Annotated in this window: 45 protein-coding genes and 1 pseudogene (1 of these 46 running past the window's edge); 22 read left to right on the top strand and 24 right to left on the bottom strand. The window is 70.6% G+C overall.

What is annotated here, in order from left to right; all coding sequences use genetic code 11:
• Positions 1-108 precede the first annotated feature (108 nt).
• The gene (locus M1L60_RS04360; protein WP_253235946.1) at positions 109-1,134 is read right to left on the bottom strand and encodes a LacI family DNA-binding transcriptional regulator; all 1,026 of its coding nucleotides are present in this window, start codon (positions 1,132-1,134) and stop codon (positions 109-111) included.
• Between the two features lie 133 nt (positions 1,135-1,267).
• Here M1L60_RS04360 and M1L60_RS04355 point away from each other — a divergent pair, with 133 nt between their 5' ends.
• Positions 1,268-3,160: a serine/threonine-protein kinase gene (locus M1L60_RS04355; RefSeq protein WP_253235945.1), complete on the top strand. Its 1,893-nt coding sequence runs from the start codon at positions 1,268-1,270 to the stop codon at positions 3,158-3,160.
• Between the two features lie 119 nt (positions 3,161-3,279).
• Positions 3,280-3,837, top strand: coding sequence for a hypothetical protein (locus M1L60_RS04350; RefSeq protein WP_253235944.1), 558 nt, complete (start codon positions 3,280-3,282; stop codon positions 3,835-3,837).
• A 249-nt stretch (positions 3,838-4,086) separates the two neighbouring features.
• On the opposite strand, the gene M1L60_RS04345 is transcribed toward M1L60_RS04350, so the two are convergent.
• Genes M1L60_RS04345 through M1L60_RS04330 form a run of 4 tightly spaced genes read right to left on the bottom strand, consistent with a single transcriptional unit; the run spans position 4,087 to position 7,265 of the window.
• Entirely contained in the window at positions 4,087-4,653 is a 567-nt protein-coding gene (locus M1L60_RS04345; protein WP_253235943.1) for a Uma2 family endonuclease, read from the bottom strand.
• Between the two features lie 49 nt (positions 4,654-4,702).
• Entirely contained in the window at positions 4,703-5,284 is a 582-nt protein-coding gene (locus M1L60_RS04340; RefSeq protein WP_253235942.1) for a Uma2 family endonuclease, read from the bottom strand.
• Positions 5,285-5,305: 21 nt separating this feature from the next.
• Complete coding sequence (locus tag M1L60_RS04335; protein ID WP_253235941.1) at positions 5,306-5,887, bottom strand: Uma2 family endonuclease; 582 nt, start codon at positions 5,885-5,887, stop codon at positions 5,306-5,308.
• Between the two features lie 49 nt (positions 5,888-5,936).
• Positions 5,937-7,265 carry a GntR family transcriptional regulator gene (locus tag M1L60_RS04330; protein WP_253235940.1) on the bottom strand — a complete coding sequence of 443 codons (1,329 nt, stop codon included), beginning with the start codon at positions 7,263-7,265 and terminating at the stop codon, positions 5,937-5,939.
• Between the two features lie 144 nt (positions 7,266-7,409).
• On the opposite strand from M1L60_RS04330, the gene M1L60_RS04325 reads away from it, so the two are divergent.
• The 10 genes from M1L60_RS04325 to M1L60_RS04280 all read left to right on the top strand — a co-directional run bounded on the left by M1L60_RS04325 (position 7,410) and on the right by M1L60_RS04280 (position 20,134).
• Complete coding sequence (locus tag M1L60_RS04325; RefSeq protein WP_253235939.1) at positions 7,410-8,897, top strand: CoA-acylating methylmalonate-semialdehyde dehydrogenase; 1,488 nt, start codon at positions 7,410-7,412, stop codon at positions 8,895-8,897.
• Positions 8,894-10,246 (top strand): aspartate aminotransferase family protein, encoded by a 1,353-nt coding sequence (locus M1L60_RS04320; protein ID WP_253235938.1) that lies wholly within the window; start codon positions 8,894-8,896, stop codon positions 10,244-10,246. Before M1L60_RS04325 ends, M1L60_RS04320 begins: the two co-directional genes overlap by 4 nt.
• A gap of 144 nt (positions 10,247-10,390) precedes the next feature.
• Positions 10,391-11,827 (top strand): aminobutyraldehyde dehydrogenase, encoded by a 1,437-nt coding sequence (locus M1L60_RS04315; RefSeq protein WP_253235937.1) that lies wholly within the window; start codon positions 10,391-10,393, stop codon positions 11,825-11,827.
• Between the two features lie 34 nt (positions 11,828-11,861).
• Complete coding sequence (locus tag M1L60_RS04310) at positions 11,862-13,019, top strand: ABC transporter ATP-binding protein (protein ID WP_253235936.1); 1,158 nt, start codon at positions 11,862-11,864, stop codon at positions 13,017-13,019.
• A gap of 1 nt (position 13,020) precedes the next feature.
• Positions 13,021-14,274, top strand: a complete 1,254-nt coding sequence (locus M1L60_RS04305) for a polyamine ABC transporter substrate-binding protein (protein ID WP_253235935.1) — start codon at positions 13,021-13,023, stop codon at positions 14,272-14,274.
• A 1-nt stretch (position 14,275) separates the two neighbouring features.
• A complete protein-coding gene (locus M1L60_RS04300; protein ID WP_253235934.1) occupies positions 14,276-15,139 on the top strand; it encodes an ABC transporter permease in 864 nt (287 codons plus the stop codon).
• Positions 15,136-15,984, top strand: a complete 849-nt coding sequence (locus M1L60_RS04295; RefSeq protein WP_253235933.1) for an ABC transporter permease — start codon at positions 15,136-15,138, stop codon at positions 15,982-15,984. Before M1L60_RS04300 ends, M1L60_RS04295 begins: the two co-directional genes overlap by 4 nt.
• Positions 15,985-16,000: 16 nt before the next feature.
• Positions 16,001-17,359, top strand: a complete 1,359-nt coding sequence (locus M1L60_RS04290; protein ID WP_253235932.1) for an NAD(P)/FAD-dependent oxidoreductase — start codon at positions 16,001-16,003, stop codon at positions 17,357-17,359.
• Positions 17,360-17,448: 89 nt separating this feature from the next.
• Entirely contained in the window at positions 17,449-18,738 is a 1,290-nt protein-coding gene (gabT, locus tag M1L60_RS04285) for a 4-aminobutyrate--2-oxoglutarate transaminase (protein WP_253235931.1), read from the top strand.
• A gap of 13 nt (positions 18,739-18,751) precedes the next feature.
• Positions 18,752-20,134, top strand: a complete 1,383-nt coding sequence (locus M1L60_RS04280; RefSeq protein ID WP_256515909.1) for an aspartate aminotransferase family protein — start codon at positions 18,752-18,754, stop codon at positions 20,132-20,134.
• Between the two features lie 226 nt (positions 20,135-20,360).
• On the opposite strand, the gene M1L60_RS04275 is transcribed toward M1L60_RS04280, so the two are convergent.
• Positions 20,361-20,987, bottom strand: coding sequence for a TetR/AcrR family transcriptional regulator (locus M1L60_RS04275; protein WP_253235930.1), 627 nt, complete (start codon positions 20,985-20,987; stop codon positions 20,361-20,363).
• Between the two features lie 455 nt (positions 20,988-21,442).
• On the opposite strand from M1L60_RS04275, the gene M1L60_RS04270 reads away from it, so the two are divergent.
• A complete protein-coding gene (locus tag M1L60_RS04270) occupies positions 21,443-22,558 on the top strand; it encodes a zinc-binding dehydrogenase (RefSeq protein ID WP_253235929.1) in 1,116 nt (371 codons plus the stop codon).
• Positions 22,559-22,648: 90 nt separating this feature from the next.
• Here the strand turns inward: M1L60_RS04270 and M1L60_RS04265 are convergent, their stop codons facing one another.
• Positions 22,649-23,833, bottom strand: a complete 1,185-nt coding sequence (locus M1L60_RS04265; protein ID WP_253235928.1) for a low temperature requirement protein A — start codon at positions 23,831-23,833, stop codon at positions 22,649-22,651.
• A 70-nt stretch (positions 23,834-23,903) separates the two neighbouring features.
• Entirely contained in the window at positions 23,904-24,329 is a 426-nt protein-coding gene (locus tag M1L60_RS04260) for a hypothetical protein (RefSeq protein WP_253235927.1), read from the bottom strand.
• Between the two features lie 123 nt (positions 24,330-24,452).
• Between M1L60_RS04260 and M1L60_RS04255 the strand changes: the two genes are divergently transcribed.
• Positions 24,453-25,286: a DUF72 domain-containing protein gene (locus M1L60_RS04255; RefSeq protein ID WP_498370522.1), complete on the top strand. Its 834-nt coding sequence runs from the start codon at positions 24,453-24,455 to the stop codon at positions 25,284-25,286.
• Between the two features lie 71 nt (positions 25,287-25,357).
• On the top strand, positions 25,358-26,221 hold the full coding sequence (locus M1L60_RS04250) for an AraC family transcriptional regulator (protein WP_253235926.1): 864 nt from the start codon (positions 25,358-25,360) through the stop codon (positions 26,219-26,221).
• Here the strand turns inward: M1L60_RS04250 and M1L60_RS04245 are convergent.
• The 3 genes and pseudogenes from M1L60_RS04245 to M1L60_RS04235 all read right to left on the bottom strand — a co-directional run bounded on the left by M1L60_RS04245 (position 26,215) and on the right by M1L60_RS04235 (position 30,138).
• On the bottom strand, positions 26,215-27,198 hold the full coding sequence (locus M1L60_RS04245; RefSeq protein ID WP_253235925.1) for an AraC family transcriptional regulator: 984 nt from the start codon (positions 27,196-27,198) through the stop codon (positions 26,215-26,217). The genes M1L60_RS04250 and M1L60_RS04245 overlap by 7 nt on opposite strands.
• 1,105 nt (positions 27,199-28,303) lie before the next feature.
• A pseudogene (locus M1L60_RS47700) lies at positions 28,304-28,708 on the bottom strand (alpha/beta fold hydrolase); the annotation flags it as partial.
• A gap of 35 nt (positions 28,709-28,743) precedes the next feature.
• Positions 28,744-30,138 carry an FAD-dependent monooxygenase gene (locus M1L60_RS04235; RefSeq protein ID WP_253235923.1) on the bottom strand — a complete coding sequence of 465 codons (1,395 nt, stop codon included), beginning with the start codon at positions 30,136-30,138 and terminating at the stop codon, positions 28,744-28,746.
• 207 nt (positions 30,139-30,345) lie between these two features.
• On the opposite strand from M1L60_RS04235, the gene M1L60_RS47530 reads away from it, so the two are divergent.
• Entirely contained in the window at positions 30,346-30,831 is a 486-nt protein-coding gene (locus tag M1L60_RS47530) for a helix-turn-helix domain-containing protein (protein ID WP_274622863.1), read from the top strand.
• Here M1L60_RS47530 and M1L60_RS04220 read toward each other — a convergent pair.
• Both M1L60_RS04220 and M1L60_RS04215 read right to left on the bottom strand, forming a co-directional pair.
• Positions 30,828-32,102 (bottom strand): NAD(P)/FAD-dependent oxidoreductase, encoded by a 1,275-nt coding sequence (locus tag M1L60_RS04220; protein WP_253235922.1) that lies wholly within the window; start codon positions 32,100-32,102, stop codon positions 30,828-30,830. The genes M1L60_RS47530 and M1L60_RS04220 overlap by 4 nt on opposite strands.
• The gene (locus tag M1L60_RS04215) at positions 32,099-32,557 is read right to left on the bottom strand and encodes an Lrp/AsnC family transcriptional regulator (protein WP_253235921.1); all 459 of its coding nucleotides are present in this window, start codon (positions 32,555-32,557) and stop codon (positions 32,099-32,101) included. The genes M1L60_RS04220 and M1L60_RS04215 overlap by 4 nt, the downstream gene beginning before the upstream one ends.
• A gap of 221 nt (positions 32,558-32,778) precedes the next feature.
• Between M1L60_RS04215 and M1L60_RS04210 the strand changes: the two genes are divergently transcribed.
• Complete coding sequence (locus tag M1L60_RS04210; protein WP_253235920.1) at positions 32,779-33,981, top strand: saccharopine dehydrogenase family protein; 1,203 nt, start codon at positions 32,779-32,781, stop codon at positions 33,979-33,981.
• 39 nt (positions 33,982-34,020) lie between these two features.
• On the opposite strand, the gene M1L60_RS04205 is transcribed toward M1L60_RS04210, so the two are convergent.
• Entirely contained in the window at positions 34,021-35,454 is a 1,434-nt protein-coding gene (locus M1L60_RS04205; protein ID WP_253235919.1) for a gamma-aminobutyraldehyde dehydrogenase, read from the bottom strand.
• Between the two features lie 131 nt (positions 35,455-35,585).
• Between M1L60_RS04205 and M1L60_RS04200 the strand changes: the two genes are divergently transcribed.
• Together M1L60_RS04200 and M1L60_RS04195 are read left to right on the top strand one after the other, a co-directional pair.
• Entirely contained in the window at positions 35,586-38,030 is a 2,445-nt protein-coding gene (locus M1L60_RS04200; RefSeq protein ID WP_253235918.1) for a PAS domain-containing sensor histidine kinase, read from the top strand.
• 47 nt (positions 38,031-38,077) lie between these two features.
• Complete coding sequence (locus M1L60_RS04195; protein WP_253235917.1) at positions 38,078-38,632, top strand: hypothetical protein; 555 nt, start codon at positions 38,078-38,080, stop codon at positions 38,630-38,632.
• A 294-nt stretch (positions 38,633-38,926) separates the two neighbouring features.
• On the opposite strand, the gene M1L60_RS04190 is transcribed toward M1L60_RS04195, so the two are convergent.
• The 6 genes from M1L60_RS04190 to M1L60_RS04170 all read right to left on the bottom strand — a co-directional run bounded on the left by M1L60_RS04190 (position 38,927) and on the right by M1L60_RS04170 (position 44,479).
• Positions 38,927-40,420 (bottom strand): HEAT repeat domain-containing protein, encoded by a 1,494-nt coding sequence (locus M1L60_RS04190; protein ID WP_253235916.1) that lies wholly within the window; start codon positions 40,418-40,420, stop codon positions 38,927-38,929.
• A 70-nt stretch (positions 40,421-40,490) separates the two neighbouring features.
• A complete protein-coding gene (locus M1L60_RS04185; RefSeq protein ID WP_253235915.1) occupies positions 40,491-41,192 on the bottom strand; it encodes a sulfotransferase domain-containing protein in 702 nt (233 codons plus the stop codon).
• A gap of 20 nt (positions 41,193-41,212) precedes the next feature.
• Complete coding sequence (locus tag M1L60_RS04180; protein WP_253235914.1) at positions 41,213-42,832, bottom strand: PAS domain-containing protein; 1,620 nt, start codon at positions 42,830-42,832, stop codon at positions 41,213-41,215.
• Between the two features lie 12 nt (positions 42,833-42,844).
• A complete protein-coding gene (locus M1L60_RS46825) occupies positions 42,845-42,970 on the bottom strand; it encodes a hypothetical protein (protein ID WP_256515908.1) in 126 nt (41 codons plus the stop codon).
• Between the two features lie 2 nt (positions 42,971-42,972).
• Positions 42,973-43,536, bottom strand: a complete 564-nt coding sequence (locus tag M1L60_RS04175; RefSeq protein WP_253235913.1) for a GNAT family N-acetyltransferase — start codon at positions 43,534-43,536, stop codon at positions 42,973-42,975.
• 73 nt (positions 43,537-43,609) lie between these two features.
• Positions 43,610-44,479 carry an LLM class F420-dependent oxidoreductase gene (locus M1L60_RS04170; protein ID WP_253235912.1) on the bottom strand — a complete coding sequence of 290 codons (870 nt, stop codon included), beginning with the start codon at positions 44,477-44,479 and terminating at the stop codon, positions 43,610-43,612.
• 85 nt (positions 44,480-44,564) lie between these two features.
• Between M1L60_RS04170 and M1L60_RS04165 the strand changes: the two genes are divergently transcribed.
• The 3 genes from M1L60_RS04165 (at position 44,565) to M1L60_RS04155 (ending at position 51,344) form a co-directional block, all read left to right on the top strand.
• Positions 44,565-47,507, top strand: a complete 2,943-nt coding sequence (locus tag M1L60_RS04165; RefSeq protein ID WP_253235911.1) for an FtsX-like permease family protein — start codon at positions 44,565-44,567, stop codon at positions 47,505-47,507.
• Complete coding sequence (locus tag M1L60_RS04160) at positions 47,504-50,506, top strand: FtsX-like permease family protein (RefSeq protein WP_253235910.1); 3,003 nt, start codon at positions 47,504-47,506, stop codon at positions 50,504-50,506. The genes M1L60_RS04165 and M1L60_RS04160 overlap by 4 nt, the downstream gene beginning before the upstream one ends.
• Positions 50,507-50,864: 358 nt before the next feature.
• Positions 50,865-51,344, top strand: a complete 480-nt coding sequence (locus M1L60_RS04155; protein WP_253235909.1) for a hypothetical protein — start codon at positions 50,865-50,867, stop codon at positions 51,342-51,344.
• 100 nt (positions 51,345-51,444) lie between these two features.
• Here M1L60_RS04155 and M1L60_RS04150 read toward each other — a convergent pair whose 3' ends face one another.
• The 4 genes from M1L60_RS04150 to M1L60_RS04135 all read right to left on the bottom strand — a co-directional run.
• Positions 51,445-51,993: a hypothetical protein gene (locus tag M1L60_RS04150; RefSeq protein WP_253235908.1), complete on the bottom strand. Its 549-nt coding sequence runs from the start codon at positions 51,991-51,993 to the stop codon at positions 51,445-51,447.
• Between the two features lie 210 nt (positions 51,994-52,203).
• Positions 52,204-52,671 (bottom strand): hypothetical protein, encoded by a 468-nt coding sequence (locus M1L60_RS04145; protein ID WP_253235907.1) that lies wholly within the window; start codon positions 52,669-52,671, stop codon positions 52,204-52,206.
• Between the two features lie 44 nt (positions 52,672-52,715).
• Positions 52,716-52,943: a zinc-ribbon domain-containing protein gene (locus M1L60_RS04140; RefSeq protein WP_253235906.1), complete on the bottom strand. Its 228-nt coding sequence runs from the start codon at positions 52,941-52,943 to the stop codon at positions 52,716-52,718.
• A gap of 18 nt (positions 52,944-52,961) precedes the next feature.
• Positions 52,962-53,609: the 3' portion of a P1 family peptidase gene (locus M1L60_RS04135; RefSeq protein ID WP_253235905.1), read on the bottom strand. It continues 192 nt past the right edge of the window; the window shows 648 of its 840 coding nt (coding positions 193-840); the start codon falls outside the window, past its right edge; its stop codon occupies positions 52,962-52,964.

Genomic DNA, 53,609 nt, shown 5'->3' with positions numbered 1-53,609 from the left:
CAGGGCCAGTTCGGCGTCAACATCCCGGCCATCGCGGCCTCGGTCGTGCTGACCACCGTACCGATCGTCCTGCTCTACGCGATCGGCCGGCGTCAGCTGCTGAGCGGTCTAACGGCGGGATTCGGCAAGTAGGGCAGTGCTTTCCCGGACCACGAGCTCAGTTGCCAGCTCGACCCGGGGAGTTTCGATGGGCTCGCCGCGAGACAGTCGCAAGACCGTACGCGCGGCGAGCCCGCCCATGTCGGCCAGCGGCTGCCGGACGGTGGTCAACGGCGGCGACGACCAGCGGGCCTCGGGCAGGTCGTCGAAGCCGACCACGCTCAGGTCGTCCGGCACCCGGATGCCTTTGAGCCGGGCCGCCTCGTACACACCCAGCGCCATCTGGTCGCTCGAGGCGAAGATCGCGGTCGGCGGGTCGTCCCGGTCGAGCAGCCGCTGGGCCGCCGCGAAGCCGCCCTCGTGGCTGAAGTCGCCCGGCTCGATCAGCCGGCGGTCGACCCGCAGGCCGGCCGACTCGAGCGCGGCCCGGTAGCCGTCCAGGCGGGCCCGGCTGCACAGCAGGTTGCGCGGACCCTCGACCAGGCCGATGCGACGGTGGCCGAGCGAGATCAGGTGTTCGGTGGCGCTGCGGCCACCCGACCAGTTGGTGGCGCCGATCGTCGGCACGTCGGCCGCGGCCCCGCCGGCCGGGTCGATGATCACCATCGGGACGTTGAGCCGGTGGAGCTCGGTGTAGACCGGGCCGGCCCCGTCCGAGATGACCAGCACCACCCCGTCGGACTGGCGCGATCGCAGATTCTGCAGCCACTGCCGGGTCGAAGCGGTGCGCCGGTGCACGGCCGACACCACGGTGCCGACGCCGGCGGCGTGCGTGACCTCTTCGACGCCGCGGATCAGCTCGACCGCCCACGGACTGTCGAGATCGTGGAAAACCAGGTCGACGAGGCCCGCGCGGAGCGGCTGCCGAGAGTTACGAGGGCGGTAGTCGTGCTCGCGCAGCAGGTGCTCGATCCGGTCGCGAGTTTCCGGTGAGACATCCGTACGCCCATTGAGCACTCGCGACACCGTGGGCACACTCACCCCGGCCGCCTCGGCAATGGTCGCGATAGTGACGCGTCTTCCGGTCGCGGCCATGGACTCTCCTCGCTTGCCCCACGAACTCCGCCGAAACTTTCGATTCGGAGTTCCGGAAGTATTGCACATTCCGCGAGCGTTAAGGGCACGTGCACATGTCTGATCTCGGCCGTAGCCGGGTAAGGGCCGTCACATGCCTCTCATCGCCGGTCGTTACCGCTTGGGTGAAACCCTCGGCGTGGGTGGCATGGGCAAGGTCTGGCAGGCCCGCGACGAGGTGCTGCAGCGCGATGTGGCCATCAAAGAGGTGCTGCTCCCGGACGACCTGCCGGCCCGCGAACGGGAGTCGGCCCACCGCCGCACCCTGCGCGAGGCCCGCGCTGCGGCCCGGCTCGGCCATCCCAACGTGGTCCAGGTTTTCGATGTGCTCGATGTGGACGGTCGCGCCTGGATCGTCATGGCGTACGTGCCGTCCCGGTCGTTGCACGAGGTGCTGCGCACGACGGGGCCGCTCGACCCGCGCCGGGCCGCCCGCGTCGGCCTGGAGCTGCTGGCCGCCCTGAAGGCCGCCCACGGCGCCGGGGTCGACCACCGCGACGTGAAGCCGGCCAACGTGCTGCTGGCCGACGACGGCCGGGTGCTGCTCACCGACTTCGGCATCGCCACCATCGAGGGCGACAGCCAGATCAGCAGCTCGGACATGCTGATCGGCTCCCCGGAGTACATGTCCCCGGAACGAGCCCGCGACGGCACGGCCGGCCTGGCCTCAGACCTGTGGTCCCTGGGCGCCACCCTGTACGCGGCGGTGGAGGGGCACTCGCCGTTCCACCGTTCGTCGGCGCTGGCGTCGCTGACCGCCCTGGCCGCCGACGAGCCGGACCCGCCGCAGCGGGCCGGGGTGCTCGAGCCGGTGCTGAAGGGCCTGCTACGCAAGGACCCGGACCAGCGCATCGACGCCGCCGAGGCGGAACACCTGCTGCGCGAGGCTTCCGTGGGCGCTTACGGCCACGCCCTCGTCCCCACCCACCCCGAAGCCGTCACCACCGCCGACCTGCCCGCCGCCGCACCGCCGCCCCCGATCCCCACCCAGCGCGCCGCCCCCGAGGACGAGTCCGTCGCCGCGCCCAGCGAAGAGCCGGACAACTCCGAAGGCCCGGATTCGTCTGACCTGGCTCCGCCCAGCCTTGAGTCCAGCCCCTCTGACCGGGCGCTCGATGGGCAAGAGTCGGCCGACCCCGCTCCGCCCGGCCCGGAGCCCGCCGCGACTCGAGGCGGGGCACCTCAGCCGGTCGTAGTGCCGCCGCATCTCGGCCGGGCGACGCCCGTCTCGCTCGATTCCGAAGGACGGCCGGTCGCCAAGCCGGCGGCCCGACGGTGGCTGCTGGCCGCTGCGGCGACCGTGGTCGCCCTCATCGCGGGCCTGGTCGTCTGGGGCGTGACCCGGCCTGACTCGGACCGCGAGACGCCCCCGGTCGCGGGCGGGCAGGTCACCTCCGCGCCCGGCACGCCGGCGGCCTCGCCCGAGACCTCGGCCGCCGCCAGTGCCGTTGCGCCCCCGCCCACCAAGGCCGCCGGCTCGGCCGCGACGACCGCGCCGGCCGACGATGACGACAGCGGCTCCGGCTCCGGTTCGGGTCTGCCCGAGTTGCCCGAGGGCTGGCGTGACTATCGCGACCAGACCGGTTTTGCCGTCTACGTACCCGAGGGCTGGACCCGCTCCCGCGAGAAGACGATGGTCTACTTCCGCGACAGCACCACCGGCCGCGTCCTCGGCATCGACCAGACCCGAAAGCCCGCCCCCGACCCGGTGGCCGATTGGCGCGGCAAGGCCGACTACCGCGTCAGCATCGGCGACTTCCCCTCGTACCGCGAGATCCACATCCGCGAGGTCGACTACTTCCAGAAGGCCGCCGACTGGGAGTTCACCTTCACCCGCAACGGCACCCGCCAGCACGTCAACAACCGCGGCGTCATCACCTCCAGCAAACAGGCGTACGGCTTCTATTGGCAGACCCCCGACTCGTCCTGGACGCGCTACCGAGACGACCTGCAGCTCGTCTTCGACAGCTTCCGCCCTCGATCCTGAGGAGGGTTGTCCACAGGCCGCGATATGAGCGGTGCCAGGGTTGTCCACAGGCACTGGCGGCGGCCCTTCCCGGTGGCAGACTTCGGCCCCTCACCAGTTGTTCGTGCGAGGTGGTTGCCATGCGGTTACCCCGTTTCCTGCTGGCCGGCGTCCTGCTGGCCGGCTCTGTCCTGCTGCTGACCGAGCTGTTCGCCTACAGAGCTTCCGGCGCGGTCGCCTTCAGCATCTTCACGTCCGTGTGGCTGACCCTGTCGATCGTCAACGCAGGCCTCGGCGTCTTCTCCGCCGGTTACCGCCCCTCCGAAGAGGCGGCGGCCCTGCTCCCCGTCTTCGGCCTCCCCGCGGCCCTGGCCGGCGTCGCCTGGTGGGCCTGGCCCGACGGCCCGACCCTGCCCAGCCCTCGCCTGTTCTGGTTCCTCCTCGCCGGTTTGGCCCTGTGGGCAGCGATCGCCTTGCTGGCCGCCCTGCTGATCCCGCACGCCACCCGCGAAACCGCCCTGCGCACCGCCGTCGCCATTTTCCTGCCGCTCTGGCTCGCCCTCCAGGTGGTCAACCTGCTCGTGGGCGTCCTGATCGAGAACTACTCCGTCGCTGAAGAACTGCTGATCCTGGCCCTCAACTTCGTGCTCACCGCCGCCATGCCCCTCGCCGCATCCCGACTGGCCCAGCGCGGCTGACCCGGGCCGTCCGGCCGGCTCTGAGCGAGGTGCGTAACGACCGAAGGGCTCCGGCGCGCGGTCGGCCGAACGTAAGCAGGGACGGCGAAGGGCGCGGCGAGGCGGGACGTCGGCCGAAGTGCGAGCGGGGGCGGGGAGGGGCGCGGCGAGAGACGACGTCGGCCGACATGCGAGCGGGGGACGGCGGAGGGCACGGTGAGTAGGACGTCGGCCGAACGTGGCAGTCGGTCCCGCGGCGGTCCGGACACGTCAGAAGACGACCAGGTCGGTGGTGCGGATGCGGAAAGGGAAGGGGTCCTTCGTGACGAGGGTCTGGCCGGGAGTGGCCGCGGTGTGCTCGAGGTAGCGGCCGTCGCGCAGGTGGAACAGGCGGATGCTGACGGCCCGGTGTTCCGGCGTCTCGGGCTGGGCCAGCAGGAACCACGGGATGCCGGCCGCTGCGAAGTGCTCGATCCGGCTCGGCGTGGCGGCTGAGTCCGAGCCGGGCCGGGTGACCTCGCCGACCAGAACCGTGTCGGCGCCCTCGGCGCAGCTGGCGAGCCGGTCGACCCGGGCCACCGCCAGGTCGGGCACGATCAGCCGTTCCGCGCTGAGCCGCACGAGCACCGAGCCGTGGGCGCCCAGCCCCGCCCGGTGGGCCGACGTCCGAAGCGCCCGCACCAGCAGATGGGCGATGTTCTGATGCGGCACGGTCGGCGTGAGGCTCGGCACCACCTCGCCGGCGATTCTACCGAGCCGGTAGACCGGTTCGCCCGGGTCCGGCGGTTCCACGCTGTCCCGGTGTCGACCGCGCTGTCGCAGCTTGCCCTCCGTCACGGGTAAATTGTCATACGACTAGGTGACTAGTGTCAACCGCGCCGCGGCTTCAGAAGTCGATGAAGCCGTCAGTTCCGAGATTGATGCGGAAAGGCATGTCGGTGACGAGGGCGCCGCCCGGTTCGGCCCGGGCCGCCTCGGTATATTCGTTGCCTTCGCCGAGCCGGAAGAGGTGTAGTGAGAGCCCGTCATAGTCGGGTGTGCGGGGTTCGATCAGCAGGTAGGAGTCGACTTTCCCGCTGCGCCACAACGCCCGTCGCTCGTGCCCGTAGTCCACCGCCACGTGACCGGTCGGGACGACCTCACCGATCAGGATGACGTCGGCGGCGTCGACCACGATGGCGGTCCTGTCCCGCAGGCGCACCACGGCCAGGTCGGGGATGAGGATTCGATCGGAGCCGACCCGAACGTTGATTCCGCCGAAGATCTTCAAGTCTGCGGCTCGCGCACTTGGCCCCAGAGATGTCCGAACAAGGTGGCTGATGGCTTGATGGGCGACGTTTCGCAGGGGGCTCTGCCGGAGCCGGCCGTCGATGAGCTCGATGCGAGTCGGTGTTTCGCCGAGCGCCAGGTACTCCAGCTCGGTCCACGGGCCGGCGCGGCCGAACGGATTCGGCGAAGGCGCGGTCATGCCTGGTGCCCGGAATTCGCGTCAGAGGAGAGCCTCGGTGGGGATCGAGAGCGGGAACGGCTGCTCGTGCTGCAGTGTCTCGCCCTGCTTGGCCACGGCGGCCTCCTCGTAGTCGTTGCCGAAGCGCCGTAGCAGGCGCAGCGTAACGGACTCGTAGGTGCTCATGTCGGGTTCGATCAGCAGATACCAGTCGACCTTCGCGGCAGCGTAGAGCTGGCGTTTGAGGACCCTGTCCACGGAGGCTGTGCTCGGCGAAAGGATCTCGCCGACCAGCACGACCTCGGAGGCGTCGCACACTCCGCCTTGGCGACTCATGCGTCCAACGATCAGGTTGGGAATGAGGATCTGATTCGAGGCCAGCCGGACATTCGACTCCTGGAAGGCGCGCAGGCCCGCCGCTCGGGCTGGGTCGAACAGCATGCGCATGAGCTGGAAGTTGATGCCCTGGTGTGCTCTGTCCGGTGCTGGAGTCACCAGCAGGCCCCCGTTAACCAACTCGATCCGGCTCTTCGTCTCGCCGAGCGCCAGATAATCCGCCTCTGTCCACGGATCGGGTTGGTCGAGCCTTGCCTCCTTCGTCGGCAAAGTGTCGCACGCGCTCATGACGCGAATCGTCGCACGCGCAGTTGTCACCCGTCAAGATGACTCGTGTTCAGCGCGGGGTGGTGAGGGCGGGGGAGCGGGCGGCCTCGGCCAGGTGGGCGGCGATGGCCTCGTGGTCGGTGGTTATCAGGCCGACCGTGACGCGCAGGTGGGGCTCGGTGGGGGTGACGGTGAAGGCGGTGCCGGCGGCGGCTGCTACGCCGTTGCTGGCCAGGGAGATCAGGGCGGCCTGCTCGTCGAGTACTGGCAGCCACAGGTTCAGGCCGTCGCCCGAGGGTTGGGGCAGGCCGTGGTGGCGCAGGGCGGTCACGATGCGGTGGCGGCGGTCGGCGTACTCGGTGCGGGCGGTGCTGACCGCGGCGATCGAGGCGGGATCGGTGAGCAGGGTCAGCAGCAGGTGTTGCAGCAGGCGGCTGGTCCAGCCCTGACCCAGCAGGCGGCGTTCGAGGACGGGGTCGAGCACCGCGGCGGGGCCGGCCACCGCGGCCAGGCGCAGGTCGGGGCCGTGGGACTTGGCGAAGCTCTGCACGTGGATCGTCTGCCGGGGCAGGTGGGTGCCCAGCGAATGCAGGGGGGCCGAGGAGACGTCGCCGGCCGAGTCGTCCTCCACGGCGTACACCTGGGGGGTTCGGGCCAGCACGGCGGCCAGCTCGGCCGAGCGCGATTCCGACCAGGAGGCGCCGGTGGGGTTGAGGGCGCGGGGCTGCACGAAGACCGCGGCGGGGCGGTGGGTCAGGGCCGCGGCCAGCGAGGCCGGGAGCATGCCCTCGGCGTCGGTGTCGGCGGCCACCGGCTGGACGCCCAGGAACTCGAGCAGATCCAGCAACGGCGGGAAGCACGGGTTCTCGACCACGGCCCGGTCGCCGATGCGGAGCAGGGAGGACGCGACGTGGTCGATCGCATCCATGGCGCCGTCGAAGATCGCCAGTCGATCGGGGGCGTACGGCCATCGGCTGCGCAGCAGATCGGCCAGCGCGGGCAGCACGGGTTCGTCGAGGTAGCTGGTCGGGGCGGGGGAGGGGCCGGCCAGCGCGGGCAGGGCGGGGAGCAGTTGCGGGTCCGGTACGCCGGTCGACAGATCCAGGGCGAAACCGGAGCGCCCGCGCAGGGCAGCGCGGTAGCGGCCCGGCCCGTCGGCTCTTGACGTGGCGACGACGGTGCCGCGGCGGCCGTCGGTCTGGATGGTTCCCGAGCGGCGCAGCAATTGCCAGGCTGCACTCACGGTGGTGGGCGACATCTGCAATGCGGCCGCCACCTGCCGCACGGGCGGAAGCTTGCTGCCGGGAAGCAGGGCTCCGTCGCCGACCGCCCGGCCCACGGCCTCAGCCAGGCCGCGGGCGGAGACGTCGACCAGGCGCGCGCGCAGTTCGGCAAGCAAGCGTTCAGTCCTTTCGAGGATGGCGGGGAGGTGTGGCGCTCCCGCCGGCGTGCAGGCGGCCGGCGCAGGTGCGAGAGCGGGCGGTTTTTGTGACAGTACGTTTCGTGCATTGTTCGGTCCAGGGGTGGTACGTAATCTCAGGCCATGAATCGCATCGCGCACTGGATCGGCGGCGCCGAGCGCGCCGGAGCCTCGGGCCGCACCGGCCCCGTCTTCAACCCCGCCACGGGCGAGCAGACCGCCGAGGTCGACCTCGCCTCGGCCGACGAGGTGGCCCAGGCCGTCGCCGTGGCCAAGGAGGCCGCGCAGGCGTGGCGGTCGGCGTCGCTGGCCAAGCGGGCCACGGTGCTGTTCAAGTTCCGGGAGCTGCTGGCGGCCAACACCCAGGAACTGGCCGCGATCATCACCAGCGAGCACGGCAAGGTGCTCTCCGACGCGGCCGGCGAGGTCGCCCGCGGGCTCGAGAACGCCGAGTTCGCCACGGGCATCCCGCACCTGATGAAGGGCGGCTTCTCGGAGCAGGCAGCCACCGGCGTCGACGTCTACTCGATCAAGCAGCCGCTCGGCGTGGTCGCCGGCATCACGCCGTTCAACTTCCCGGCCATGGTGCCGCTGTGGATGTGCACCACGGCCATCGCGGCCGGCAACGCCTTCGTGCTCAAGCCGAGCGAGAAGGACCCGTCGTCCGCGCTCTTCCTGGCCAAGCTGTGGCGCGAGGCCGGCCTGCCCGACGGCGTCTTCACCGTCGTCAACGGCGACAAGGAGGCCGTCGACGCCATCCTCACCAACCCGGAGATCGCCGCGGTCAGCTTCGTCGGCTCGACCCCGATCGCGAAGTACATCTACGAGACCGGCACCGCGCACGGCAAGCGCGTGCAGGCCCTCGGCGGCGCCAAGAACCACATGGTCGTGCTGCCCGACGCCGAGCTCGACGCGGCCGCCGACGCCGCGGTCAGCGCCGCCTACGGCTCGGCCGGCGAGCGCTGCATGGCCGTCTCGGTCGTGGTGGCCGTGGGTGACGTGGCCGACCCGCTGGTCGACGCCATCGCGGCCCGGCTGCCCAAGCTGAAGATCGGCGCCGGCACCGACCCGGAGTCGCAGATGGGCCCGCTGATCACCGCCCAGCACCGGGAGAAGGTCGCCGGCTACATCGCCCAGGGCACCGCGGAGGGCGCCACGGTGGTCGCCGACGGGCGTGAGGCCGACGTGCCCGGTGACGGCTACTTCCTGGGGGTCACGCTGCTCGACAACGTGAAGCCCGGCATGGACGTCTACACGGACGAGATCTTCGGGCCCGTGCTCTGCGTGGTGCGGACCCAGACGTACGCGGAAGCCTTGAAGCTCATCAACGACAACGAGTACGGCAACGGCACCGCGATCTTCACCCGCGACGGCGGCGCGGCCCGGCAGTTCCAGTTCGACGTGAACGCGGGCATGGTCGGCGTCAACGTGCCGATCCCGGTGCCGGTCGCCTACTACTCGTTCGGCGGCTGGAAGGCGTCGCTGTTCGGAGACACCCACATGTACGGGCCGGACGGTATCCACTTCTTCACGCGCTCGAAGGTCGTGACGTCACGCTGGCCCGACCCGGGCACGTCGTCGGTGGACCTCGGCTTCCCCACGAACCGATGAACGGGGCTGAGGTAAGCGCGAACGACCGCGCCCACGTGTTCCACTCCTGGTCAGCCCAAGGACTTATCAACCCGCTCGCCATCGAGCGGGCGCAGGGCTCCTACTTCTGGGACTACGACAACCGGCGTTATCTCGACTTCTCGAGCCAGCTGGTCAACGTCAACATCGGACACCAGCACCCGCGGCTCGTGCAGGCGATCCAGGAGCAGGCGGCCCAGCTCTGCACGATTCAGCCCGCCTTCGCCAACGACAAGCGCGGCGAGGCGGCCCGCCTGATCAGCGAGCTGGCCCCGCCCGACCTGAACAAGGTGTTCTTCACCAACGGCGGCGCCGAGGCCAACGAGAACGCCATCCGCATGGCCCGCGGCCACACCGGCCGCCACAAGGTCCTGTCGACGTACCGCAGCTACCACGGCGGCACGTCGACCGCGATCACCGCGACCGGTGACCCCCGCCGCTGGGCCAACGAGCCGATCGCGGTCGGCGTGGTGCACTTCTGGGGCCCGTACCCCTATCGGTCGCCCTTCTATTCGGCCACGCCCGAGCAGGAGACCGAGCGCGCCCTGCAGCACCTGCGCGACACGATCGTGTTCGAGGGCGCCAACACGATCGCCGCCGTGCTGATCGAGACGGTCGTGGGCACCAACGGCATCCTCGTCCCGCCGCCGGGTTACCTCCAGGGCGTACGCGAGATCTGCGACGCGTACGGCATCGTGTTCATCGCCGACGAGGTGATGGCCGGCTTCGGCCGGTGCGGCGAGTGGTTCGCCGTCGACCGCTGGGGCGTGGCCCCCGACCTGATCACGTTCGCCAAGGGCGTCAACTCGGGCTATCTGCCGCTGGGTGGCGTGATCATCTCGGACGCGATCGCGGAGACGTTCCGCGAGCGGCCGTTCCCGGGCGGGCTGACCTATTCCGGTCACCCGCTGGCCTGCGCGTCGGCCGTGGCCTCGATCGAGATCTTCAAGGACGAGGGGATCGTCGAGCACGCCCGCATGATCGGTGACGACGTGATCGCGCCCGGCCTGGCCGAACTGGCCGACAAGCACCCGAGCGTGGGCGAGGTCCGCGGCCTGGGCGTGTTCTGGGCGGTCGAGCTGGTGCGGGACCGGGCCACCCGCGAGCCGCTGGTGCCGTTCAACGCGTCCGGCGCCGCCGCCGGGCCGATGAACGAACTGGCCGCGGCCTGCAAGGAGCAGGGGCTCTGGCCCTTCACCCACTTCAACCGGGTGCACGTCGCCCCGCCCTGCACGGTCACCGCGGACGAGGTGCGCGAGGGTCTGGCCGTCCTCGATTCCGCCCTGTCGGTGGCCGACCGGTATTACACGGGCGAACGCGGGATTGCGTAGATCAGAAGGGCGCTGAGCGCCGATTCCGTTTCAAGATTGAAAAATAGTTTCGGATTCCCTTGTCTTCTGTCCTTCGTTTGTGTCAAGGTCTCGCAGTCGTTCGTGTGGGAGCTGTCACAGGCCCGCTACGGGAGGTCTTATTTCGTGAGCGCCGCGCTGCCCGTTCTGCGCAATTTTGTCGGTGGTGAGTACACCGGCACGGTCGACGGGGTCACCTCGGAGGTGATCGACCCCAGCACCGGGGAGGCGTACGCGCTGGCCCCGGTCTCGTCCGAGCAGGACGTCAACGCGGCGATGACCGCGGCCGACGCCGGCTTCGAGGCCTGGCGGGACGCGACCCCGGCCGAGCGGCAGCGCGCGATGCTGCGGATCGCCGACGCCATCGAGGCCCGGGCCGACGAGATCATCGACGCCGAGTGCCGCAACACCGGCAAGCCGGTCGAGGCCACGAGGGCCGAGGAGATGGGACCGCTGCTGGACGAGCTGCGCTTCTTCGCGGGCGCGGCGCGGATCCTGGAAGGCAAGTCCGCGGGGGAGTATCTGCGTGACCACACGTCCTACGTACGGCGTGAGCCGATCGGCGTGTGCGCGCAGATCACCCCGTGGAACTACCCGATGGTCATGGCCGTCTGGAAGTTCGCTCCGGCCGTCGCGGCCGGCAACTCGGTCGTACTGAAGCCTTCGGACACCACCCCGGTCTCCACCCTGCTGCTGGCCGAGATCGCGGCCGAGTTCCTGCCGCCGGGCGTGCTCAACGTGGTCTGCGGCGACCGCGACACCGGCCGGGCCCTGGTCGCCCACCCGGCCCCGCAGCTGGTCTCGATCACCGGCTCGACCCGGGCCGGCATGGAGGTGGCGGTCTCGGCCGCGGCCGACCTCAAGCGGGCCCACCTCGAGCTGGGCGGCAAGGCCCCGGTGATCGTGTTCGACGACGCCGACATCGCGGCCACGGCCCGGGCCATCGCCGGCGCCGGCTACTTCAACGCCGGTCAGGACTGCACGGCCGCCACCCGGGTGCTCGTGCACGGCCGGGTCGCCGCCGACTTCACCGACGCCCTGGCCGAGGCGGCCCGCGCGACCAAGGTCGGCGCGCCGGCCGACACCGACGCCTTCTTCGGTCCGGTCAACAACGCGGCCCAGCTGGCCCGGGTCCAGGGCTTCCTCGACCGTACGCCCGACCACGCGAGCATCGTGGCCGGTGGCAAGCGGATCGGCGAGCGCGGCTACTTCCTCGAGCCGACCGTCGTGGCCGGCCTCCGGCAGCGCGACGAGATGGTCCAGGACGAGGTGTTCGGCCCGGTCATCACCGTCCAGTCGTTCGACGACGAGGCCGAGGCGGTCCGCTGGGCCAACGACGTCCGGTTCGGACTGAGCGCGAGTGTGTGGACCCAGAACCACGGCCGCGCGATGCGGGTGTCGCGCCGGCTCGACTTCGGAGCCGTGTGGATCAATACTCATCTGCCTTTCGTGTCGGAAATGCCTCATGGCGGCTTCGGGCACTCCGGGTACGGCAAGGACCTTTCGATGTACGGGTTCGAGGAGTACACCCGGATCAAGCACGTCATGAGCTACCTCGGCTGACACATACACCCCCCACCGCGAAGAGGAAGCCCCGATGACCACCCCCCAGCACAGCGCGGTCCGCGCCCGGTCGGCGGCGCCGGCCGGCGGCGCCCCGGCGATCGAGTTCGTCGGCGTGAACAAGAACTACCTGTCGCACGGCGAGACGGTGCCCGCCGTCAAGCGCACCGACCTGGCCATCGGGCAGGGTGAGTTCTTCTCGCTGCTGGGCCCCTCCGGCTGTGGCAAGACCACCACCATGCGGATGATCGCCGGCTTCGAGGAGCCCACCGCGGGCAAGGTCTTCCTGGACGGCAACGACGTCACCGGCGTCTCGGCCAACAAGCGCGATGTGAACATGGTGTTCCAGTCCTACGCGCTGTTCCCGCACCTGAACACGTACCAGAACGTGGCTTTCGGTCTGGAGCGCAAGAAGGTGGCCAAGAACGAGATCAGCCGGCGGGTCGGCGAGATCCTCGAGATCGTGTCGCTGACCGGCATGGAGAAGCGCTCCCCGCGGGAGATGTCGGGCGGCCAGCAGCAGCGCGTGGCGCTGGCCCGGGCCCTGGTCAACCGCCCGCGGGCGCTGCTGCTGGACGAGCCGCTGGGCGCCCTCGACCTCAAGCTGCGCCAGCAGATGCAGATCGAGCTCAAGCGCATCCAGCGCGAGGTCGGCATCACCTTCGTCTACGTCACCCACGACCAGGGCGAGGCGCTGACGATGTCGGACCGGATCGCCGTGATGAACGCCGGCGTGATCGAGCAGCTGGGCACGCCGCGCGAGATCTACGAGCGGCCGGCGTCGCGGTTCGTGGCCGGATTCATCGGCACCTCGAACATCGTGGACGGTCACGTCGACCGCGTCGAGGGCGGGCTGGCCCTGCTCAGCTACACCGCGCAGGACAGGGTCGTGGTGCCCGCCCCGCAGTCGGTGCGCCAGGGCGACAAGCTCGAGGTGTCGATCCGTCCCGAGAAGATTGATTTGCACCGGGGCGTTCCGCCCGTACAAGCGACCGGCGGCAGTGTCCTCTCCGGGACAGTGACCGAGGTCGTTTATCACGGAACCTCAACGAATTACACCGTGTCCACAGCGGCAGGCGCGGATTTCACAGTCTTCGATCAAAATGCTTCGAACGCCGACGATCTTGCGGATCGCGGTGACCGGGTGTATTTAACCTGGGCCCCCCAGCACTCATACATGATCGGAGACTGAAGTGTCTGCGTCGAATATGTCCGACCCCACCTTCCTGCGCGGCCTCACTCAGCGCCGCTTCGGCCGTCGTGACGCGCTTCGACTCTCCGGCCTGGCCGGTCTGGGCGGCGCCCTCGCCGCCTGTGGCGTGCAGGGTCAGGGAACGCAGGCACCGGCCAGTGCCGAGCCCGACGCCGTGGCCAAGTTCTGGAACGGCAAGGTCAAGAACGGCACCCTGAACTTCGCCGGCTGGCCGCTCTACATGGACCCGAAGCGGCCCGAGCTCAAGAAGTTCACCGCCAAGACCGGCATCAAGGTGAACTACCAGGAAGTCATCCAGGAGATGGGCCCCTGGTTCGCCAAGGTGCAGCCGCAGCTCTCGGCCGGGCAGTCCATCGGCTTCGACCTGATGGTCATCACCAACAGCTTCCAGTTCACGCAGTTCCGCGACTCGGGCTTCCTCGCCCCGCTCGACCACGCCCAGCTGCCGAACTACGCGAAGAACGCCGGGGCCGCGTACAAGAAAGAGGCCTTCGACCCGGGCAACGCCTACAGCATCCCGTACGCCTCGGGCATGACCGGCATCGCCTACGACGAGAGCAAGACCGGCAAGATCGAGAGTCTGGCCGACCTGTGGACCAACCCGAAGCTCAAGGGCAAGGTCGGCATGTTCTCCGACATCCAGGAGCTCGGCAACTTCGGCCTGATGAAGATCGGCGTCGACCCGGCCAAGTCGACCGAGGACGACTGGGAGAAGGCGGCCGAGGAGCTCAAGAAGCAGAAGGACGACGGATTCGTCCGCAACTACTACGACCAGAGCTACATCGAGGCGCTGGGCAGTGGTGAGGTCTGGGCGACCCAGGCCTGGTCGGGCGACATCTTCCAGAAGAACCTCTCGGACAACACGGACTTCAAGTTCATCATCCCGTCCGAGGGCGGCACGATCTGGACCGACAACTTCACGATCCCGATCACGGCCAAGAACCCGGTCGACGCGATCATGGCGATGGACTTCTTCTACGAGGTCGCGAACGCGTCCTCGCTGGCCGAGTACATCAACTACGTCTGCCCGGTGCCGGCGGCCCAGGCCGACATGCGCGCGCGGGCGGCCAAGCTCAGCGGCGACGCCAAGGACGCGTTGCTCGACGTGGCCGACAGCAAGCTCGTCTACCCGACCCAGGCCGAGTACGACAAGCTGCACTACTACGTCGCGTTCGAGGCCACGAGCGAGCAGCAGAAGTTCCAGAAGACCTTCGAACCTATCGTGCTGGGATGATATGAACCGCGTCAAACGACAGATCGCCCCCTACCTGCTGGTTCTGCCCGGCGGGATCTGGTTGCTGATCTTCTTCGCGGTGCCGATGTTCGCGATGCTGTCGCTCTCCCTCCAGGAGGGCGACATCGTCCACGGCTACCGCTTCACCGGGCACTGGCAGACGTACACGGAAGCGATCTCGGCCTATCAGGAACAGATCATCCGGTCGCTGATCTACGGCGTGATCGCCACGATCCTGCTGATCGCGATCGCGTTCCCGATGGCGTACTGGATCGCGTTCTACGGCGGCCGCCGCAAGGGGTCGTACCTCTTCCTGGTTCTGCTGCCGTTCTTCGTGTCGTTCGTGCTGCGGACGATCTCGTGGAAGCAGATCCTGACCGACGAGGGGCCCGTGCTGCAGCCGCTGCGCGACCTCGGGCTGATCTCGCAGGCGTTCCACATCCTCGGCACGCCGTACGCGGTGATCCTCGGACTGGTCTACAACTTCCTGCCGTTCATGGTGCTGCCGATCTACGTGGCCCTCGAGCGCATCGACCCGCGCGTGGTCGAGGCGGCGCGGGACCTGTACGCCAACCCGGCCACCACGTTCCGCAAGGTGATCTTCCCGCTGGCCCTGCCCGGGGTGTTCGCCGGCGTGCTGATGACCTTCATCCCGGCCAGCTCCGACTTCGTCAACTCCGAGGTGCTGGGCAGCTCGGACACGACGATGATCGGGCAGGTCATCCAGACGCAGTTCCTCGAGAACTCCGACTATCCGACGGCCTCGGCGCTCTCGTTCGTGCTGATGCTCGTGCTGCTGATCGGTGTCTTCTCGTACGCCCGGATCCTCGGCACCGAGGACGTCATGAAGGTGGCCGCGCGATGACAGCGTCGACCCTGCAGCGGCCGCCCGCCTCGACCGATGACTCGGCGAAGATCAAGCCCAAGCGGCGGATCACCGGCGGCGGGCTGCTCCACTTCTACACCTGGCTGGTCATCGCCTGGCTGGCCCTGCCGATCGCGGTCATGATCGCGTTCGGCTTCAACGACACTCAGGGCCGCTACAACCAGTCCTGGAACGGCTTCACGTTCAAATGGTACGGGCGCCTGTTCGAGTACCCGGACCTGACCAGCGCGCTGATCACCTCGATCGTCATCGCCGTCGTGTCCAGCCTGCTGGCGGCCGCGCTCGGCACCGGCATCGGGTACGCGCTGGGCCGCTACCGGTTCACCGGTTCCGGCTCGCTCAACCTGGTCATGTTCGCGACGATGTCCTCGCCCGAGCTGATCATGGGCGCGTCGCTGCTGAGCCTGTTCGTGTCGGCCGGCACCGGCCTGGGTCCGGTGACGATCACGATCGCGCACGTCATGTTCTCGATCTCGTTCGTCGCCGTGGTCGTGCGGTCCCGGGTGCTCACCCTGGACCGGTCGATCGAGGAGGCCGCGTACGACCTGGGCGCGACCGCCTGGACCACGTTCTGGAAGGTCACTTTCCCGATCATCCTGCCCGCCGTCATGAGCGGCGTGCTGCTGGCGTTCGCGCTCTCCATCGACGACTTCATCGTCACCGCCTTCACGGCGGGCACCACCAAGACGTTCCCGCTGTGGATCTGGGGCGCGACCCGCGTCGGCATTCCGCCGCAGGTCAACGTCATGGGCACGCTCATCTTCGCGATCGGCGTCCTGGGCGCCGTGATCGCCAACATCCGTTCATCGCGCCGAGGTAAGTAAGCAGGATTGATAACTCGTGCGTTCTTCACTGAAGGATGCAGTTTCTGAACCGTACTGGCTGACCCAGGCCGGGGCTCCGGCTCCCGCCGACCCGCTCGACGGCCTCGCCACCGCGGATCTCGCGGTGGTGGGGGCCGGCTACAGCGGCTTGTGGACAGCTTTGATGGCCAAGGAACGCGACCCCGCCCGCGACGTGGTGGTGATCGAGGCGGGCACCGCGGGCTGGGCCGCTTCGGGTCGCAACGGCGGGTTCTGCGCCGCTTCGCTCACCCACGGCTACGAGAACGGCCTGAGCCGCTTCCCGGCCGAGATGCCGCGCCTGGTCAAGATGGGTCTGGACAACCTCGACGGGATCGAGGCGACGGTCGCGCGCTACGGCATCGACTGCGATTTTTCCCGTACGGGAGAATTGTCGGTCGCCACGGCCGCGTGGCAGCTTCCTTCCTTGCGGGCATCTCCCGATTTTCTTGATCGTGAGCAGATCCGGGCCGAGGTCGACTCACCCACGTACCTCGGTGGGGTGTGGGACCGCGACGGCTGCGCCATGGTCGACCCCGCCCGCCTCGTGTGGGGGCTGCGCGCGGCCTGCCTGTCGCTGGGTGTGCGCTTCTACGAGCAGTCACCGGTCGAGCGGATCAGACCGCACGGCGCCGGCCTGCGACTGCACACGTGTCGCGGCCGGATCGACGCGGCCCGGGTCGCGCTGGCCACCGGCGCCCACGGCAAGCTGCTGCGCCGGCTCGGGCACTTCGTGGTTCCCGTGTACGACTACGTGCTCATGACCGAGCCGTTGTCCCCGGGTCAGCTGGCCTCGATCGGCTGGTCGAACCGGCAGGGGATCGGCGACGCCGGCAACCAGTTCCACTACTACCGCCTCACCTCGGACAATCGCATCCTGTGGGGTGGGTACGACGCCGTCTATTACAACGGTGGACGGATCGACCCCGCACACGACCAGCGTGAGGCGACCTTCGAGGTGCTGGCCGACCACTTCGCCGAGACGTTTCCCCAGCTCGACGGTCTGCGCTTCACCCACAAATGGGGCGGTGTGATCGACACGTGCAGCCGGTTCAGCAGCTTCTTCGGCACGGCTCACAAAGGCAAATTGGCGTACGCGGTGGGCTACACCGGTCTCGGCGTGGGTGCGACCCGTTTCGGGGCCGACGTGATGCTCGACCTGCTCTCCGGCGAGCGCACCGAGCGGACCGCGCTGAAGATGGTGCGCAGCAAGCCGATCCCGTTCCCGCCCGAGCCGGTGCGCTCCGGCGTCATCCAGCTCACCCGCTGGTCGATCGCGCAGGCGGACCGCAACCAGGGGCGTCGCAACCTGTGGCTGCGCACCCTCGACAAGGTTGGCCTGGGCTTTGACTCCTGACGAGCGTCATACGGAAATAGTTGTCGGGCCTCTTGCGTGCGACGGAATCAGTGAAATGATCGGGTCCTGAAGCTTGAAGGAGTTGAGTGATGGCCTCGTCGGCCGAGTTGCACCAGCGTCGGTCCGCGGCCGTCGCGCGCGGGGTCAGCAGCATGATCCCGTCCTACGTGAGCACCGCCGCCGGCGGCACGATGACCGATGTGGACGGCCGGGAGTGGATCGACTTCGCCGCCGGCATCGCCGTCACCAACGTCGGTAACGCCGCGCCCAAGGTCGTCGCGGCCGTGCAGGCCCAGGTCGAGCGGTTCACCCACACCTGCTTCATGATCGCCCCGTACGAGCAGTACGTGGCGGTCTGTGAAGAGCTGGCCGCGCTCACGCCGGGCGACTTCGAGAAGCGGTCGGCCCTGTTCAGTTCGGGCGCCGAGGCGGTCGAGAACGCCGTGAAAATCGCCCGGCACGCCACCGGACGGCAAGCGGTGGTCGTGTTCGACCACGCCTACCACGGCCGCACCAACCTGACGATGGCGCTGACGGCCAAGGTCATGCCGTACAAGCAGGGCTTCGGGCCGTTCGCGGGCGAGATCTACCGCGTCGCCATGTCGTATCCACTGCGGGACGGCCGCAGCGGTGCGGACGCCGCCGCGTACGCCATCGGGCAGATCGAGAAGACGGTCGGCGCCGTGAACGTCGCCGCCGTGCTGATCGAGCCCATCCAGGGCGAGGGCGGTTTTGTCGTGCCCGCCGAGGGCTACCTGCCGGCAATCGCGGCCTGGACCAAGGCAGCCGGCGCGGTGTTCATCGCCGACGAGATCCAGACCGGCTTCTGCCGTACGGGCTCCTGGTTCGCCTGTCAACATGAGGGCATCGAGCCCGACCTGATCACCACGGCCAAGGGCATCGCGGGCGGGCTGCCGCTGGCCGCCGTTACCGGGCGCGCCGAGATCATGGACTCCGTGCACCCCGGTGGGCTCGGCGGCACGTACGGCGGAAATCCGATCGCCTGTGCCGCCGCGCTGGCCTCCATCGAGACGATGCGGGAGCTCGACCTGAACGCGGCCGCGCGGCACATCGAGTCGGTGGCGATGCCCCGGCTCGAGGCCCTGGCGGCCAAGCACCCGTCGATCGGCGAGGTGCGGGGCCGCGGCGCGATGCTGGCCGTCGAGGTCGTGATACCCGGCGAGGACGGGGCAGCGGGCCCCGCGCCCGACGCCGTCCGGACCGCTGCGGTGGCCAAGGCGGCGCACGAGCTGGGTCTGCTGCTGCTCACCTGCGGCACCTACGGCAACGTCATCCGGCTGCTGCCCCCGCTGATCATCTCGGACGACGAGCTGGATCGCGGCCTCAGCCTCCTCGAGCAAGCCTTCGCCACCGTTTAACTTGGAGCCCCCCTTGAGCGACCTGCAGTCACCCGACTACGAAAAGCTGTCCGGCGACGCCCGCGATCACCTGTGGATGCACTTCACCCGGCTGTCGTCCTACAAGAAGGCCGACATCCCGATGATCGTCCGCGGCGACGGCTGCTACATCTGGGACTCCACCGGCCGCCGCTACCTCGACGGCCTGTCCGCGCTGTTCGTCGTGCAGACCGGCCACGGCCGCCAGGAGCTGGCCGAGGCCGCGGCCAAGCAGGCGGGCGAGCTCGCGTACTTCCCGATCTGGTCGTACGCCCACCCCAAGGCCGTCGAGCTGGCCGACCGGCTGGCCGACCTGACCCCGGGCGACCTCAACCGGGTCTTCTTCACCACCGGCGGCTCCGAGGCGGTCGAGTCGGCCTGGAAGCTGGCCCGCTCGTACTTCAAGCGCACCGGCAAGCCGACCAAGCACAAGGTGATCTCGCGCAACATCGCCTACCACGGCACCTCGATGGGCGCCCTGTCGATCACCGGCATCCCGGCCCTGAAGCAGGACTTCGAGCCGCTCGTGCCGTCGACGCTGCGCGTGCCCAACACCAACTACTACCGCCGCCCCGACGAGTCGCAGTCGCTCGAGGAGTTCGGTGTCTGGGCCGCCGACCGCATCGCCGAGGCCATCGAGTTCGAGGGCCCCGACACGGTGGCCGCGGTCTTCCTCGAGCCCGTGCAGAACGCGGGCGGGTGCTTCCCGCCCCCGCCCGGCTACTTCCAGCGCGTCCGCGAGATCTGCGACCGCTACGACGTGCTGATGGTCTCGGACGACGTGATCAGCGGCTTCGGCCGGCTCGGCGAGTACTTCGGCGGTCACCGCTACGGCTACACGCCCGACATCATCACCGTGGCCAAGGGCCTGACCAGCGGGTACGTGCCGCTGGGGGCGATGATCGCGTCGGACCGCCTGGCCGAGCCGTTCCTCGAGGGCACCAACTGGTTCGCCCACGGCATCACCTACGGCGGTCACCCGGTCGGCTCGGCGGTGGCCCTGGCCAACCTCGACATCATGGAGCGGGAAGACCTCAACAAGCACGTCCGGGACAACAGCGATCTGTTCCGCTCGTACCTCTCCAAATTGGAAGATCTGCCGATCGTGGGCGACGTCCGCGGCGACGGCTACTTCTTCGGCCTCGAGCTGGTGAAGGACAAGGCCACCAAGGAGACGTTCAACGAGGAGGAGTCGGAGCGGCTGCTGCGCGGGTTCCTCTCGAGCGCGCTGTTCGAGGCCGGGCTGTACTGCCGCGCCGACGACCGGGGCGACCCGGTCATCCAGCTCGCGCCGCCGCTGATCGCAGGCGAGGAACAGTTCATCGAGATCGAGCAGATCCTGCGCTCGGTGCTCACCGAGGCCTCCAACCGCCTCTGACAGATCAGCGACGCCCGGCCTCCCTCTCCCCAGGGAAGCCGGGCGTTCGTCATGTCGCCGAGAAGTACCCGCGACGCCGTAGTCGCATGATGTCCAGTGGCGAGCAGTTCGATCGCATCGCCACCCTGGACAAGCTGCCGGCCGGCTATCGGTCGGCTATCGACCGGCTATCGGCTGCCTGAGGCCGGTCTGGACAGGGTGCCGGCTGGCTGAGGTTCGAGACCGGTCATCCGCCGCCGCTCACCGCGGCGGCGGACACCCGGGCCGGTGGCGGCAGCGGCCCGGCGGCGGGGGAGGCGCGGAACGAGTCGAGGATGAGGGCGGCGAAGCGCCGGGCGGCGGCCACCCGCAACTCCGGCGGGCCGACGGGCAGACCGCGGCCAGCCATGATCATGAGGATGAGGTCGTCGACGACGGAGTCGGGGCGGACGGCGCCGGCCCGCTGGGCGCGGCGCCACAGGCCAGTCAGGGCGCGCAGCATGCCGGCCCGGTGAGCCGCGAAGTCGGCCGCGCCCGGGTACGACGACACGAACGCGTCGGTGAAGCCCTGGTTGACCGCGTTGAGCTCGGTGATGTCGCGGACGACCGCGCTCAGGCCACGCCACGGGTCGGGGTCGGCACAGCCGTCCCGCACGATGCCACTGCACGCCCGCATCTCATCGGCGAACGCGGCATCGATCAGCGCCTGCTTGGTCGGGAAGCGCCGGTAGAGCGTGGCCGGTCCCACCTCGGCCCGGCGGGCGATCTCCCGCATCGGCACACCCAGACCCTGCTCGGAGAACAGCCGCCGGGCCGCCTCGAGCACCCGGTCCCGGTTGTCCCGCGCATCCGACCGCAGACCCGTCCCCTCCACCGCCGACGGTGCTGGGCGTGTGTGCCGGTCGTGGGTGTCGGTGCGGGCAGTTGGTTCGTCTGTCGTCGATGGTGCTGGGCGTGTGTGCCGGTCGTGGGTGTCGGTGCGGGCAGTTGGTTCGTGTGTCGTCGATGGTGCTGGGCGTGTGTGCCGGTCGTGGGTGTCTGAGCGCTTGGCCGGCTCGTCCGCCGGTGGTGCCCGGCGCGCGAGCCGGTCGCGGTTGGTGCGGGTATCCGGGCGGAGGGCTGGCTCGTCCGCTGGTGGTGCCCGGCGCGCGAGCCGGTCGCGGTTGGTGCGGGTATCCGGGTGGAGGGCCGGTTCGTCCGCTGACGATGGCGCGCGGCGGGCGACCCGGCCGCCGCCGATGGGTGGGTGGCTCGGTATCTGAGGCAATTGCTCGTCCATGACCTCTCACTTTAGCCAAGTGGACGGGGGCGTCCGTTAGCGTCGCGATCATGAAGGCAATCAGCATTCAGAAGTACGGCGACCCCAGCGGCATGAAGGTGATCGACGCGCCCGAACCCGTCGCGGCGCCGGGGCAACTGCTCATCGCCGTCGAGGCGATCGGGGTCGGCGGCGTCGACGCGGTCATCCGGCGCGGCACCATCGGCAGCATCGGTTTCCCCGAAGGGCTCGTGCCGGGCAGCGAGGTGGCCGGGCGGGTGATCGCCGCGGGGGACCCGGCCGACAAGGGCTGGATCGGGCGGACGGTCTGGGCCTTCACCGGCCTCGGCGGTGGGTATGCCGAGCAGGCGGTGGCCGGGCTCGACGACGTGACCCCGCTGCCCGAAGGGCTCTCGCCGGTGGACGCGGTGACGATCGGCAGTTCCGGTCCGGTCGCACACTTCGGCCTCGCCCACGCCCACTTCGCCCAAGGGGAATCGGTGCTGGTGCGAGGAGCGGCGGGCAGCATCGGCATTCTGGCCGTCCAGATGGCCGCGCTCGGCGGCGCGCGCGAGATAGCAGTGACCACCTCGTCGCCGGAGCGTGGCCAGCGGCTACGGGAACTGGGCGCCACCGTAGTGCTCGACCGCGCCGGTTACGTCGAACAGACTGACCGCGACGGCCACGATTCTGCACGCGAAGGACACGATTCTGCACGCGACGGCCGCGAAGCTGTCCGCGACGGCCAAGATTCTGCACGCAACGGCCACGAAGCTGCGCGTGGCGCTCAAGAAAGTGAGCGTTTCGGTTCGGAAGGTTCGCGCGCCGCCGATGGGTTCGACGTCATCGTCGATCTGGTCGGTGGGGATGGGATGCCGGTGTTTCTCGAGCGGCTCGCCGACAACGGGCGGATGGTGTCGCTCGGAGTGGTCGGTGGGTATCCGCCGGCGGACTTCGGATCGGCTCTGCTGCGGTCGTTCCGGCGCTCCCTGTCGTACGGGACCTTGAGTCTGGACACGGTGCCGGTCGAAGCGCGCAACAGGATCCGCGAGCGGAACCTGGCCGCTGCGGCCCGGGGCGAACTGCGCGCGGTCGTGCACGACGTGCTGCCCCTGCCCGAGGCGAGCGACGCGCACCGGCGGATGGACGCGGGCGAAGTGTTCGGGCGCATCGTGCTGACTGTCTGACAGTCCGACTGTCGGACTGTCGGACAGCTTTCGCCGATCCGGATGGGGCGCCGACGGCGTGATTACGTTCGAGTGCTCCGAGCGCGTTGCTCAGGCCTCGGTCGTACGCAAGGCTCCTCGCCTTTGGGCTCTCATGCCGGCCAGGACCGTGGCGACCAGGATCAGCGTCACGAGGATGACCGAAGCCATCGGCGGCAGGAACTCGGGCAGGCCGAGCAGGGCGACCAGCGGGATGACCGCGACCGGCCACGGCCAGGCCGACCGCCACCGGCCGCTCGTGCCCATCATGACCATCGCGACGCCGGCCAGGAACAGCGCCGTTCCGCCGTGCAGAGCCCAGCGCGCGGTGTCGCCCAGGTCGCCCGAGGGGTGCGCCACGAACTGTTCGATGCCGACCGCCGCGACGGCCAGGCCGACGATGAGCGGCAGGTGGCCGTAGATGTAGGCGTCGGCCACCCCGGTCTCCGGGTCGTCGCCCTCCTCGACGAGTTTGCGTTTGCCGGCGGCGCCGCCCAGGTCGAAGTAGATCCAGAACAAGGCGGCGACGGCGGCGAAGGCGACCCCGGCCGAGATCACGGACGCGGCGACCCAGTGTTCCTCGTGCACCCCGACGGCGATCGAACGCACGGATTCGCCGAGCACCAGGATCACGAACAGCGCGAACCGTTCGGGCAGGTGGTCGAGGTGCAGCGGGGTCTTGTCGCCGAGCCGGGTGGCCAGGATGGGCGCGGTCGCCTCGACCAGGATGCCGGCGCCCCACAGCACGTAGCGCACCGGGCCGTCGACCGGGAGGGAGGCCGTCCAGAGCAGGATCGACGCGAGCGCGCCGCCGATATAAATGCCGATCGTGTGCCTGGCCTCGGGCACGTGGCGCCACGCCCGTACGTAAAGAAGCAGCAACAGCACCCGGGTGGCCAGGTAGCAGAGAGCGAACTCGGTGCCCTCACTGCCGGTGGCACCGAGCGCCGCGGCCGCCATGCCGACGACCGCGCCCGTCATCGCCAGCTTGGCCAGGCGGTAGAGCACGTCGTTGGTGTCGAACCGGTTGGCGTACAGCGTGGTGGTGACCCACGACCACCAGGTGACGACGATCAGCCCGACGAAGGTGGCCGTGCCGCTCAGGTTCAGATGGTCGGCGAATCCGGTGGCCAACTGGTCGATGACCAGCACGTAGGCCAGGTCGAAGAAGAGCTCGAGCCGGGACGCGCCGCGCTCCTCCTCGGTGCGCAGGCGCGGTGGGCGGATCAGCGGCGCGGGCCGGTCGTCTGTGGTCACGGGCCCGCTGTTCCCGGAAACGCGACGGGCCACACCCCTGGCCGGAGTGTGGCCCGTTCACCGGTTCAGATCAACGGCGGAAAACGATGGTGTTGCCGCCGAAGTTCCAGCGGTGACCGCCGTTGTACCAACCGTAGTCGCCACCGCGGTAGCCGTTGTACCAGCCGCCGTACCAGTTGTCGTTGTCCCAGTTGTCGTTCCAGTCGTCGACACGCAGGACGTAGCCGCTACGGCCGTGCCCGAAACGGACCCGGTCACAGTCGTAGTCGTCCCAGCGGTCACGCCACTCACCCGCGCGGCCGACCCGCTCGCAAGCACCGCGCGAGCGGAAGTAGCCGACAACCTCGTCGTCGTCGTAGCCGTAGTGACCACCGGTGGCGGTCTGCGCGGCACCCTGCGGGGTGGCGGGAGCGGCCTGAGCCGGACCGGCGCCGATCGCAACAGCGGTGCCGAGCCCCAGGCCGGCCACGGCGAGCAGCCGAGTGATGCGGTTCATTGCAATACCCCTTTCGTCATGACGTCTTGCAGAATGAGTTGATCATCCCGTTCCGGGGGCCGATGGGGGTTTCGCTTTTGGTAACCCGTTAGTGTCACGGATGATCGTCGAAGGGGTGGGGAGATGCGGCTGCACGTGGGCTGTGCGATGTGGACACACAAGTCCTGGGCGGGCCGGGTGGTCGGCCCGGGGCAGGACAACCTGGAGGCGTACGCGGGCTGGTGCAACGCGGTCGAGGGCAACACGACCTTCTACGCCACGCCGTCGCGCGACACGGTGGCCGGCTGGGCCCGCCAGACACCGGCCGACTTCCGTTTCGTCCTCAAGCTCCCCCGGATCGTCACTCACGACCAGCGGCTCACCGGCGGCGACGAGGCGCTGAAGGCCTTTCTCGACGCGATCGAGCCGCTCGGGCCCCGGGTTCACGCGCTGTGGATCCAGCTGCCCGCCTCGTTCGGCCCGGCCGACCTGCCCGCGCTCGCGTCGTTCCTGCGCCGTCGCCCGGCGGGCTTCCGCTACGCGGTCGAGGTGCGCCACCCGTCCTTCGCCACCGATTTCGTCCAGCTCGAATCGATCCTGGGTGAGGCCGACGCCGAACTGGTCCCGTTCGACACCAGCGTCATGTTCGCCACCCCGCCCACCAGCGACGCCGAACGCGACGCGTGGCAGAAGAAACCTCGGCTTCCCGTACGCCCGCAGGCCCTCACCGACCATCCGGTGATCCGCTACCTCGGGCGCGACGACCCGGCCCGTACGGTCGAAGGGTGGCAACGGTGGCTGCCGGTGATCGCGCGCTGGCTGCGCGAGGGCCGCTCACCGACCGTGTTCATCCACACGCCCGACAACACCGACGCGCCGACGCTGGCCCGGCGCTTCCATTCCGAGGTGGCGGCACTCGTCCCGGGCCTGGAACCGCTGCCCGAGCCCGAACCGGCCGGGCCGCTCACCCTGTTCTGATCGAATCCGGCCAGAATGATCGGGCGGTGGTGGCGCCGGCCCCGGCACAGTGGTTCGCGAAGGGGGGTCCGGTGATCGCAGCACTCAACCGGCTCGTCGACCTGGTCGAGCAGCAACACGACGTGGACGTGGCCGCGGTGGCGCGCGAGGCGGGCAGCAGCGAGTACCACCTGCGGCGGATGTTCTCGTCCCTGGCCGGGATGCCGCTCTCCGAGTACGTGCGGAGGCGGCGCATGACGATGGCCGCGGCCGACGTCGTCCGGGGCGAGGGCGACCTGCTCGGGATCGCGGTGCGGCACGGGTACGGGTCGGCCGAGGCCTTCGGGCGGGCGTTCAAGGCCGTGCACGGGGCCGGGCCGGGCGACGTGCGGCGCGACGGCGGACCCCTTCGGACACAACCACAGGTCAGGTTCCGCCTGACCGTCGAAGGGAGCGAACCGATGGACACGCGCATTGTCGAACTGCCGTCATTCCGGCTGGTGGGGCACGCGGCCCGCGTGCCGCTGATTTACGAAGGGGTCAACCCGCACATCGAGGCCCACGTGGCCGGGCAGCCGGCCGCGGAGCACGAACGGCTGCGATCCTTGTCGGACACGGAACCGGGTGGACTGCTGGCCGTCAGCGACACCCTCGAACCGGACGCGGCCGAAGGCACCGAGCTGACCTACCTGCACGGGGTGGCCGTGACGGCAGCCGTTCCGGTGCCGGACGACCTCGACCGCATCGAGGTGCCGGGCGGAACGTGGGCGGTGTTCCGCAGCAGTGGTGACTATCCGTCGTCGCTGCAGAAGACGTGGGCGGCCACGGCCACCGACTGGTTCCCGTCGAATCCGTGGCGGTTGCGGCGCGGGCCGTCGATCGTCGCGGTGCTCGACCGGGCCGAGGACTTCAGCCGGGCCACCACCGAACTGTGGTTGCCGGTGGAGGCTCAGTAGATCAAGGTCTGGCGCGGGGTGCGGCCGTAGGCGGCCCGGTAGTCGGCGGCGAAATGGCTCAGGCTGAGGTAGCCCCAGCGGTGGGCGATCGCGGCCACCGTGTCGCCGGCGGTCGGGTCGGCCTCCACCAGGTCACGGTGGGCCCGGCTCAGCCGCACCCGGCGCAGGTAGGCCATGGGGGTGGTGTCTAGGTGCCGGCGGAAGGCGGCCTGCAACGCCCGGGGGGTGACGCGGGCGGCCTCGGCGATCCACGCTGCGGTGATCGGTTCGCCGGCATGGGATTCGATGTACGAGACGGCCCGGCGAACTGAGGCGGGCGCGGGCGGGCCGGTCACCGGGCGGTCAGGGGTGGCCATGGTGGTGTTCGGGAACGTGACCAGGGCGGCTGTGGCGGCCAGGTCGGCAGCGGCGCTCACGGCCAGGGGACTCTGTGCCGGGCCGGGCGGGCCGGTGAGAAAACCATGCAGGTACGCCATGGTGTCCCACCAGTAGCGGCCGAGTTCCTTCGAGACGGGCGCCGAACCGTCGAAACGCACGTCGTGGGGAGCAATACCGGTTCGGGCCGAGGCTACATCGGCCACCACGGATGGGTTCAGGTTGATGCTGAACATGTCGAAGTCGCGGCAGTGGTTGGTCAACGGACGGCCGGGGCGGTGCAACTGCACGTCGCCGGGGCCGGTGCGGGTGACCGCGCGGCCGTCGTGGGTGTCGACGCGGCCGTTGGCCAGGGCCACGAAGATCAGATTGTCCGTGGGCTGAAAATCCACTGTCACGTCCATCGTGTACGTGACCCGGACCGCCTTGATCAGGCCGGCGTCCACGGCCGTGTGGCGGTAGACGAACTTCTCCGCTGTGCGGTGGATCCGGAACGTGTGGTTGGCGTAGATCTGCCGGAGCACATCGTGGGCTGCTCCGATGTCGTGGGTGGCGAACTCGAAGCGGGATATCGGTGGTTGCGCTGTCTCGTCTAGCCGCATTACGTCCCTTCTGGCCGGGAACGGAAGTGACTACCCGAAAACCGTAACCCGGGCGAGGTGGATCGGGGTCGAGCGTTTCCTACGGTGGGACGGTTGGAGTTACTTACGGTGGGACGGTCGGGGGGGGGGGGGGGGGGGGGGGGGGGGGGGGGGCGGACCCCGCCCCCCGGGGGCGCCCCCCCCCCCCCCCCCCGCCCCCCCCCCCCCCCCCCCCGACCTCGCGTGGGGTTCACCTCGCTCTTGCGTGGTGGTCGGCGCTTCGCTGGTGGCGGGGCTGGGCTGGGGGAACCCGTGCGGGTGGGGGTCTGGCTGCCGCGTTGTGGCCTAGGAAGACCTTCTGTTACCCAGGCCGGCCTCGGTGGTGGGGTGCGCGTTCGTACCGTGCCGGTTGCTCGTTCAGATGGGCGCGCTCGGTTGTTGATCTGGTTCTTCGGGGGCCTGGTTCAGTTGGGTCCAGCCGCGCCAGCCACGTTGTTCGAGGAGTTTCAGTAGTTGTCGGGCCATGGGGGCGGACTCGGTCATGGCTGTGTCCAGCATGGTGGCGAACGGGTCTGTCCGGTCGGTGTCGCTGATTTGTAGGTCGCCGGTTTATAGGGCGCGTTTGCGGAGGTCGTGGATTGGGGGTCGTCGGGGGGCCACGACGGGGCGGTGCTCAGTAGTAGGTAGAGGCGGGTCATGTCAGGGGTGTCGTCGAGGTGGCGGTTCTTTTCGGCGATCACTGTGTCGATGCTGGTGGGGTCCTGGGCGGCGAGCATGATCCAGGCGTCTCGTTCGAGTTCTATGTAGGGCTCGCCTACGCCCAGGTCGCGTAGGCGGTTCAGGTAGTCCACGACGGGGTGGGGGAGGGTCAGGTGGTCGCCGGCGGCTGAGCGCCTGGCCAGAAGTCTTGTCCGTAACTCGGGGGTAGCCGAGGTGAGGTCCAGGGCGCGGCCGTGGTGAGGTTTTTGGGTGTCGGTGCGGTGCTGGAAGAAGGCGTGTGCCTGGCGGATCCGGTCGGCCATTGAGCGGTCATTCGCGGGGTCAACCCGGTCAGTCGCAGGGGGATCGTCAGCCATTGCAGGCGGCGGAAAGTCGTTCGGATGCCCTGTTCCATCTCGGCCGTGAGCCAGTCGTGGGGCTGGGCGCCGTCGACCGGTACGGCGCCGATCGTCCGGTCGGGGTGGCGGCTCGCCCAGTGGGCGGCGACGAAGGCGCCGTAGGACCAACCGACCACCAGGGCCCGCTCGACACCGCGGGCGTCGAGCACGGCGCCGACGTCGCGGACGGCGGCCTCGAACGAGTAGTCCGCCGACCGGCCGGACCGGCGCCCACGGGCCCGTTCGTCGTAGGTGACGTGGCGCCAGTCCCGGCCTAGTTCGGCGACTACCCGCCGCCAGTAGCCCTGGGTCGCGAACTGGCCGTTGAGATAGATCACCGGCGTCCCGTCGCCGCCGGAGTCGGTGACGGACAACGCCGTGTCGTCGACCGGCACCAGGCCGGTCCACTTCGGGGTCGAGGTCGAGCTGGTCATGGCGTCCAGCGTGCGGGGTTGACGCTGCGTCAGGGTCAAGCCGTGGGGGTGCCGAACCAGCGGGTCAAGTGGGTGTTCAGGTCGTTTTGGGTGGTGCCGAGCCACGCGATGTGGCCGTCGGGGCGGAGCAGGAGGGCGGGAGCCGGTAGGGCGGCGGTGGGGTCGGGCAGGTGGTCTACGCGGTCCGACCAGGGGCCGGTGGTCAGGCGTTCGGTGGTGTCGAGGAGGAGGGGACGGGCTCGGTGCAGTTGGGGGTAGAGGGGGCCGTTCTTCGTCTCGAGGTCGGGGAGGCGGCGGCCCAGGAGGTCGGGGGTGCCGGCGAAGTCGTAGCGGATGTCGAGGGCGGCGACCTTGCGGACCAGGTGGCGGGCTACGTCTTCGTAGGCGGTCAGTTCTTCCAGGAGGTGGCGGGCGGCTCGGGCGCCGGGGGTGGGGGCCAGCAGGGCGGTCTGGGCCCGGGTGTTGTCGAGGACTGCGGCGGCTACGGGGTGGCGTTCGTCGTGGTAGGTGTCCAGCAGGGTGGGTGGGGCCCAGCCGTTGACGTCGGCGGCCAGTTTCCAGCCGAGGTTGACGGCGTCCTGCAGGCCCAGGTTGAGGCCCTGGCCGCCGATGGGTGGGTGGACGTGGGCGGCGTCGCCGGCCAGCAGGACGCGGTGGACGCGGTAGTGGTCGGCCAGGCGGGTGGCGTCGCCGAAGCGGGAGAGCCAGCGCGGGGAATGGAGGCCGAAGTCGGTGCCGGTCAACGCGCGCAGGGCCTGCTGGAAGTCGTGGATCGTCGGTTGGTCGGACCGTGTGCTGATTTCCGGGGCCGGGACGATGACCCGGTAGGTGCCGCTGCCGGTCGGGGTGAAGGTCAGCCGGGGAAATGAGCTGGTGGGCGCGGTGGTTGCTGCCAGCTCGCCCATCAGGGTGTCGTTCCGGGACGGCTCGCCGGGGAAGGCGATTCCTGTCGCCTTGCGGACCGTGCTGTGGGCGCCGTCGCAGGCGACCAGGTAGCGGGAGCGGAGTTTCTCGCCGGTGTGCAGGTGGACGGTGACGTGGTCGTCGGTCTGGTCCACGGTGGTTACCGTGGCGCCGCGGCGGATGTGGGCGCCCAGGGTGGAGGCGTGGTCTTCGAGCACCTGCACCAGTGCGGGCTGGCGGATGCCCAGCAGGTACGCGTAGGGGGAGTCCAGGTCGGCCGGGGCCGGGCGGTCGATGGCCGCGAAGTACGTGGCGGCGGGGCGCCGGCGGCCCAGCGGGAGCAGGCGGTCGAGCAGGCCGCGCATGGCCAGCAGTTCGAGGCTGCGGATGTGCAGGCCGACGATGCGGATGGCGGCGGTGGGCTCGGTCTCCCGTTCGAGGACGAGGACCCGGACCTGGTGCAGGCGCAGTTCGGCGGCCAGCAGGGCGCCGGTGGGACCGCAGCCGACGATGACGACGTCATACATGGGTGGTGAAGCCTTTCGGGAGGGCCTGCGGGGGCGCTCCCGGCGATGGTTACCTCAGCCGAAGGGGGAGCGCCCATTCCTGTCGTGCGGTCATGGGTCTCACCTCCCCGGTCGGTGTCAAGGTCAGAGGCAATCTACAAGGCGGTACGCGGACGTAACAAGGGGCCCGGGGCCTCGTCCTACGGTGAGCGGGAGGAGGGGGTGCGGATGAGCATCGGGGAGCGGATCAGACGGCGGCGGCAGGTGCGGGGCTGGAGTGTCCGGCAGGCGGCCGACCGGGCGGGGATCTCGCACGCGTCGTGGAGCCGGATCGAGCGCGGGCTGCAGGCGGCCGACAACCGGTTCGTGCTGGGTGGCATCGCGGCGGCGCTCGAGTGTTCGGTCGTGGAGCTGACGGGGACGGTGATGCCGGCGGGCGATCCGCGGGCGGTGGCGGCCCAACTGGGGGTGCACGGGATCCGTACGGCATTGGTCGAGATCGACCCGGGCCGGGACGACCTGGGAGCGGGGCGGGCGGCAGCCGAGCTGGTGGGCGAGTTGGCGCTGGTGCGGCGGCTGCGGCACGACTGCGACTACGCGCGAGCGGTGGCGTTGCTGCCGGGGCTGCTGCGGGACCTGCAGGTGGCCTGTCGCGGCGAGCAGAAGGCGGCCGCGCTGCGGGGGCTGTGCGAGCGGATGCGGGTCGCGGGTTAACGCGCCGGCGCGGGGTGCTTCTCGAGGGCGTCCCGCAGGGTGGTGGCGCGCAGGGCAGCGTTGATGCCCAGCCAGCGCAGCGGCTCCGGTTCCCAGCGGCGGGAGCGGTGGCCGACCCAGGGCAGCGTGGTGCGTACCGACTCGGTGCCGGTGATCAGGTCGGCCAGGGTGCGGCCGGCCAGGTTGGCCGCGGCCACGCCGTCGCCGACGTAACCGCCGGCCCAGGCCATGCCGTCCTCGAGGCCGACGCTGGGCATCCAGTCGCGGGGGATGCCGAGCGGGCCGCCCCAGCGGTAGGCGATCTCGGGGCGGATGCCGAACATGTCGGTCAGCGTGTGGCGCAGGCTCTCGAAGACCTCGGGGACCTGGTCGTACGAGGGCTCGATGCGCGACCCGAAATGGTAGGGCGCGCCGCGGCCGCCGAAGGCCAGGCGGTCGTCGGCGGTGCGCTGACCATAGATGATCATGTGGCGTTCGTCGGTGAACGTCTCGCGGCGGGCCAGGCCGATGCGGTCCCAGTCGGCGGCGGGCAGCGGCTCGGTCGCGATCATCAGCGAGTAGACGGGGGCCAGGGCGCGGCGGTGGCCGGCCAGCTGGGCCGTGTAGCCCTCCAGCGCCCGCACCACCGTGCCCGCCGTGACCGTGCCGTGGTCGGTGACGACCCGGCCGCGCTCGAGCGACAGCACGCGGGTGCCCTCGTAGATGTCGACGCCCTTTTGTGAGACCGCGGACGCCAGGCCACGCACGAGGCGCGCCGGATGCAGCGCCGCGCAGTCGGGGCTGTAGACGCCGCCGAGCACGTCGGTCGCGTTGCAGATCGCCTTCGCCTCGGGCGCGGAGAGGAAACCCGGCGCGGAACGGGCGCGGCGCAGCTGGGCCGGCGAACGGGCCAGCGAGATGGTGCCGCCCTTGGCGTAATGGCAGTCGATGTCCTCGGCGGCGGCGACCCGGCCCACCTCGTCGACCGCGTCGGCCAGCTCCGCATGCATCGCCCGCGCGCGCTCGGACCCGTACTTCCCGGAGAGTTTGGCCTCGCTGACCGGGAACAGGCCCGAGGCCCAGCCGCCGTTGCGGCCGGAGGCGCCGAACCCGCAGTACGACGCCTCGAGCACGGCGATCGACAGGTCCGGCGCGAGCTGCGAGAGGTAGTAGGCCGTCCACAGTCCGGTGTAGCCGCCCCCGGCGATCGCGACGTCGTACGACCGGTCGCCGGGCAGCGGCGGCCGGGGTGTCACGGGCTCGAGGGTGCTCAGCCAGAAGGACGGAATCATCGAGTTCCCCACGCGTACGTCTGTTTGGCCAGCTTGAGGTACATGAACGTCTCGCACGCGATGACGCCCTTGATCGAGCGGACCTTCTCGTTGAGCAGGTCGAGCAGGTGCTCGTCGTCGGTGCAGACGAGCTCGACGAGCAGGTCGAAGCCGCCGGCGCAGATCACCACGTAGTCGACCTCGGGGATCTGGGCGATCTCGTCGGCGATGGCCCGCAGATCGCCGTTGACCTTGAGGCCGACCATGGCCTGCCGGGCGAAGCCGAGCGTGAGCGGGTCGGTCACCGCCACTATCTGCATCAGACCGCCGTCGAGCAGGCGCTGCACGCGCTGGCGCACGGCCGCCTCGGAGAGCCCGATGGTCTTGGCCAGCGTCGCGTAGGACATGCGTCCGTCGCGCTGCAGGTGCTCGATGATCTGCTTGTTGATGTCGTCCAGTGCCAGGTCCGCCGTCACGCCGCGATTCTTCCCGGCAGGCGGATGGACGGCAATGGAATCACTCGTTCGTATCGAGACCGTCGATGGATTCCGCACCGCCAAGCCTCCTTCATCAAAAAGCGACGACTGCGTTTATCGCAGAGTTGATCGCTCTTGACAAGCTTTTCCGTGGCACGGAGGCTCTGCACGCACGGTTTCAGTGATCGAGCGTCTCAAATGCCCGAAAGGTACGGTTCCTCATGCGCATCCTCGCCGTCGGAGCGGGTGGTGTCGGATCCGCCGCCGCTGCCATCGCGGCCCGCCGCAGCTTCTTCGACCTGTTCGTGATCGCCGACTACGACCTGGCGCGCGCCGAGAAGGCGGCCGAGGGCAAGGACGCCCGTTTCGTCGCCGCCAAGATCGACGCCTCGTCCGCGGAGGCCGTGGCCGAGCTCTGCCGCGAGCACGGCATCACGCACGTCTTCAACGCCGTCGATCCGCGGTTCGTCATGCCGGTGTTCGAGGGAGCGGCCGCGGCCGGCGCGCACTACCTCGACATGGCGATGTCGTTGTCCCGCCCGCACCCCACCGACCCGTACAACCAGACCGGCGTCAAGCTGGGCGACGAGCAGTTCGCCGCCGAATCAAAATTCCAAGATCAGAACAAGCTCGCCCTGGTCGGCATCGGCGTCGAGCCGGGACTGTCGGACATCTTCGCCAAGTACGCCGCGGTGCACCTGTTCGACCGGATCGACGAGATAGGCGTACGCGACGGGGCGAATCTGGTCGTCGAGGGTTACGACTTCGCGCCGTCGTTCTCGGTGTGGACGACCATCGAGGAGTGCCTGAACCCGCCGGTCATCCACGAGAAGGACCGCGGCTGGTACACGGTGGAGCCGTTCGCCGAGCCCGAGGTGTTCGACTTCCCCGGCGGCATCGGGCCGGTCGAGTGCGTGCACGTCGAGCACGAGGAAGTGCTGCTGATCCCGCGCTGGGTCGACGCGGGCAAGGTCACCTTCAAGTACGGGCTGGGCACCGAGTTCATCGACGTGCTGAAGACGCTGCGCAAGCTGGGCCTGGATCGCACCGAAAAGGTTCGCGTCGGCGACAAAGAGGTGTCGCCGCGGGACGTGGTGGCGGCGGTGCTGCCCGATCCGGCCACGCTGGGCGACAAAATGACCGGCAAGACCTGCGCCGGTACGTGGGTGAAGGGCACGGGCCAGGACGGGAACCCGCGCGAGGTCTACCTGTACCACCTGGTCGACAACGAGTGGTCGATGCGCGAGTACGGGGCCCAGGCCGTGGTCTGGCAGACGGCCGTGAACCCGATCGTGGCCCTCGAGCTGCTCGCCGACGGCACGTGGACCGGCGCCGGCGTGCTGGGACCCGAGGCCTTCGATCCCGTGCCGTTCCTCGAGCTGCTCACGGCGTACGGAAGCCCTTGGGAACTTCAGGAACGATGAAGTGGAGCGGGGGCCGCCCGCCAGCGGCCCCCACGTTCTTCAGCCCAGCGAGTGCATCACGTGCTTGAGCCGGGTGTAGTCCTCGAGGCCGTAGACCGACAGGTCCTTGCCGTGGCCGGAGTGCTTGAAGCCGCCGTGGGGCATCTCGGCCACCAGCGGGATGTGGCAGTTGACCCACACGCAGCCGAAGTCGAGCCGCTGGGTCATGCGCATCGCGCGGCCGTGGTCCTTGGTCCACACCGAGGAGGCCAGGCCGTACTCGACGCCGTTGGCCCAGCGGACCGCCTCGTCCTCGTCGCTGAACTGCTGGACGGTGATGACCGGGCCGAAGATCTCGTCCTGGACGGCCTCGTCGGTCTGCTTCAGACCGGAGACGACGGTGGGGGAGTAGAAGTAGCCCCGGTCGCCCACCCGCGAGCCGCCCGCGCCCAGCACCGCGTGGTCGGGCAGGCGGTCGACGAAGCCGGCCACCCGCTCGAACTGGCGGGCGTTGTTGAGCGGGCCGTAGAGCACGTCCTCGTCGTCGGCGGCGCCGGTCTTGGTGCCCTTGGCCGCCTCGCTCAGCGCGGCCACGAAGTCGGAGTAGACGCGCGGGCCGGCCAGCACGCGGGTGGCGGCCGTGCAGTCCTGACCGGCGTTGAAGTAGCCGGCCTCGGCGATCGCGGCCGCCGCGGCCTCGACGTCGGCGTCGTCGAACACGACCACCGGCGCCTTGCCGCCCAGCTCGAGGTGGGTGCGCTTGAGGTCGGCCGAGGCGGCCGAGGCGACCTCCATGCCCGCGCGGACCGAGCCGGTGATCGACACCATCTGCGGCGTCTTGTGGGTGACCAGCTCGCGGCCGGTGTCGCGGTCGCCGACGACCACGTTGAACACGCCCGCGGGCAGGAACTCGGCCGCGATCTCGGCCAGCATGACCGAGGTGACCGGGGTGGTGTCGGACGGCTTGAGCACGACCGCGTTGCCCGCGGCGAGCGCGGGCGCGATCTTCCAGACGGCCATCAGCAGCGGATAGTTCCAGGGCGTGACCTGGGCGCACACGCCGATCGGCTCGCGCCGCACATAGCTCTCGAAACCCTGCATGTACTGACCGGCTGAGCGGCCCTCGAGCAGCCGGGCGGCGCCGGCGAAGAAGCGGAGCTGGTCGATCGCGGGCGGCAGCTCCTCGCTGGCGGTGAGGCCGAGCGGCTTTCCGGTGTTCCGCGACTCGGCCCGGACCAGATCGTCGGCCCGCGCCTCGACCGCGTCGGCGAACTTGAGCAGGGCCTGCTGCCGCTCGCTGGGCGTGGTGTTACGCCAGGACTCGAACGCCGTGGCGGCTGCTTCCATCGCCTTGTCGACGTCGGGCCGGCCGGACACCGGGGCCGAGGCGAACACCTCGCCGGTGGCCGGGTCGATCAGGTCCTCGTATCGGCCCTCGGCGGGCGCGGCCGGGGCGCCACCGATGAAGTTGTGCAGCACGGTCTTGGCGGTCACGCGATCTCCAGACGCAGGATCTCCATGGTTTGGCAAGCATCATTCCACTGATTCCGTAGCTGACAAGAGGCCTGCGCGACGACTTCCGTTTTCCGGCTCAGGCCCGGGGCGACCCGGCCGAACAACGGAGAGTGGGGCCGACAGCGGGCACGACCGGTGCGGACGGCCGGCTGAGCGACGCCGTCCGGCTGCGGCGCCTGCGCGACACCGGCATGGTCGGCCATCCGCCCTACCCGTCACTGGACCGGCTGGCCCGCGCCGCCGCGCACCAGCTGCGGGCCGCCCGGGCGGTCGTGTCGCTGGTCGGGGCCGACGACCGAACGGTGGCCGGGCAGTCCGGCCCGCCGCCCGCGCACACGTTCTGCCGGCTCGTGGTCGACTCCGACGCGCCGGTGCTGGTCTGCGACGCCCGGACCGACGAGCGGGTGGCCGGGCACCCGGCCGTGGCCGGGGGCGTCGTCGCGTACGCCGGTTTCCCGATCCGCAGCCCCGACGGCTATCCGCTGGCCGCGTTCGGGGTGCTCGACGACCGGCCGCGCGACTGGGAGCCGCGCGAGCTGCTGCTCATCGAGGACCTGGCGGCCGCGGCCGAGTCCGAGATGGCGCTGCGGGCCACCGAGCACGACCGTGCCACCACCGTGCACCGGCTGCGCGGCATGCTCGACCACGCGCCCGACGCGCACGTCTCGATCGACGCCTACGGGGTGGTGACCGGCTGGAACGCCGCCGCCGAGCGCCTGTTCGGCTATCCCGCCGACGAGGCCGAGGGCCGTCCGGTGGCCGACCTGATCATCCCCGGCCGGTTCGCCGCCGCGCACGCCGCCGGGCTGGCCCGGATGCACAGCGGCGGCGTCTCGACCCTGGTCGGCAAGCGGGTCGAGCTGCACGCCCGCCGGCGCGACGGCACCGAGTTCCCGATCGAGATGAGCCTGCTGCAGCACGACGGCGGCTTCCACGCCTTCCTGCACGACATCAGCGACCGGCGGACCGGCCAGCGCCAGCTCGAGCAGGAGCGGGCGTTCCTGCAGGCGCTGCTGGACAGCCTGGACACCGGGGTCGGGGCCTGCGACGAGGACGGCCGGCTGACGCTGTTCAACCAGGCCTTGCGGGACATCCACGGCTGCGGGGCGCGGGAGCTGCGGGCCGAGGACTGGCCGCGGGCCTACGACCTCTACCACCCCGACGGTCGTACGCTGCTGCAGCCGCACGAGGTTCCGCTGGCCCAGGCGTACGCCGGGAAGCGGGTCGACCACGCCGAGGTCGTGATCGCGCGGGCCGACGAGGCGCCCCGCCGCTTCGCGGTGAACGCGCGCCCGCTCGAGACGCCGGACGGGCACCGGCTGGGCGCGGTCGTGGCCATGCACGACATCACCGAGCAGCGGCAGGCCGAAGTGTTCCGCGAGCTGCGCCTGGCCGTCGCCCGCGGGCTGGCCGACGCCCACAGCGCCGAGGAGGCGGCCGACCGCACGGTCGCGGCCGTGGGGGCCGGGCTGGAATGGGCGGTAGGCGAGTTCTGGCAGGTCAACGGGGACACCATCGACCGCGTCGGCTCGTGGTGGGCCCCCGGGCACGGCATCCCCGACCGGCCCGTGCACGTGCGCCGGGGCGAAGGGCTGGCCGGGCACATCTGGGCCACCGACAGCGAGCTCTGGCTGCCGGAAGTGCTCGATGATCCCCGTACGGTGTTACGGGCGGCCCAGGTTCGGGCCGCGGGCCTGCACAGCGCGATCGGGGTGCCGGTCCGCTCCGACGACCGGGTGCTCGGCGTGTTGCTGTTCTTCACGGCCGTACCCCAGGAACCCGACCCGGACGTGCTCGACCTGTTGGACGGCGTGTGCGCCCACCTCGGCCGGCACATGGAACGGCGGCGGGCCGAGGAGCTGGCCCTGGAGCTCGCGCGGCTCAAGGACGAGCTGGTCGGCATGGTCAGCCACGAGCTGCGCAACCCGCTGAGCGCCATCCGCAGCTACAGCGAGACCCTGCTCGACGACCCGTCGCTGACCGACGAGCAACGCCACCTGACCGAGGTGATCGACCGCCGGTCCACCCACATGCAGCACCTGGTCGACGACCTGCTCGACCTGGCCCGGCTCGAGGCCGGGCAGCTGCACATCGACCCGCAGCCGCTCGCCGGGGGCCGCCTGGTCCGCGAATCGGTGCAGGCCCAGGAGCCGGCGGCCCAGGCCAAGAGCCTGATCGTGACCGTGGACGTGCCGCGCCACCTGCCCGTGCTGGCCGACCCGGTGCGCCTGCGGCAGGTGCTCGACAACCTGGTCAGCAACGCCGTGAAGTACACCCCCGAGGGCGGCCGGGTCACGGTCACGGCCCGGCTGGCCGGCGACGTCGTCATCGAGGTGGCCGACACCGGCATCGGGGTGCCGGCCGACGAGTACGACCGGCTGTTCGACCGCTTCTTCCGGGCCAGCAACGCCGTCCGCCAGGGCCACAAAGGCACCGGCCTCGGCCTGGCCATCACCAAGGCCATCGTCGACGCCCACGGCGGCCACATCCGGGCCGCGCCCGCCCCCGGCGCGGGCAGCGTCTTCACCGTCGTCCTGCCCGCATCCCACGACTGACCATGATCGTTAGTTCCGACGGAACCCCGCAGCCCAGGAGTCAATCAATGAACGCACTTCTCCGTCTCGCCACCGTCGGCGCCGCCCTGGCTCTCGTGGCCGGGGTGTCCGCCCCCGCCGCGGCCGCGGTGACCTACGACCCGAAGACGATGAAGGGCTACGTGGCCCGGGCCGACCTGCAGAAAGCGTTCGGGTGGACCGACACGACGCTCTCGGCCAAGGCGTCCACCCTGGTCTTCAACCACGACTTCTGGACGAACGACACCTACACGGTGGCCTGCGGCAAGAAGCCGTTCCCGGTGACCCACTACCGCGAGTTCGGCCGCTACGAGCTGCGCAACGCCGCCGTGCTCGACAAGGGCCGCGGCACGGTGAAGGGCTACAGCGGGAAGCTGGTCGGCTTCTGGATCACGGGCGCCAGCTTCGGCATCTCCGGCACGTCGGTCCCGCCGACCGCGGGCCAGCCCTGCCCCGACGCCACCAAGGGCAAGACGATCACGGCGTCACGCCGGGCGTCCTCGGTCTCGGGGTGGGCGCTGTCGGTCAGTTCGGGCGAGGAGAACCGCCGCCTGGTGACGAAGGAGACGCCCGCCCAGGGGTGAAAGTCGTCTGGCACACTGCCGCGGTGTCTTTGCGGCGCTATCTGAGCGACTTCCACCCGCCGGTTGATGATTCGGTGCTCACCGACGCCAGTTCATGGGTGGGGGACGTTGCGGTTGTGACGGTGGCCGCGCTCGAGGGTCACTTCCGAGGGCCGGCGTATTCCTGGCCGGACCTCGTGAGCGTCGCGAGCCAGCCGGATCCCACCCGAAGCGCGGCCGAACGCCTGCTCCTGCTGCTGCCCGCGAGCGGGCGCTTCTGGGGATCTCGTGCTCCGGCCTGGACGGCTGAGGCGTTCAGGCCTGACGTTCAGGGGCGCGGAACTTGGCGAGTTCCGTGATGGCCACCTGTCGGAAGGTGTCGTGTCTGTGCGACGTGCCTTTCTCGAGGAGGGGGATCGCGCGCGGGTCACCGATGGCGCCGAGCGCCTGGTAGAGCTGGTATTCGTTGATCCGTTCGGCGTGCTCGATCAGTGACGGCACGGCGTCGGACGCGGCCGGTCCCAGGCTGCCCAGAGCGAACGCGGCCCTGGTGGCGACGTAATGCTCGTCGGACAGCAGCGCTATCAGTCTGGGTTTCACCTCGGGCGGGATGTCGCCGATATTAGCGAGCGCCCCCGCCGCCAAACCGCGCACCCACGGACTGTCATCATCCAGCCGTTCCACCAGATGAGGTGTGGCCGCGCTCGCCCGACGTCCGATCCGGCCCAGGGCGAAGCAGGCGTTCCACCGCACGGAGGGCTCACGATCGGTCAAGACCTCGAGCAGAGCCGCTTCGACGCCGGCACCGTGCAGCTCGGGCAGGTGCTCGGTATCGATGTTGTTGATCGGAAGTTTGTCGTTGAGGAAATTGGAGTACGAACCGAGTGGGGCAAAGATCCGGCCGAGGCTCCCGGCGCTCGCCGCACGGATCGCGTCCTGCTCGTTCTTGAGCTCGGCCACCAGGCGATCCGTGGCCCGACGGTCGGACACTTCGCTGATCACGGCCGCGGCCGGCCTGACCAGTCGCGCTTCGGCCGAGGCGGCCTCGAGCAGGACGGGGACGGCGTCCGCCCCGAACCCGGCCAGGCACCGCTTCGCGGCCTCCGCGTCGTACGGGTAGCGGTCCCGAGGTTTGTGATCGTCTTTGCGATCGGCAATCAGTGTCAGCAGAGCCACCACGACTTCCCGCTTCGGGCCGGCCACCCGGCTCAGGGCCCCGACCGCGGCGCGGCGCACCGTCTGATTGGGATGTTCCAGTTGGACGAACAGTGCGGACCCCACCCGGGCCGCATGGGGGCCCAGCCGGGCCACGTCGTCGAGCGCGGCTATGCGCTCGCGCGCCGAGTCGCTGCGCAGCGCCACTTCGAGTTCGAGAAGCCGGGCGGATCGGGGCTCGATGGTCCGGAGCAGACGGGACACCCCTTCGTCCCAGTCCTCGTACAGCTTCGTCCACTGCAAGGAGCGGAGCGTCTCCCCGGCGCCGATGTCCCGATCCGGCACCGGGGAATCGTCGAGCTGGACCGGCAGGAACCACGCGTGGTCGGTCGAATGAAGCCTGAGCTCCTCGACGGCCACGGTGATCTCTTCGTTCATGAACGTCTTTTGGCGGGCGCCGTAGTGCCGCGAGAAGCAAGCAACAAAAAAGGCGCCGTCGCGGATCGCCGCCCGGATCGCCGACGCCCACCGGACCCCCGGCTCGAGTTGCTCCCGATCGAGCCACACCTCGATCCCGTAGGCCGTGAGCGCACGGGCCAGCCGCCGGACGGCTACGGCATCCTCAGTGACATACGAAATGAAGACGTGCCCCATGCGATCTCCCACCGACGGCGCACCGCGAGTCTTCCGGTCAGCGCCCGGCGGGGAAAGTCCCTGTCCGGTATCAGACCACGTCAGGAGCGGTGTAACCGAGCAACTTCATCGCGGCCTGGTTGTCGGGGCGTGACCAGAACAACCGGTGTGCTTCGGCGGGTAGTTCGTCTTGGTGGCTACCGGTGCGACCGCGGCGGAAGAAGCGGTCGTCGTGTTGTCGCAGGTCGTCGAGCGAGGGGATGACGGCGTTCGGCCGCTGAGCCAGAGCGGGGGCCACCACGGCGATGATCGGTGTCACGGCGGCCACGGGATCGCGGATCAAGTCGTCGTATCGCAGCCGGATGCGGTGGGGCGCCGGTGGCTGCAACCAGCTGAGGACGTTGTTTCCCCAGCTTCCGGTCCCGATGTGGCCGACGCGCGAGATCTTGGCCCGCAGCTCGGCTTCGTAGCGGCCCGGATCCTCCTCGCTCGCCTGCCGCGCCCACGACACCAGGGCGTCGCGGCCGTCCCGGACCAGGCAGATCGCCGGGTCGCTCTCCTCGACGTCGGCGTCCCGCTGCCGGTGGGTCTTGATGAAGTGCGGCTCGTCGGACGCCCTCATCTCCGCGAGACTTCCCGATCGCTCGGTGTATCCGATCAGGTCTCCGCCGAGACGTTCGGCGACGCCGTCGACGTCGTAGACGGTCGAGGTCCGGATGCCGTAGAGGTGGTGGAGGACGATCCGCAGGAAGGTGTTGCCGGAGCGAGGGAACGACGCGACCCACACGAGCATGTCGAAACTGTAGCCAGACGTCAGTAGCGAAATTTGTGCTGGGCGCTGCGCCGGTTCACATTGTCGCGCTGGGGCGGCCGTGAGTCCGGCTCACGGCCCCGGGCGAAATTTCGCATCGTCACCACGAAGCCTTGGACCAGGCGGTCCCCGCGCAGATCACGGTACGTGGCCTCGACCATCACCTGACTGCCGTCCGCCCGCACCAGCGAGCAGAACACCACGCCGTCACCCGCCTCGCGGAACTTCCGGCGCACCTCGTCGCGGTCGTGCGGGTGCACCAGGTCGTCCAGGGTGGCCAGCGGCGGCAGCTCGCCCAGCAGCTCGCGCAGCGAGTCACTCGCGTACCGGACGCGCTGGTCATCGTCGATCACCAGGGTGATGTCGGCGCTGTTCCGGATCACCGCGCGCAGATAGAGGTCGCTGTCGCGGCGTCCGACCGCTTCCACCAGGGCGATGCGATCGAGCGCGAGCGCGGCCTGACCGGCCAGCACCTCGAGGGTGTCGCGGGTGGCGGTCAGCGTGTCCCGGCGTCCCTCCAGGATCAGCGCTCCGCCGCCGGGCCGGGCGACCGCGAGCGGTTCCAGCCGCAGCGGGCAGACCAGCGTGGCGTAGTCACCGTTCGCGTCGTCCTTCCACCAGCTACGCAGCGGTGGGCCGGGCGCGGCCTGGAGGGTGAGGTCACGGTCGTCGCCGGCGAAGACCGTGCGGCGGATCGCGTCCGGGGGCATGAGCTGGGCGATCGCGGCGCGGACGGCCTCGTCCACGGCGGGTGGGTCGGCCGCGGCGACCAGCGCGGCCGTGGCCTGCCGCAGACCGCGCTCCCGGGCCAGGGCCTGCCCGTTCAGGGTCACCGAGTCGGTCAGCCGGGTGATGGCCAGCAGCAGGGTGATCGCACCGGCCACCGCGATCACCACGCCGTCGTTGACCGTGCCGCTGAGGGCTTCGAGCAGCAGGACGACCGGAGGGGTGGCGACGGAGATGCCCAGCAGCGCCGCCCAGCGCCCGCGCCACGGGCTCGACCGCGGCGTCGCGGGCTCGGTCAGCCTCACCATCGACGGGTGCAGCGCGGCGGCGCCCCAGGCCAGGTAGAGCACCACGAATCCGGTCTCGCTCAGCCGCCCCGGCCACAGCGGCTGCACGATGTCGCTGACCAGCACGCCCACCGCCCCGACGACCAGCAGCGCGGCCGAGACGTTGCGCCCCACGGCGACCAGCACACGGGCGACCACGGCCAGCAGAAGCAAGGCCCCGATGACGTACGCCCCGGAAATGTCCCCGATCTGGCCCGCGTCCCCGACGACGTAGACCCACGCCACCAGCAACGTGGAACAAGCGAACGCGAGCAGGTCGATGAGCCGCGCCCGGTCGACCAGGATCGCGCCGGCCCGGGTGAACTGCAGCAGACTGGCGGCCACCAGCACGAACATGACGTAGAAACAGATCTCGGCCGGCCCCGGCCACCCCAGCGCGGTCAGCACGTCGCCGCCCGCGCTCGCGACGACGGCCCCGCCGAGCAGCAGCCACGGCCCGGTCCGCGCGGGCCGGTGCCGGCGCACGCCGTACACGACGGCGGTCGCGCTACCGATCCCCAGCACAATCCACTCGATGGCCCACAGCACGTCTAACTTGTACCAGCTCACCGAACGGACGAGTCAGCCCTCGATCAGTCGGCGGTACGCGTTGCCTTCCGGCGTGAAGATCAAAGTGAAGCCCTCGCCCGCTCCGACGGCGGTCCGGCGCAGCCGGGCCACAACGTCGGCCTCGGCCGGCAGAGTCATAGTCAGCGCTGTTCCCACTGGGTCTTGGTGATCTCGTAGCGCACGCCGCCGAGTTCAGCGCCCTCGACCATCATCATGTCCTCGGGCGTTTCGAGGGGGCCGGCCAGTGTGAGGCCGGCTTTCTCCATCACCCTCTGGGACGCGATGTTCAGCTTCATCGTCTCGGCCCAGACCAGGCGTACGCCGAGGTCGGTGAACGCCTTGGCCAGCAACGCGCGCGAGCCCTCGGTGGCGTACCCCTGGCCCCATGCCGCCTGGCGCAGCCGGTAGCCGAGCTCGACCTCGTCGAGCGGGCCGTCCGGTTCGGGGCGCAGCAGGAACCAGCCGATGAAGGCGCCGCCGCCCTTCTCGTGGGCCGCGAACAGGCCGAAGTTGTCGTTCCAGCGCTCGTAGCCGGCCAGGATGTTCCGCATGCCGCGCAGGCGGTAGTGGTCGGCCGGGGTCGGCTCGCCGCCGGACAGGAACCTCATGACGGCCGGGTCGCTGTCCAGTTCGGTCAGCAGGTCGGCGTCGGCGGCGGTGAAGTGGCGCAGCGTCAGGCGCTCGGTATCCAGGTAGGCAGGCACGACGGGCATCCTGCTTCACCGGGGCTGGAAAAGACGAACGCTTTTCCAGCCCCGGAAAGCCCCGGGAAGCCCGTCAGCGGAACTGCGGGACCAGGTCCTCGGCCAGTCGCAGCAGGTGGGAGTGGTCGTAGGCGACCCGCGGAATGTAGAAGATCACGTAGTCGGCGCCGGCCTCGGCGACCTTCTCGACCCGGGCGATGGTGTCGGCGGTCGACTCGGTCAGGTCGATCTCGATGGTCGTCGACTTGGTGATCTCGCTGTAGTCGCGGCCCAGCGTGTCGCAGTGCTCGCGCAGCACGTTCAGCTTGTGGGCCACGGTCTCGGGGTTTCCGCCGCCCACGTTGCAGCCGTCGGCGTACTGGGCGACCAGCTTCAGCGTGATCTTCTCGCCGCCCCCGCCGAGCCAGAACTGGGGCTTGCGCCGCGGCTGGTTGATCGCGCCGTTCAGCTGGTAGTGCTTGCCCTCGAACACCGGGCGGTCCTCGGTCCACATCTTGTGGACGACCTGCACGGCCTCGCGGAACTCGCTCATCCGCTGCGGCACGTCCTTCCACTCGTAGCCGTACGCCTTCCACTCGTGCTCGTACCAGCCGGCGCCGAGCCCGGCGATGAGCCGGCCGTTGCTGGCCACGTCGACCGTGGAGGCGATCTTGGCGTAGAGGGAGGGCTGGCGGTAGCCGTTGCAGCCGACCATCTGACCGATGCGGACCCGGCTGGTGTCGCGGGCCAGCGTGGACGTGGCCGTCCAGCACTCGAACACGGAATTGTCGGTGGGCTCGGGCACAGTGTGGAAATGGTCGTACAACCAGATCGCATCCCACGGGCCGGCGTCGGCCAGCCGGGCCACCTGGGTCATCGCCTCGTACTGCTCGACCGGGTCGGCGATCTCGACCAGGTCCATCTTCCAGCCCTGGGGCACGAACACCCCGAAACGTACGCTCATGGACCTCAACCTAAACGAGGCTTGGCAAAAGCGATCGGCGGTACCAGAGTGTCCGTGGATCGAGTATTACGGGGGAACGGAACGGATGTACTACATCGCCCTGGGCGCCGTCCGCCGGCGCTCCGGCCCGGCTCTGCTGGTCGGCCTGCTCGCGGCCCTGCTCGCGACGGCGGCCGGCTGCGCCGCGTGGTACGGCATCACGGTCTCGTCGCGCTCGGCCGGCAACGAGGTGACCTCGGCCCCGGTCGAGGAACGGGTCATTCTCGTACGCCAGGCCGGTGAGGGCACGGCCGACCCGCGCGGCGCCCTCGACCGGTTCGGGGCGACCGCCCGCGGCCTGCTGCCCGTGCCCGACGCGAAGCCCGTCATGGGCGCCGTGGCCGAGGCGAGCTATGTGTATCCGGGGGCGACCGGGGCGTCGACCGGCCTGCCGATCGCCTATCGCGACGGGTTCTGCGCCCACGTCGAGCTGACCGGCGCCTGCCCGGCCGCCGCCGACGAGGCCGCGATCAGCGCCGACTCCGCGGCCCGGCTCAAGCTGAAGCCGGGCGACTCGTTCCGGGTGCGACCGGCCACCACGGTCAACCCGATGACGTTCCGCGTGGCCGCCGTCTACCAGCTGGTCGAGCCGGGCGGCCCGTACTGGAGCGACAAGCTGTTCCGGGCCCAGGGCTCGCTCGACCCCCTGTTCACCTCGCTCGACACGTTCCGCGACCCGGGGCTGACCCGGCCCGTCTGGGCCTGGGACGTCGAGGTGCCGCTCCCGCTGCTGCGCGGCGACGGCGGGTACGATCTGAACGGGCTGGTCAACCAGGCCGCCCCCCGCTTCGCGGCCCAGCAGCTCGAGCTGGTCGCCCCGACCGGCAAGCTGGTCGACCGGGTCCGCGAACAGAGGCTGGCCGTGGCCGGTGGCGTCGCCGTCGGCCTGGGTCAGATCGCCGTCCTGAGCTGGTTCGCGATCGCGCTGGCGGGCCGTTTCACCGGCCGCGACCGCCGGGCCGACGCCGCCCTGCTCAAGCTGCGCGGCAGCACCGCCCGCGGCATCCTGCGCCTGGCCCTGAGCCAGCACCTGTTGCCGCTGGCCGCCGGTGGCCTGGCCGGGTGGCTGGCCGGCTTCCTGATCGCCTGGCCGCTGGCCCGGGGCCTGCCGGTGCGGGTCGAGCTGTGGGTGGCCGTCCTGCTGTCGCTGGGCCTGGTGATCGCCACGCTCGGTGTCGCGCTGCTCGTGCTGCTCGCGGTGGACGCGTTGCAGCAGCGGGCGCCGGTCGCGGCCCTGCTGCGACGGGTGCCGTCGGCCCGGCGCGACTGGCGGTCCGGGGTGGTCGACCTGGCCCTGATCGCGCTGGCCGCGGGGGCGGTCTACCAGGCCCGGTCGGGCGGCAGCGGTCTCGGCGTGGTCGCGCCCGCGCTGGTCGCCCTGGCCGTCGGGCTGCTGCTGGCCCGGGTGCTGCGGCGGGTGGCCGACCGGGTGGGCGCGGTGGCGTTGCGGGCCGGCCGGGTCCGGCTTGGCCTGACCGCCGTCCGGGTGTCCCGTCAGCCCGGCACCGACCGGGTGTTCGCCCTGATCGTGGTGGCGATCGCGCTGCTGGCCCTGACCGTTGGCACGTTCGCCGCGGGCCGCACCGAGCGGATCGAGCGGGCCGACGTCGAGCTGGGCGCGGCCCGTGTGCTGACCGTGTCGGCGGCCTCCCGCACCCAACTGCTGCATGCCGTACGCCGGGCCGACCCCGACGGTCGCTACGCGATGGCGGTCGTCGTGGACACCGGCGGCACCCCACCCGTGCTGGCCGTCGACAGCAGCCGGCTCGCCGCCGTGGCCACCTGGCGTGGCGAGTACGGGCCGATCGGCGCCCTGAGCACGCGCAAGCCGCCCGAAGCGCTGCCGCTGATCACCGGCAACCGGCTGACCGTGGCCGTGACCAGCGAGCGCCGCACGACCACCCTGCTCGGCGCGATCCTGCAGCACGAGGGCACGGGTCAGGGCGTACGCATCGAGTTCAAGGGCATCCGGCGCGGCGCCCAGTCGGTGTCGGCCGCGGTGCCGACCTGTGCCGTCGCCCCCGGTTGCCGCCTGGTCGGCTGGGAGCTGTTCACGCCCGAGGGCTCGGACGCGGGCTCGCTCACCGTCCGCTCACTGAGCCAGCAGAACCCGTCGGCCACCGTGATCGACACGGCCGGGCTCGGCGACGTGACCCGCTGGCGCGGCGATTTCACCACCCCGGCCGTGCACATCTCGACCGGTCCCGGCGGTCTCACCCTCAGGGCCGACCAGGCCGGCGGCACCAAGGCCTCGGTGGTCGACTCGGTGCTGCCGCTGCCCGTCGTGCCGGCCGGGCCGCCCCCCGCGAACTGGTTCTTCGACGACTCCGCGCTCGGCCGGTTCGGGGACGTGGCCACCCCCGTACGCGTCGCCGCCGCCGCTGAGGTGCTGCCGGTGCTCGGCGCCGGCGCTGTGCTGACCGACCTCGACGCCGCCCGCCGCGTCGCCGGGGACAGCGACCAGGGCGGCACCCTGCAGGTGTGGCTGACCGCTGACGCGCCGTCCTCGGTGGTCGACGCGATCGGCCTGCCCGTGCTCGACGACCGCACAGCCAAGGCCCGGGTCGACGAGCTGACCGCCGACAGCTCGGTCGTGACCGCCCCGTTCGGCCTGTTCGCGGCCGTGCTGGCCGCCCTGATCGCGGCCGGGTTGCTCGCCGTGGCCGCCGCCGTCGACCGCGAACCCCAGCTCGACCACCTGCGCGCCCTGCGCCACCAGGGGCTGCCCCGGCGGGTGGCCCTGACCACGGCGTACGCCGGCGCCGGCGCGGTGGCGCTGGCCGGGCTGCTCGGCGGTCTGGCCGGGGCGCTGGCCGCCCGCCCGATCGCCGACGTCACCGCGCCCCCGTTCCCGGACGGCTGGCAGGTGATCCCGCCCCCGGGCGCGCTCGGACCGGCCGCGCTGGGCATCGCGGCCCTGGTCGGCCTGGTCGTGCTCGGCCTGACCACGTGGCTGTCGGTGCGGCGCCTGAACGGGGAGCTGTCGTGATCGCCCTGGTGCTGGCCATGGTCTGGGCCCGCCGCGGCCAGACGCTGGTGGTGGCCCTGCTCGCGCTGTTCGGGGTGGCGGCCGCGGTCGCCGCGCCGGCCTACCTGCGGGCCGCCGACCGGGCGGTGGCGGCCGGACAGGTCGGGACGGCCACCCCGAACGAGCTGTCGGTGGCCGTCCGCGCGTACCAGAAGGACGCCCGGCAGGACACACCGGGCGCCGAGCCGAGCGGCCCCAACCTCGAGCGCAGCGGCTCGGCCCTGAGCGGCCTGCCGCGCTTCGACTACGTCTACTCCATGGAGTTCCCGGCCATGGGCATCGAGCCGACCATCGCGTACGCCAGCCGGTTCGCCTATCGGCAGGACGTGTGCGACCACCTCGAGATGGTCTCCGGGCGCTGCCTGATCGGGAGCTCCGACATCGTGCTGCCCGAGGCGGTCGGCCAACGGCTCGAGATCAAGGCCGGCGACACCATCGAGCTGTCGTACGCGATCCGGATCATCCCGCGCGGCGGGCCGGCGTTCTACGCCGAGAACGGCCGGGCCCAGCGGCTGCTGGTCGCCGGTCTCTACCGGGTGCCCGACCCCGGGAACGTCTATTGGGGATCGCGCGGCTTCTTCAACGCCGGTTCGGATCTGCCGGCGGGCGCCAACCTGCCGCTGTTCGTCACCAGCGCCACCATGCACAGCACGGACCGCGGGGCCGTGGACACCGGCCTCGACGCCTTCCCACAGCCGGGCGCCCTCGCCGTCGACAACCTTCCCGCCGTACGCGAAGGTCTGTCCGAAGTTCAGGCCGGAGTGACCGCGTTCCAGGGCGGGGTCGAGCTGCACAGTCAGCTGCCCGACCTGCTGGCCCGGATCGACTCGGGTCGTGACGCCGGCCACCGGATCGTGCCCGTGCTGGCCGTGGCGCTGGTGCTGCTGGCCTGCCTGACCATCTTCCTGGCCGTCGGCTACGGCACCGAGGGCCGCCGACCCGAACTCGCCGTGGTGGCCCTGCGCGGCGCCCGCTGGGGACAGCGCTGGTGGCTGGCCACGGGCGAGAACGTGGTGGCGATCCTGATCGGCGCGATCCTCGGCTGTCTGGCCGGGCAGCTGCTGGTCAACGCGTTCGCGGCCTACCGCTTCCCCGGTGTGGGGGCCGACCCCGGCCTCGAATCGCTGCGCTGGGCCCCGGTCGCGGCCGGCGCGGCCGTGCTGACCGCACTGCTGGCCGAACGCCGCCAGATCGCCACCCCGGTCGCCGAACTGCTGCGCCGCGCGCCCGCCGTGCCCCACAGCGCCCGGGCCGTCGCCGCCGAACTTGTCGTCGTGGCCCTGGCCGCGGTGGCGGTCGTGCAGCTCAGCTCGACGCCGCGCGGCGTCGGCACGTTCGCGGCCGCGCTCGTGCTGCTGGCCGGGTCGCTGGTCGCGGCGCGCCTGCTGCTGCCGCTGGTGACGGTCCTGGCCCGGCGCGCGCTGAGCCGCGGGCGCCTCGGCGTCGCCCTGGCCGGTCTGCAACTGTCCCGGCGGCCCGGCGCGGTGCGACTGTTCGCGCTGCTCACCGCGGCGGTGGCGGTCATCGGGTACGCCGCCGCGGCCGTCGACGTGGCGGCCGGCGGCCGCAGCGATCAGGCGGTCCTCGGCACGGGCGCCCCCCGGGTGCTGCAGCTGGGCCCCACCGGCCGGCAGAACCTGCTCGCGGCCGTGCGGGCCGTCGACCCGCAGGGCACGTTCGCGATGGCGGCCGTGAAGCTGCCGTCCGACCCCGGCGCGCCCGCGGTCGTCGCCGTCGACACCACCCGCCTCGACATGGTGGCCGCATGGCCGTCCGGCGGCCCCACCGCCCCGCAGGTCGTGAAGCTGCTGCACCCGGCGGCCGCGCCCCCGGTCGACGTGGACGGCGCGCAGGTCGAGTTCGACATCAGCGCCCAGTTCCCGCTGGGCAAGTCGGTCGCCGTGACCGCGGTGCTGTCCCCGCGCGACGGCGGCAACGACGCGCTGGCCGAGCTCGGCGTGCTGCGCAACGGCCGGCACACGTACGCGCAGAACGTAGACGCTTGTGTAAAGGGCTGCACCTTGAACTCGCTGCGGATCGCCGGCGGCCAGGGCACCCTCGACGTGTCCGGCGTCCTGACCGTGCACAGCATCAACGACGTCCCGTCCGACGTCCTCAACGACCCGGCCCCGTGGCGCGCCTCCGAGGGCGGCCAGATCGGCGCCGGGGCCAAGGGCGGCCTCGAGATCGAGGTGACGTCCCTGAACGGCCTGCCCGACGGCATGTTCGTGCACCCCGCGACCGCCCCCTACCCCCTGCCGGTGGCCGTCTCCGGCGTCACCGCCCTGCCCACGGTGGACAACCTGGACGCGAGAGCAACCCGGGTCGACGTAAGAACGTCACTGCCGGTCATCCCCGGCGCGGGCTCCCCGGCCGTCCTGACCGACCTCGACTACGCCGACCGCCTCTCCACCGACGGCGGCGCCACCAGCGGCTCGATGGTCTGGCTGAACGACCAGGCCCCCGACGACGTGGTCGCCGCCCTGACCACCCACGGCGTCACCGTGACGGCCGACCTCCGCGCCTCCGACGTGCAGAAACGCCTGGACGAACAGGGCCCGGCGATCGCCCTGTGGTTCTACGTGATCGTGGCCGCCCTGGCCACCGCCCTGGCCGCCGGCGCGCTGGTCCTGGCCGCCTCCGTCGACCGCAACCGCCGCGTGGAAGACCTGTCGGCCCTGCGGAGCCAGGGCCTGACCCGCTCGGCCCTGCGCCAGGCCACCCTGTGGACGTACCCGGTGCTGGTCCTGGCCGCGGTGGTGGCCGGCCTGGGCGTGGCCACCCTGGACTGGTGGCTGACCGGGTGGGCGCTGCCGCTGGCCGGCCTCGATCCGCCGGCCTTGCCCCTGGCCTCCTGGCCCCGGCTGCTGACCATGCTGGCGACGGCACTCGCCACCACTCTGCTGCTGGCCGGCGCCGCCGTCCTGGCCGGCCGCCGCACCCTGCGCCGAATCTCCTGACCCGGCCGGTACCCGGAAGGCACTTCCTCCACCGGGCGTGGGCGTGTTGGTGGACCACGGCGCCCGGTGCCAGTTGGAGCTTGGCCGCCTCCTGGCCCGCCGGCTGCCCACGCTCGCGACGGCCCTCGCCACCACCCCGCTGCCGACCGGGCGCGGCACCCGGCGCCGGATCACGCAAAGACCCTGACCAGCTGGACCGTCCGACGAAACGCGGCACGATCTCTCGGTCGTTCCGCCGACCCCGTTCGGGATCCGTCAACGTGGCAACAATGTCCGTCATTTCCGTTGATGGCACGCGTAGTCACTACGAATTTACCGTTTGGGCGTCACAGAATCCGCAACCTCGTGGGAGATCCGAATGCGCACAAGACTGGCTGTAGTCGCGGCTGCGGCGGCGGTGGTGGCGACGGGAGCCGTAGCCGCTCCGGCCCAGGCGGCGACCGCCCGCTACTACAACAGCGACGAGACCGTGCAGATCGTCCAGAATCTCCTCAACGGAGCCACCGTCGGCTCGGTCACCTGCGGTATCACGGCAGTGGTCAACAAAATGAAGAAGTTCAAGGGCAGAGCCGGCCTGGCCTCGATCGCGGCCTACTCCGGCGAGATCAGCGCCAAGACGGCCGGCACCGCGGCGACCTGCAAGCTGGCGAAGCAGCTGGCCTTGGCCGCCGCTTGGACGGCAACGGTCGGCCGGGACGGGGCATCGGTCTACATCGAGGACAACACGCACACCGACAACTGCGGGATCGTCAGCAAGAAGGTCACCTTCAGCTACCGCATCGGCCCGTCGCCGGACCGCACCGTCCCCTTCTCGGGCAGCGTCAAAGTGCCCTGCTGACCAAGGCCGGTCAGCGGGGAGCGTCCGCCCGCCCGGTGGGCGCTCCCCGACGCGGCCGCGTCATAAGGCGCGGCAACGCGTGTGTTCCGCTGTTGTCTCGTCAGGTGTGCCGGCTGATCGGGTACCCGATCCCGGTGACAGCGTCGCCGACGTCGGTGAGGGCGGCGTCGGAGTCGAGTGCCTGCACCACGGCTTCGGTGAGCGGGCGCATGGCCACGACGTGCGCCACTGCGGACCGGTCCACTTCGATCTCGTGGTAGCCCCGGGCGAAATCGACGTAGCGATCGACAGTGTCGTCGGCCAGGATGGCGAGCCGTTCAGCGCCATCGGGACTGGTGTCGTACGAGCCTCGGGACGGCGGGAACGTGATGCCTCGGCCGACGTGCCAGCGGTCGTCATCGATACGTCGCCACAGCGCCGCGGTAGCGTCCAGCACGCCCTCGTTGCAGAACGCGGGCTCGCTCACGTACGGCAGGAACTGCGGTGGGAGGCCGTCGAGCAGACCGGGCCACAGCTCGTGATCGTTGTCGGCGTACGGCGTCATCTCGGACTCGTGATCGAAGACGCGGATGAACACGCCCACCTCGGAGAAGACGATGGAGTACTCGTCACCGCTGCCGTTGCTCATCAACGCGGCGTAAACGTTCACCCCGCGACCTTAGGACCCCTGCTTACCTCCGGTGACAAAGGATGCCGACGAGGGTAGGTGGACGTCGGGGTCACTGCCGGGCCGGCGGCCCATCGAGCGGCCAGGCGGGCGGGAGCGTTTCAGCAGCGTCCGCGGATGTTGGGGGCAGGCCGACCGGCAGCAGACGACCGAGCAGTGCCCGAGCGAGCCGTGGGTGTGCGGCCCCTGGAGTCAGGCTTGGAGGAAGGGCCGGACCGCTGCGGCCGGGGTCAGCACGGTGATGCTGGAGCCGTCCGTGAATGTCAGCAGCAGGCGGCCGGCCTGTTCGGTGGTCTTGGCCAGGTCGGCGGCGGGGCACTCCCAGCGCAGGTGCAGCGGCGCCTCGCCGCTGCCCCGGCGGGGGAGCAGGTCGCGCCACGACCCCGTGCCCCGGGCCAGCAACAGCAGGCGGCGGTCGGTGCGGGCCAGCACCCGTGGGTCGTTCACTGTGCGGATGTGGTCGTCGAGGGTGACGGCGCGGCTCTGCGGGCGCCCGTTCAACCCGCGCGGGGCCTCGGGAGCTTTCCGGCGCAGCCGCCAGGGTGACATCTCGCTGCCGGAGACGGGGGCGGTGGGGCGGCTGACCCAGATGGCGGCGGTCAGGCTCTCGCCGGGCTGCAGGTGGCCGGCCACGCGGGCCGGCAACTCGGGTGGCGTCACGGCATCAGTCGATCATGCCGATGGACGGGCAGATTCATCGGGCCTCAGGCCGCGACCAGTTCCGAGCGGGCCGCCTGGCGGGTGCGGCCGCAGTTGGTGCAGGTCACGAAGTGGCGGGCGGCCCGCACCGGGAACAACGGCACGAAGAACAGGCTGAACTTGGTCGTACGCCGGACCAGGGTCTGAGCCGCCGTCGCGCCGCACACCTCGCAGCGGGCTACCTGGTGGCCGACGATCGTGTCTTTGCTGCGGAAGCCGAAGATGAGGAACACCCCACCAACGGTAGCGACTCAGGGCACGGACGACCGGATGGCCGCGGCCATCACCTCCGACGTCACCGCCCGCAGGTGCTCCAGGTCGACCGTTTCGTCGAGCTCGCCGGTGGCCAGGGCGACCACCGCGTCGCCGTCGTAGCGGGTGTGGGCGGGGTGCAGGGCGCGGGCGAAGCCGGTGTGGGCGCTCCGGGCCAGCCAGTGGCAGGCGGTCTTGTCGAGCTTGGCGTCGGTCAGCACCACCGCGATCGTCGTGTTGACGGTGGGGAAGGGGGCGGCGGCCGGGGTCACGCCGGTCGGGGGGCCATCGGGGCCGATGACGTCGCCCCACGCGTTGACCGCGGCCAGCGCCACCACCGAGGCCGCTCCGGCCCGGCCGGACGCGTACCCGAGGCCGCTGGGGTCGAGTCGTTCGCGCCACTTGCCCGTGGTGGCTCCGGTGCCGGCGCCGACCCGGCCCGTGGTCTCGAAGGGGACGCCGTCGAGGGCGGCCTGGGCGGCCCGGCGGCCACCCCCGGCGAAGTCGGGCCGGTTCAGCGCGGCCACCGATGCATCGAACAGCGACAGGCCCACGACGATCGGGACCGGGCCGGCCGGGGTCGGCAGGCCCAGTCCCTGGGCGCGCAGCAGCGACATCACACCGTCGCCCGCGGCCAGGCCGAAGGC

The sequence above is a fragment of the Paractinoplanes aksuensis genome (assembly GCF_024137025.1).
Classification (GTDB): Bacteria; Actinomycetota; Actinomycetes; order Mycobacteriales; family Micromonosporaceae; genus Actinoplanes; species Actinoplanes aksuensis.
This window is presented reverse-complemented; position numbering and strand designations above follow the sequence as displayed.

Bases quoted from the DNA above. Each gene is read 5' to 3' on its own strand.
- M1L60_RS04360 (WP_253235946.1), bottom strand. From the start codon at position 1,134: ATGGCCGCGACCGGAAGACGCGTCACTATCGCGACCATTGCCGAGGCG.
- M1L60_RS04355 (WP_253235945.1), top strand. From the start codon at position 1,268: ATGCCTCTCATCGCCGGTCGTTACCGCTTGGGTGAAACCCTCGGCGTG.
- M1L60_RS04350 (WP_253235944.1), top strand. From the start codon at position 3,280: ATGCGGTTACCCCGTTTCCTGCTGGCCGGCGTCCTGCTGGCCGGCTCT.
- M1L60_RS04340 (WP_253235942.1), bottom strand. From the start codon at position 5,284: ATGACCGCGCCTTCGCCGAATCCGTTCGGCCGCGCCGGCCCGTGGACC.
- M1L60_RS04335 (WP_253235941.1), bottom strand. From the start codon at position 5,887: ATGAGCGCGTGCGACACTTTGCCGACGAAGGAGGCAAGGCTCGACCAA.
- M1L60_RS04325 (WP_253235939.1), top strand. From the start codon at position 7,410: ATGAATCGCATCGCGCACTGGATCGGCGGCGCCGAGCGCGCCGGAGCC.
- M1L60_RS04320 (WP_253235938.1), top strand. From the start codon at position 8,894: ATGAACGGGGCTGAGGTAAGCGCGAACGACCGCGCCCACGTGTTCCAC.
- M1L60_RS04310 (WP_253235936.1), top strand. From the start codon at position 11,862: ATGACCACCCCCCAGCACAGCGCGGTCCGCGCCCGGTCGGCGGCGCCG.
- M1L60_RS04300 (WP_253235934.1), top strand. From the start codon at position 14,276: ATGAACCGCGTCAAACGACAGATCGCCCCCTACCTGCTGGTTCTGCCC.
- M1L60_RS04295 (WP_253235933.1), top strand. From the start codon at position 15,136: ATGACAGCGTCGACCCTGCAGCGGCCGCCCGCCTCGACCGATGACTCG.
- gabT (WP_253235931.1), top strand. From the start codon at position 17,449: ATGGCCTCGTCGGCCGAGTTGCACCAGCGTCGGTCCGCGGCCGTCGCG.
- M1L60_RS04270 (WP_253235929.1), top strand. From the start codon at position 21,443: ATGAAGGCAATCAGCATTCAGAAGTACGGCGACCCCAGCGGCATGAAG.
- M1L60_RS04260 (WP_253235927.1), bottom strand. From the start codon at position 24,329: ATGAACCGCATCACTCGGCTGCTCGCCGTGGCCGGCCTGGGGCTCGGC.
- M1L60_RS04255 (WP_498370522.1), top strand. From the start codon at position 24,453: ATGCGGCTGCACGTGGGCTGTGCGATGTGGACACACAAGTCCTGGGCG.
- M1L60_RS04245 (WP_253235925.1), bottom strand. From the start codon at position 27,198: ATGCGGCTAGACGAGACAGCGCAACCACCGATATCCCGCTTCGAGTTC.
- M1L60_RS04235 (WP_253235923.1), bottom strand. From the start codon at position 30,138: ATGTATGACGTCGTCATCGTCGGCTGCGGTCCCACCGGCGCCCTGCTG.
- M1L60_RS47530 (WP_274622863.1), top strand. From the start codon at position 30,346: ATGAGCATCGGGGAGCGGATCAGACGGCGGCGGCAGGTGCGGGGCTGG.
- M1L60_RS04220 (WP_253235922.1), bottom strand. From the start codon at position 32,102: ATGATTCCGTCCTTCTGGCTGAGCACCCTCGAGCCCGTGACACCCCGG.
- M1L60_RS04210 (WP_253235920.1), top strand. From the start codon at position 32,779: ATGCGCATCCTCGCCGTCGGAGCGGGTGGTGTCGGATCCGCCGCCGCT.
- M1L60_RS04195 (WP_253235917.1), top strand. From the start codon at position 38,078: ATGAACGCACTTCTCCGTCTCGCCACCGTCGGCGCCGCCCTGGCTCTC.
- M1L60_RS04190 (WP_253235916.1), bottom strand. From the start codon at position 40,420: ATGGGGCACGTCTTCATTTCGTATGTCACTGAGGATGCCGTAGCCGTC.
- M1L60_RS04185 (WP_253235915.1), bottom strand. From the start codon at position 41,192: ATGCTCGTGTGGGTCGCGTCGTTCCCTCGCTCCGGCAACACCTTCCTG.
- M1L60_RS46825 (WP_256515908.1), bottom strand. From the start codon at position 42,970: ATGACTCTGCCGGCCGAGGCCGACGTTGTGGCCCGGCTGCGCCGGACC.
- M1L60_RS04170 (WP_253235912.1), bottom strand. From the start codon at position 44,479: ATGAGCGTACGTTTCGGGGTGTTCGTGCCCCAGGGCTGGAAGATGGAC.
- M1L60_RS04165 (WP_253235911.1), top strand. From the start codon at position 44,565: ATGTACTACATCGCCCTGGGCGCCGTCCGCCGGCGCTCCGGCCCGGCT.
- M1L60_RS04155 (WP_253235909.1), top strand. From the start codon at position 50,865: ATGCGCACAAGACTGGCTGTAGTCGCGGCTGCGGCGGCGGTGGTGGCG.